The organism is Aporhodopirellula rubra (genome assembly GCF_014192335.1).
Taxonomy (GTDB): Bacteria; Planctomycetota; Planctomycetia; order Pirellulales; family Pirellulaceae; genus Rhodopirellula; species Rhodopirellula rubra.
On the sequence record NZ_JACHXU010000002.1, the window covers coordinates 1 to 57,671 of the forward strand.

At 56.8% G+C, this 57,671-nt stretch carries 45 protein-coding genes and 1 tRNA gene (1 of these 46 running past the window's edge); 22 read left to right on the forward strand and 24 right to left on the reverse strand.

Annotated elements, in window-relative coordinates; genetic code table 11:
- Positions 1 to 68: 68 nt before the first annotated feature.
- Positions 69 to 1,109, reverse strand: a complete 1,041-nt coding sequence (locus FHS27_RS02270; RefSeq protein WP_184302314.1) for a tyrosine-type recombinase/integrase — start codon at positions 1,107 to 1,109, stop codon at positions 69 to 71.
- The gene (locus FHS27_RS02275; RefSeq protein WP_246419019.1) at positions 1,093 to 2,388 is read right to left on the reverse strand and encodes a hypothetical protein; all 1,296 of its coding nucleotides are present in this window, start codon (positions 2,386 to 2,388) and stop codon (positions 1,093 to 1,095) included. The genes FHS27_RS02270 and FHS27_RS02275 overlap by 17 nt, the downstream gene beginning before the upstream one ends.
- Before the next feature lie 865 nt (positions 2,389 to 3,253).
- Between FHS27_RS02275 and FHS27_RS02280 the strand changes: the two genes are divergently transcribed.
- From FHS27_RS02280 to FHS27_RS02290, 3 genes are all read left to right on the forward strand, one after another.
- The gene (locus tag FHS27_RS02280) at positions 3,254 to 4,627 is read left to right on the forward strand and encodes a Gfo/Idh/MocA family protein (protein WP_184301271.1); all 1,374 of its coding nucleotides are present in this window, start codon (positions 3,254 to 3,256) and stop codon (positions 4,625 to 4,627) included.
- 730 nt (positions 4,628 to 5,357) lie between these two features.
- A complete protein-coding gene (locus tag FHS27_RS02285; protein WP_144058867.1) occupies positions 5,358 to 5,954 on the forward strand; it encodes an RNA polymerase sigma factor in 597 nt (198 codons plus the stop codon).
- Positions 5,951 to 9,970 carry a protein kinase domain-containing protein gene (locus tag FHS27_RS02290; protein ID WP_184301273.1) on the forward strand — a complete coding sequence of 1,340 codons (4,020 nt, stop codon included), beginning with the start codon at positions 5,951 to 5,953 and terminating at the stop codon, positions 9,968 to 9,970. The genes FHS27_RS02285 and FHS27_RS02290 overlap by 4 nt, the downstream gene beginning before the upstream one ends.
- A gap of 264 nt (positions 9,971 to 10,234) precedes the next feature.
- Here FHS27_RS02290 and FHS27_RS02295 read toward each other — a convergent pair whose 3' ends face one another.
- Entirely contained in the window at positions 10,235 to 10,378 is a 144-nt protein-coding gene (locus FHS27_RS02295; protein WP_184301275.1) for a hypothetical protein, read from the reverse strand.
- A gap of 232 nt (positions 10,379 to 10,610) precedes the next feature.
- Between FHS27_RS02295 and FHS27_RS02300 the strand changes: the two genes are divergently transcribed.
- On the forward strand, positions 10,611 to 11,651 hold the full coding sequence (locus FHS27_RS02300; protein ID WP_184301277.1) for a hypothetical protein: 1,041 nt from the start codon (positions 10,611 to 10,613) through the stop codon (positions 11,649 to 11,651).
- Between the two features lie 196 nt (positions 11,652 to 11,847).
- On the opposite strand, the gene FHS27_RS02305 is transcribed toward FHS27_RS02300, so the two are convergent.
- Positions 11,848 to 13,359, reverse strand: coding sequence for an MlaD family protein (locus FHS27_RS02305; protein ID WP_246419020.1), 1,512 nt, complete (start codon positions 13,357 to 13,359; stop codon positions 11,848 to 11,850).
- Positions 13,352 to 13,894 (reverse strand): paraquat-inducible protein A, encoded by a 543-nt coding sequence (locus FHS27_RS02310; protein ID WP_246419021.1) that lies wholly within the window; start codon positions 13,892 to 13,894, stop codon positions 13,352 to 13,354. Before FHS27_RS02310 ends, FHS27_RS02305 begins: the two co-directional genes overlap by 8 nt.
- 385 nt (positions 13,895 to 14,279) lie before the next feature.
- On the opposite strand from FHS27_RS02310, the gene FHS27_RS02315 reads away from it, so the two are divergent.
- The gene (locus FHS27_RS02315) at positions 14,280 to 15,374 is read left to right on the forward strand and encodes a Gfo/Idh/MocA family protein (protein ID WP_184301284.1); all 1,095 of its coding nucleotides are present in this window, start codon (positions 14,280 to 14,282) and stop codon (positions 15,372 to 15,374) included.
- A gap of 124 nt (positions 15,375 to 15,498) precedes the next feature.
- On the opposite strand, the gene FHS27_RS02320 is transcribed toward FHS27_RS02315, so the two are convergent.
- Positions 15,499 to 16,785 carry an anti-sigma factor family protein gene (locus tag FHS27_RS02320; protein WP_184301286.1) on the reverse strand — a complete coding sequence of 429 codons (1,287 nt, stop codon included), beginning with the start codon at positions 16,783 to 16,785 and terminating at the stop codon, positions 15,499 to 15,501.
- A 425-nt stretch (positions 16,786 to 17,210) separates the two neighbouring features.
- Here FHS27_RS02320 and FHS27_RS02325 point away from each other — a divergent pair, with 425 nt between their 5' ends.
- Positions 17,211 to 18,002, forward strand: coding sequence for a class I SAM-dependent methyltransferase (locus tag FHS27_RS02325; RefSeq protein ID WP_184302320.1), 792 nt, complete (start codon positions 17,211 to 17,213; stop codon positions 18,000 to 18,002).
- A 75-nt stretch (positions 18,003 to 18,077) separates the two neighbouring features.
- Here FHS27_RS02325 and FHS27_RS02330 read toward each other — a convergent pair.
- Positions 18,078 to 18,151, reverse strand: a tRNA-Arg gene (locus tag FHS27_RS02330).
- A 248-nt stretch (positions 18,152 to 18,399) separates the two neighbouring features.
- Positions 18,400 to 19,149 carry an LON peptidase substrate-binding domain-containing protein gene (locus tag FHS27_RS02335; protein ID WP_246419022.1) on the reverse strand — a complete coding sequence of 250 codons (750 nt, stop codon included), beginning with the start codon at positions 19,147 to 19,149 and terminating at the stop codon, positions 18,400 to 18,402.
- Between the two features lie 198 nt (positions 19,150 to 19,347).
- Here FHS27_RS02335 and FHS27_RS02340 point away from each other — a divergent pair, with 198 nt between their 5' ends.
- Complete coding sequence (locus FHS27_RS02340) at positions 19,348 to 19,932, forward strand: dCTP deaminase (protein ID WP_009096755.1); 585 nt, start codon at positions 19,348 to 19,350, stop codon at positions 19,930 to 19,932.
- Between the two features lie 72 nt (positions 19,933 to 20,004).
- Here the strand turns inward: FHS27_RS02340 and FHS27_RS02345 are convergent, their stop codons facing one another.
- Positions 20,005 to 21,375: a serine hydrolase gene (locus FHS27_RS02345; RefSeq protein WP_184301290.1), complete on the reverse strand. Its 1,371-nt coding sequence runs from the start codon at positions 21,373 to 21,375 to the stop codon at positions 20,005 to 20,007.
- A 230-nt stretch (positions 21,376 to 21,605) separates the two neighbouring features.
- On the opposite strand from FHS27_RS02345, the gene FHS27_RS02350 reads away from it, so the two are divergent.
- Both FHS27_RS02350 and FHS27_RS02355 read left to right on the forward strand, forming a co-directional pair.
- On the forward strand, positions 21,606 to 24,962 hold the full coding sequence (locus FHS27_RS02350; protein WP_184301292.1) for a PSD1 and planctomycete cytochrome C domain-containing protein: 3,357 nt from the start codon (positions 21,606 to 21,608) through the stop codon (positions 24,960 to 24,962).
- A 66-nt stretch (positions 24,963 to 25,028) separates the two neighbouring features.
- Positions 25,029 to 26,375 (forward strand): DUF1501 domain-containing protein, encoded by a 1,347-nt coding sequence (locus tag FHS27_RS02355; protein WP_184302323.1) that lies wholly within the window; start codon positions 25,029 to 25,031, stop codon positions 26,373 to 26,375.
- Between the two features lie 18 nt (positions 26,376 to 26,393).
- On the opposite strand, the gene FHS27_RS02360 is transcribed toward FHS27_RS02355, so the two are convergent.
- On the reverse strand, positions 26,394 to 27,470 hold the full coding sequence (locus FHS27_RS02360) for a sigma-70 family RNA polymerase sigma factor (protein WP_184301294.1): 1,077 nt from the start codon (positions 27,468 to 27,470) through the stop codon (positions 26,394 to 26,396).
- A gap of 561 nt (positions 27,471 to 28,031) precedes the next feature.
- On the opposite strand from FHS27_RS02360, the gene FHS27_RS02365 reads away from it, so the two are divergent.
- Complete coding sequence (locus FHS27_RS02365) at positions 28,032 to 28,769, forward strand: cobalamin B12-binding domain-containing protein (RefSeq protein WP_246419024.1); 738 nt, start codon at positions 28,032 to 28,034, stop codon at positions 28,767 to 28,769.
- A gap of 37 nt (positions 28,770 to 28,806) precedes the next feature.
- Here the strand turns inward: FHS27_RS02365 and FHS27_RS02370 are convergent, their stop codons facing one another.
- Positions 28,807 to 29,742: a hypothetical protein gene (locus tag FHS27_RS02370; protein WP_246419025.1), complete on the reverse strand. Its 936-nt coding sequence runs from the start codon at positions 29,740 to 29,742 to the stop codon at positions 28,807 to 28,809.
- 320 nt (positions 29,743 to 30,062) lie between these two features.
- Between FHS27_RS02370 and FHS27_RS02375 the strand changes: the two genes are divergently transcribed.
- The 4 genes from FHS27_RS02375 (at position 30,063) to FHS27_RS02390 (ending at position 37,543) form a co-directional block, all read left to right on the forward strand.
- A complete protein-coding gene (locus FHS27_RS02375; protein ID WP_184301300.1) occupies positions 30,063 to 31,256 on the forward strand; it encodes a phosphoglycerate kinase in 1,194 nt (397 codons plus the stop codon).
- A 570-nt stretch (positions 31,257 to 31,826) separates the two neighbouring features.
- Entirely contained in the window at positions 31,827 to 35,189 is a 3,363-nt protein-coding gene (locus tag FHS27_RS02380; protein WP_246419026.1) for a DUF1553 domain-containing protein, read from the forward strand.
- 10 nt (positions 35,190 to 35,199) lie between these two features.
- Entirely contained in the window at positions 35,200 to 36,648 is a 1,449-nt protein-coding gene (locus tag FHS27_RS02385; protein ID WP_009096737.1) for a DUF1501 domain-containing protein, read from the forward strand.
- Positions 36,649 to 36,736: 88 nt separating this feature from the next.
- Entirely contained in the window at positions 36,737 to 37,543 is an 807-nt protein-coding gene (locus FHS27_RS02390) for a MerR family transcriptional regulator (protein ID WP_184301304.1), read from the forward strand.
- A 99-nt stretch (positions 37,544 to 37,642) separates the two neighbouring features.
- Here FHS27_RS02390 and FHS27_RS02395 read toward each other — a convergent pair whose 3' ends face one another.
- The 3 genes from FHS27_RS02395 to FHS27_RS02405 all read right to left on the reverse strand — a co-directional run bounded on the left by FHS27_RS02395 (position 37,643) and on the right by FHS27_RS02405 (position 42,149).
- A complete protein-coding gene (locus FHS27_RS02395) occupies positions 37,643 to 38,005 on the reverse strand; it encodes a VOC family protein (RefSeq protein WP_184301306.1) in 363 nt (120 codons plus the stop codon).
- A 79-nt stretch (positions 38,006 to 38,084) separates the two neighbouring features.
- Positions 38,085 to 39,527, reverse strand: coding sequence for a UDP-glucose 6-dehydrogenase (locus FHS27_RS02400; protein ID WP_184301308.1), 1,443 nt, complete (start codon positions 39,525 to 39,527; stop codon positions 38,085 to 38,087).
- A gap of 348 nt (positions 39,528 to 39,875) precedes the next feature.
- Entirely contained in the window at positions 39,876 to 42,149 is a 2,274-nt protein-coding gene (locus FHS27_RS02405) for an endo-1,4-beta-xylanase (RefSeq protein ID WP_184301310.1), read from the reverse strand.
- A 114-nt stretch (positions 42,150 to 42,263) separates the two neighbouring features.
- On the opposite strand from FHS27_RS02405, the gene FHS27_RS02410 reads away from it, so the two are divergent.
- The gene (locus FHS27_RS02410) at positions 42,264 to 44,042 is read left to right on the forward strand and encodes a hypothetical protein (RefSeq protein ID WP_246419028.1); all 1,779 of its coding nucleotides are present in this window, start codon (positions 42,264 to 42,266) and stop codon (positions 44,040 to 44,042) included.
- The gene (locus FHS27_RS02415; protein ID WP_184301312.1) at positions 44,039 to 44,515 is read left to right on the forward strand and encodes a hypothetical protein; all 477 of its coding nucleotides are present in this window, start codon (positions 44,039 to 44,041) and stop codon (positions 44,513 to 44,515) included. The genes FHS27_RS02410 and FHS27_RS02415 overlap by 4 nt, the downstream gene beginning before the upstream one ends.
- A gap of 70 nt (positions 44,516 to 44,585) precedes the next feature.
- On the opposite strand, the gene FHS27_RS02420 is transcribed toward FHS27_RS02415, so the two are convergent.
- Complete coding sequence (locus tag FHS27_RS02420; RefSeq protein ID WP_009096719.1) at positions 44,586 to 45,149, reverse strand: GNAT family N-acetyltransferase; 564 nt, start codon at positions 45,147 to 45,149, stop codon at positions 44,586 to 44,588.
- Between the two features lie 296 nt (positions 45,150 to 45,445).
- Here FHS27_RS02420 and miaA point away from each other — a divergent pair, with 296 nt between their 5' ends.
- Positions 45,446 to 46,621: a tRNA (adenosine(37)-N6)-dimethylallyltransferase MiaA gene (gene miaA / locus FHS27_RS02425; RefSeq protein WP_246419029.1), complete on the forward strand. Its 1,176-nt coding sequence runs from the start codon at positions 45,446 to 45,448 to the stop codon at positions 46,619 to 46,621.
- Positions 46,622 to 46,842: 221 nt separating this feature from the next.
- Here the strand turns inward: miaA and FHS27_RS02430 are convergent, their stop codons facing one another.
- The 6 genes from FHS27_RS02430 to FHS27_RS02455 all read right to left on the reverse strand — a co-directional run bounded on the left by FHS27_RS02430 (position 46,843) and on the right by FHS27_RS02455 (position 51,661).
- Positions 46,843 to 47,373, reverse strand: a complete 531-nt coding sequence (locus FHS27_RS02430) for a hypothetical protein (protein ID WP_184301314.1) — start codon at positions 47,371 to 47,373, stop codon at positions 46,843 to 46,845.
- An 82-nt stretch (positions 47,374 to 47,455) separates the two neighbouring features.
- On the reverse strand, positions 47,456 to 47,707 hold the full coding sequence (locus tag FHS27_RS02435) for a hypothetical protein (RefSeq protein ID WP_184301316.1): 252 nt from the start codon (positions 47,705 to 47,707) through the stop codon (positions 47,456 to 47,458).
- Positions 47,708 to 48,469: 762 nt separating this feature from the next.
- Positions 48,470 to 49,087 carry a hypothetical protein gene (locus tag FHS27_RS02440; RefSeq protein WP_184301318.1) on the reverse strand — a complete coding sequence of 206 codons (618 nt, stop codon included), beginning with the start codon at positions 49,085 to 49,087 and terminating at the stop codon, positions 48,470 to 48,472.
- A 146-nt stretch (positions 49,088 to 49,233) separates the two neighbouring features.
- Positions 49,234 to 50,127, reverse strand: coding sequence for a hypothetical protein (locus tag FHS27_RS02445; RefSeq protein ID WP_184301320.1), 894 nt, complete (start codon positions 50,125 to 50,127; stop codon positions 49,234 to 49,236).
- Positions 50,120 to 50,836, reverse strand: a complete 717-nt coding sequence (locus FHS27_RS02450) for a TIGR04255 family protein (protein ID WP_184301322.1) — start codon at positions 50,834 to 50,836, stop codon at positions 50,120 to 50,122. Before FHS27_RS02450 ends, FHS27_RS02445 begins: the two co-directional genes overlap by 8 nt.
- A 45-nt stretch (positions 50,837 to 50,881) precedes the next feature.
- Entirely contained in the window at positions 50,882 to 51,661 is a 780-nt protein-coding gene (locus tag FHS27_RS02455) for an HIRAN domain-containing protein (protein ID WP_184301324.1), read from the reverse strand.
- 491 nt (positions 51,662 to 52,152) lie between these two features.
- On the opposite strand from FHS27_RS02455, the gene FHS27_RS02460 reads away from it, so the two are divergent.
- Positions 52,153 to 52,644: a thioredoxin family protein gene (locus FHS27_RS02460; RefSeq protein WP_184301326.1), complete on the forward strand. Its 492-nt coding sequence runs from the start codon at positions 52,153 to 52,155 to the stop codon at positions 52,642 to 52,644.
- A 157-nt stretch (positions 52,645 to 52,801) separates the two neighbouring features.
- On the opposite strand, the gene pdxH is transcribed toward FHS27_RS02460, so the two are convergent.
- Positions 52,802 to 53,563 (reverse strand): pyridoxamine 5'-phosphate oxidase, encoded by a 762-nt coding sequence (pdxH, locus tag FHS27_RS02465; RefSeq protein ID WP_184301328.1) that lies wholly within the window; start codon positions 53,561 to 53,563, stop codon positions 52,802 to 52,804.
- A 264-nt stretch (positions 53,564 to 53,827) separates the two neighbouring features.
- Here pdxH and FHS27_RS02470 point away from each other — a divergent pair, with 264 nt between their 5' ends.
- Positions 53,828 to 54,592: a YqgE/AlgH family protein gene (locus tag FHS27_RS02470; protein WP_184301330.1), complete on the forward strand. Its 765-nt coding sequence runs from the start codon at positions 53,828 to 53,830 to the stop codon at positions 54,590 to 54,592.
- Between the two features lie 48 nt (positions 54,593 to 54,640).
- On the forward strand, positions 54,641 to 55,048 hold the full coding sequence (locus FHS27_RS02475; RefSeq protein WP_009096707.1) for a cold shock domain-containing protein: 408 nt from the start codon (positions 54,641 to 54,643) through the stop codon (positions 55,046 to 55,048).
- Positions 55,049 to 55,095: 47 nt separating this feature from the next.
- Here the strand turns inward: FHS27_RS02475 and FHS27_RS02480 are convergent, their stop codons facing one another.
- Positions 55,096 to 55,353: a hypothetical protein gene (locus tag FHS27_RS02480; protein ID WP_221224840.1), complete on the reverse strand. Its 258-nt coding sequence runs from the start codon at positions 55,351 to 55,353 to the stop codon at positions 55,096 to 55,098.
- 162 nt (positions 55,354 to 55,515) lie between these two features.
- Here FHS27_RS02480 and FHS27_RS02485 point away from each other — a divergent pair, with 162 nt between their 5' ends.
- Positions 55,516 to 55,896 carry a hypothetical protein gene (locus tag FHS27_RS02485; RefSeq protein WP_184301331.1) on the forward strand — a complete coding sequence of 127 codons (381 nt, stop codon included), beginning with the start codon at positions 55,516 to 55,518 and terminating at the stop codon, positions 55,894 to 55,896.
- Entirely contained in the window at positions 55,880 to 56,683 is an 804-nt protein-coding gene (locus tag FHS27_RS02490) for an RluA family pseudouridine synthase (protein ID WP_184301333.1), read from the forward strand. The genes FHS27_RS02485 and FHS27_RS02490 overlap by 17 nt, the downstream gene beginning before the upstream one ends.
- Before the next feature lie 45 nt (positions 56,684 to 56,728).
- Here the strand turns inward: FHS27_RS02490 and FHS27_RS02495 are convergent, their stop codons facing one another.
- Positions 56,729 to 57,671: the 3' portion of a competence/damage-inducible protein A gene (locus FHS27_RS02495; RefSeq protein WP_184301335.1), read on the reverse strand. It continues 341 nt past the right edge of the window; the window shows 943 of its 1,284 coding nt (coding positions 342-1,284); its start codon lies beyond the right edge, outside the window; its stop codon occupies positions 56,729 to 56,731.

Below are 57,671 nucleotides of genomic sequence, written 5' to 3' on the forward strand. Positions count from 1 at the left end.
TTGCTGCAGGTATGCCGGTGCGAATTGCCGAAGGGCCTCCGCAACCGTGGGCATTTGCGTGAGCGGTTTTACTCGCCGCTGCCCGGTAGCCTATCAAACAGCTTTTCGATTTGTTCGCGAGCATTCGCCTCGGCCGTATCTGTAAAATGCAGGTAGACCATCGTGGTCTGCAGCGACGAATGCCCCAAGTACTTTTGAATCACCTTTAGTCCCACCCCCGCTTCGAGCAAGTGCGTCGCATAAGAATGACGCAGCGTATGGATGCTAACCTTTTTTCCAAAGCGAAGCTTCTTTGTGATCAGCTTCATGGCTCCTTGAACGGCCGTTTCGCTCATCGGAGTCGTCGCTTGGCTGATGCCGTCTTTGGCGAGGCGGTGGTTTCGTCCATCTGCCGGAAACAGCAGGCGGGGGTGCCGGTGACTTGTCCAGTAGTTTCGCAGAAGTCGAACAGTCGTCGTCGGCAGCGGCACATACCGGTCCTTGGCTCCCTTGCCACGATGGACATGAACCCAGCCTCGCTCGGCGTCGATGTCGCTCACCTGCAGATGCAACGCTTCATTGAGCCGCAGCCCCAGCGAATAGACGGTCCAGAAATAGACGAACATCCGCCGCGTGGTCGCTGAGCCGATCAGTTCATGAACCTGACCGATCGTCAGCACCTCCGGCAACGTGGTGATGTTTTGGAGTTTGAGCATCTTGATGATTTCCCAGTCACGCTTGCAGGTATGCGTGAAGAAGAACTTGATGCCCGAGAAGGCCACGCGGAGTGATCCATAAGCAAAGTTGCGATCGTTTTTAAGGTGCAAGAAGAACTGCCGTACATGCTGCTCGGTCACCTGATCGGGACTGCAGCCGGCGAAATCGGAGAGCTGCCTGACCGCTCGGATGTAGCCATCGTGAGTTCGCTTGGCTTTGCCGGTCAGGTGCAAGTCTTCGGAGAGTCTCAGGCGAAGACTTTCAGGGAAGTGGGCTCCAGGTACATTTTGCGGACTTTTTGAGCTAGAATTGGACATGTTGTGTTCCTTTTCAGGAGGAGTTGCTGAGCTGTTCCCAGCGAACAGCTCCTCCTGAAAGGTTGCTTCCAACAATCCGTCACGCGTCCATTCCACCACCAATACAAAACCGCCGCGCTAGCGGCTTACTTGAACCATTCGTTGCACTCGAGCTGGCCGGATCGCGGCTATCCAAACTCGTCGCAATGACTTCCGGCGGAGAAACCAACACGGCCGCGGCCGGCAAACGCACTTCACATCCGCCGAGCGGTCCACGCAGATTCCTCGCCATCAACCGCACGTCCATCGACGGTGGCTCGGTCGGCGATTCCCACTGCAACTGAGTTTCTGATTCGACTTCGATCAGGTCTCCCGTGTCACCGGACGGCCCCGCCGACGCCACCCAGCGCAACGCGATCACCCCGCCGTCGCACTCGATCACAAAAACGTTGGAGGTATCGATGCGCCGCACCACTTCCCTGCCCGATCCGACAACGTCCAGAGACGCGATCGAAACCGATTCGCGATCAACAGGACGCAGCCGCATTTGCATCGTCGTGGGCACCGACGGCAATTGAATCGGTAACCATGCCTGTCGTGGCGGCGTCGACCACAACCGAGCTGACATTTTTAACGTCACCAGAACCAACGGTGGCTCACGCGGGGCAGCCGACTGATCGAGGACAGACTCCGACGGAATGACCAATTGATATCCGCCCGCGCTACTCCACGCGTTCGCTTCCCCACCAATCGCTTGACGCAGTGGGCTGGGGAACGTCGATGGTAGCGTTGAGGATTCCGCGGACGGACCGACGATCGGACTCATCGGAGTGCCCGTTTCGGCGGCGTCGTTCGTGACCGCGGCACGGCCCGCAACCGTGAATGACGTCGGCGGAGGCAAACGCACGTAAGCCCCCGGAACGATTTGTCCACGATCCTCACCGGATCCCTGTTTCGGATCGCTGCCGTCTAGAAAGCGAACCTCGGCGGCTTCGATCAAGTGAGCCCCCGCGAATCCGATATCGACGACGACGGCCCGGCCGGCCATCTCACGCACTGCGGCCGCTTCCAATCGGATCACCAAATCCGCGTCCCATTGGGCACGTGTGGGTTCCACCGTCCCGTCGACCGTTAACCTTTCGAGCGTCGAGACACGATCACCCGAACGCATGCCGCGATCGAGCTTTCGCAACCGGTCGATTTCCTCGAACGACATCCGCGGCATCACCACGGGCGTATTCGATTCGTCTTGGAACAAAAACGCGTCCGGCTGAATCCCCTGCAACTGTTCGGGCCACGGATTGGATTCTTGAAACAACCCTGGCGGGGGCAACGTTCCAGGCCCCTGGGAATGAACCTGCGTCGCGCCCCAAACCGCCAACACTGCGATCGTCATTACGAAAGCCGTGCAACGATCAATGACGCGGCGTGCAGCACACAACCTCGTCGAACGAATTGCAGGTTCGGAAGACAAAAAAATCACTGCGAAAACCAGTGCGGCGAATCATCACGCGGGATCACTTGGGGGGACGTGAGCGTGAAAATGCGATCGAGGAAAAGGAATAGACAACGGCGAAGGGTCGCTGTGAACCGGCCAAACGACATTGTCCACTCAGTCTACGCAAATTGGCTGACCGGCAAAGCGAATTCTGCCTTTTTGGTCCGGCATCGGACGTACGAATCGCCGAAATAATCGTTACAAGTCGAAAAACCTTCGCATTCCGCCACTCGTCAGGACGCGAAAGCTCGGCCGACGGTTCGACCGACCCTGCACGAACTCGATACCAGACCAGGAAACCACGCCATATCCGCCCCCACTGGGAACGAGCCTTCTTGACTGACACCCTCGCCCAAAAATCCACACGGCGTATTCCTATGCGGCGCATCGCTAAAACCGCGACTGCTCCCACGGGGCAACCACACATGGAGGGCTAATTTCACCGCGGAAGTCATCCGACCGCCCCACCAACGCCGGGTCTATGGACTTCGCGTTATCGCAGGGAAGTCATGCGGTCCATCGCTAAATGCCTCTTCGGTGAAAACCTGCCCCAATCAAGGTGCGATCGAAACCAATTTCGTTTACAATCCGTCTAGCTCGCAAGACTCGAGTCTGCTCGCAACCGGCGATGCTCCCGAGTTCCCGCGAGACAGTGGGTCCAACAAACCCTGTTTGGCCCATCCCTCCAATGTTTCCCACCCCCTCATAATCCCACCGAATGCTCGGCGGCGATTGTTGCTACCTCCATTGACTTGAGAACAACATGGAAAACTCGAAGCAGACCTCCGCGACCTCTCCCATTATCACCCCCAAGGCTGCGATTGAAACGTCCGATTCTCGCCGCGGATTCTTGAAGAATTCCTCCGTGCTCGCAGGCACCGCTTTGGGCGCCGGAGCAGGCCTCAGCGCGATGGCAATCCCCGCTGCACACGCCGCCGGCGATGACGTGATCCGTTTTGTCGTGATCGGTTGCGGTGGCCGTGGTAAAGGTGCCGCCGACAACATCATGAACACAAAAGGCAACGTCAAACTCGTCGCCGTTCACGACGCGTTCGAAGGCAAGTGCCGTGAAGCTCTCAATCAACTCGGACGTCGTCACGGCGACAAAGTCGATGTGCCCGAAGACCAAATCTTCACCGGACTGGACGGCTACAAGAAAGCCATCGACACCGAATGCGACCTCGTCGTGATCGCAACCCCACCGGGATACAAACCACAACAATTCGAATATGCCGTCGCCCGTGGACGTCATATCTTCATGGAAAAACCTGTCGCGACCGATGCCCCTGGCGTCCGTCGTGTTCTCAAGGCCGTTGAAGAATCCAAGAAGCAAAACCTGATGGTCGGCATTGGGCTGCAGCGTCGCCACGAACCCTCCTACATGGAAACCGTTGCACGTATCCATGACGGCGCCATCGGCGACGTGATCTCACAACAGGTTTACTGGAACGGCGGCGGCATCTGGTACAAGAACAAGACCGACGACCAAACCGAAATGGAATTCCAAACCAATAACTGGTACCACTTCAACTGGTTGTGCGGCGATCAAATTTGCGAACAACACATCCATAACCTCGACGTCGGTTGCTGGGTCAAGGGAGCCTACCCGGTTGAATGCAACGGCATGGGCGGTCACCAACAACGTGAAGGTGGCGACGGTTCGAAATCTCAAATCTTCGACCACACGTTCTGCGAATACACGTTTGCCGACGGCACCAAAATGTTCAGCCAAGGTCGCCACCTCAAGGGAGCCTGGAATCACGTCGGTGAATTCGCACAAGGCACCAAGGGAACAGCTAACCCGAGCGGAGAAATTGGTGGCCCGAACGCATGGAAGTTCGAAGGCAAACGGGTCAACGGTCACCAACAAGAGCAGCACGATTTGATCGAAGCTCTGATGCGTGGCGAGATCTACAACGAAGGCGAATACGGAGCCCACTCCACATTCACTGCAATCCTCGGACGCGAAGCCTGCTACTCGGGCAAGATCGTTCGATGGGATGATCTCCTCGAGAAAGGCCACGACCTGGCTCCTGGAATCGACGAGTACACCCTGCAATCGACGCCACCGGTTGTCCGCGGCGACGACGGCAAGTACCCCGTGCCAGTCCCAGGCAAGTACAGCCCGTTTGCTTAAGCGGACGAACCTCCCGCGTGCAGCGTTTCTATGCGGCCAACACTCCAGGGCCGCGAGGTTTCACGAACGCGGAACTGTACCCCAACTTTCGCTCGCGGTTGCTCATCGATCCGAGCGAACACGGTACTGATCCAATCATTGAACGCGGCGTCCTTCAGGGCGGCCGCGTTTTTTGTTGCCAAACTCTTAAAACCGGATGCGAACACCGACGGCTTCGGGATCCGTCGATTGCATGATGGTGCTTTCGCGAGGCCTCACATCTATCACGAAGCAAGCCTCCCACGCGACAGTCGAACAGCCGCACGTTCCCCCGATCAACACGACAGCGTCCCTCCGCACGACCTGCAACGACACAAGACCGCAGGATACGTTCGTTCACCGAACCCGTCATTTCGGTTGCCCAGTGCAACGGCTGCCGGTTAATTAAATGACATTCGCCCGCAATGGATGAAGGCACCGAAAGCAAAACGCCCGCCTAAACAGGCAGATAAAGGGGGACACACGCTCCGTAGTTTGCCGCGTTCGCAGATCACACGTGACCGGCCGACGGCCTCCATTCGTGGGCACACCGTTTCCCGCGACGCAAATCGCGCGATCGGCAAATTCCTCACTTGGTCAGCCCGTTGTTCACGACGGTTCAATTTTCTTCTTCGCACAGGGTCACAATCTCCACCTGCTGGCTACAATGACCACCACCCAACCCGTGACATGCCAACCTGATTTTGCAACGATGGACGAACATTCTGTCATCCTCGTCGACCGATGCCGCCAAGGCGATCAAGCCGCTTCGCAAGAACTGTTTGATCGGTACGTCGCCCGGTTGATCACCATGGTGCATCGCCGGATGAGTTCGCGGTTGACCCGCCGTGTTGACGCCGAGGACATCGTCCAATCGGCGTTCCGCAGTTTCTTCGTCGGTGTCGAGAACCAAAAATTTCATATCGACCAGACCGGCGACCTGTGGCGACTACTCGTTGTCATGTCCCTGAACAAACTCCGTCGTCGCGTCGCCCACCACCAAGCCGCCAAGCGTGGCATGGACGCCGAGCAATCGGTTGCCAATTTGCCCGGTGACGAAAACGTGAGATGTTTCGAAGCCGCTGCCATGCAACCGCTGCCCGATGCCGCGGCGGCCGTAATGGAGGAATTTGATCACCTCACCGGTGATCTGGACGAACATCAAGTCGAGATCATTCGGCTGCGGATGCAGGGCTTCGAAATGACCGAAATTGCCGATCAAGTCGGACGCAGCGAGAGGACCGTTCGTCGTTTGCTCGACAAGATGCGGTTGCGTTGGCGCGAACGACTCGACACGTTGGCAACATGAATTCGGCAAACATCGATCATGATCCCTTCGGCGAAGATGACCGACGTGAAGAAGCTTTGCTCGATCAATTCGAATCGCAATGGATCGACGGCACACCTCCGGACATCGATTCCTTTCTGAACGACAACGTTGACGACGTTGATCTGCGAGAGCGGTTGCTCGTGGAGTTGGTGCGACTCGACTTGGAGTATCGCTACCGCTCGTCCGATCACGCTATCAAAACGCTGCGTGAATATCTCGCGGAATACCCTTCGATCACCGCGACGGCAGATATGATCGAAGACGAATGGCGACTTTGCCAACGCCAAGGCGAATTGCCAACTCTCGAGCAGTGGCGTGAAGACTACCCGCCGACCGCATTCGCATCGCCACGCGCCTACGCCGAGTTTTCACAAAAGCTGCAAGGATGGTTCGCGGATCTCGACGACCAACCTGAGGCACCGGCACCGGAATCCACACCGGCACCAAACCAATCCGCCTCCCATGAAAGAGAGCAGTCGGGGCCGACCGAGGACCCTTTGCATACGCTCGTCGGATCGTCCAATGTGTCAATCACCGGTTCCGGGCCCACCGACAGTTGGCACGGATTGAGGCCTCGGTTCAAACGTGAAATGTTGCTCGGCGAAGGCAGCTTTGGTGTCGTCTGGAAAGCCTACGATCAACAACTCCAACGACACGTTGCGATCAAAACGCTGCACCCCGAATTGGCGAGCAACCTGTCCCATCGTGACGCCTTGGTCGCTGAGGCACGCACCGCCGCCGGGTTAGACCACCCCGACTTGATGACAATCTACGACGTCATCGTCGACAGCGGACATGTGCACTTGGTCATGCGGATGGTCGACGCCGAACCGATGGACTCATGGTGGACCGAGTTTTGCCGCAACGCATCCAACCCTGACGACCGCGTACTCGCCGGTGTGATGGCACGGATCAGCCGAGCCGTTCATCACGCTCACCTGTCGGGTTTGATTCACTGTGACCTCAAACCACAAAACGTGCTGATCGACTCGCGAGGAAACCCCACCGTCCTGGACTTCGGGCTGGCCATCCGCCGCTCGGATCAGGAAACACTCGCCGGAAAAGTCTTTGGCACGCCGGCATACATGTCACCCGAACAGAGCTTCGGCGAAACGCATCACCTCGACGGTCGCAGCGACGTCTGGAGTCTCGGCGTGATGCTGTACCGATTGATCACCGGTCAATTGCCCTTCAGCGGCTCGACGACCTCACACGTGCTCGAGGCGATTCAAACCCGCAGCGTCGTTCCGCCGGGCCAACTCCGCGACGACATCCCCGATGAGCTCGCCAAAATCTGTTTGCGGTGTTTGTCTAAACGCGTGGAAGATCGCTACGCCACAGCCGCCGAACTCGCCAACGAATTGCAGCGGTTCGCCGACGAGGCACTCAGTTCGATGTTGCACTCGGGACATTCCATCGGCCAAGGAAGATTGGTCGGTTGCCCATGGAGCGAACCGGACTTGGTCGGCCGCGACGACGTGATCGAATCCGCGGTCCAGTGGCTCGACGACACCAACAACCGATTGTTGACCCTCACCGGAATCGGCGGCATCGGCAAAACACAAACGGCCGCGGTGATCGCCAAACGTTTGGCACCACGAACCTCCGGCGACATCATTTGGGTCGACGCCGCAACGGCGATGGACGCCGATCAGTTCGCCTCGTCCGTTTTGGCCGCGCTCGGTGTCACCCAACAACCCAACGAACCTTCTCGGCGACGCGTCGCCCAAACCATCGCCGTTCGCGGACCGGTGACTTTGGTGCTCGACAACGTGGAACAAATCGTTCGCACCGCCGCTGAGCAAATCAACGATTGGCTGTTGCGCAATCCCGCCGTGCGTCTGATCGTCACCAGCCAATTGCCGCTGCGGATCCGCGGCGAACGCGTCGTGACGTTGCAACCGCTCACAACGGACAAATCCGAACAAGCCAGTGAGCTGTTCATCCGCCGAGCCGAGGCCGTCAAACCCGGACTCGAAATCACTGCAGCGGCCAAAGAAGACATCCGCGAAATCTGCCGTATCGTCGATGGCAACCCGTTGGCGATTGAACTCGCCGCCGCCCGCGTGGGCGTGCTGACGATACCGAATTTACGCAAACGGCTGAGTCAATCATTCGGTGTGCTCAAGAGCAACCGCGCCGACCGTCCCGACCGCCATCGCACCCTGAGCAGCGTGGTGAGATGGAGCGTTGATCTCCTCAATCAGTGGCAGCTATCCACGCTGAGAGCTCTCGCCATTTGGCCGGCACCGGTTCCGATGTCGGTCGCGGAATCACTGATCGCGTCGAACGTCGACGACTCGCCGGAAAACGTCTCGATCGACGACGATCCGTTAGACTGGATCGACGAACTGCGCGAACGGCAATTGCTGCGTCTACGCGATGACGACGAAACGATCCACATCCACGCGGACAACACCGTCCGCCGATACATTCTCGAAACGATCGCGAGCGAAACACGCAACCATACCGCCGCCGGAATGCTCGATTCCCTGTTGAGCGATCCGGTGCCGTTGTCCGAGATCGATGCCCGGCACTTCGCGACCAATTTGTGGACCGCTGCCTCGTGGTTAATCGAATCCGACCAATCACTCGACGACGCTCGCGGTTCTCAGTGCGTCCGCGCGATTCTAACTGCCGACCATCTCGGCGCCGACCAACTCGACAGCCGATTGCGAATCGAACGCATTGAAAAAGGTCTCACGCTCAGTTCCGGAAACGATCGGATCGAACTGATGGTTCGATTAGCCGACGCCAAACGGTTAGCCGGTCAAACCGACCACGCCGAACGGTTGTGCCGCAACCTCCTCGAACACTTCGCCTCTCCCGACGCGACAAAATCGGACGAACCATCTCCTAGCATCCCATCGCCACGAGATCCACGCCTGCTCGAACTGGAAGTGGACACGCGTTGTTTGTTGGCACAGATCCTTTTCCGGCACAGCCGCGGTACCGAAGCCGTGGGACTTCTCGAACCCATCCTCGACTCGGACAACCAGGCTCAAATCGATGACGCCACCCGGCTCGAAGTAATTTTGGAACTCATCGAGACCAACCGTCGACTCGGACACCTCGACGTGGCGACCGAACTACTCGATCAGGGACAACGAATCGCCGACTCGGTCATGGGCGACGCATTCAGTCCACTCGCCAATCGCCGCATCACGACAGCCGTCGCCGACGCGATCAAGAGTTTCATCCCCGGCCTAACGGTGCAGGAAGGAAAGATCGCGTTGCAACGAGGACGCATCGCCGAAGCACGCAACCTGTTCGACCAAGCACTCCGTCAGCAAACTCGCGTCGAACACCGATCCGACCCTCGCCACCTGCAGCAAGCCTTACTCGGACGAGCCGCCGCGTCGGCCGAAAGCGGTGACTACGAATCAGCCGAAAACGATTACGATCGCTGCCAACGAATCAGCCGACGACTCGGCGACCTCCCCACGCTCGCTCAATCACTCAATAACCGTGCCCTCGCCGCAGACGACGCTGGCGACAGCAAAAAATGTTGCGAGACGCTGAACCAGGCACTCGAGATCTATCGCCAACTCGACGACTATGTTGGCATCGCGATCTGTCTCTCGGCGCGAGCCGCGGCACTCTTGCAACTCAACCGCATCGAAGAGTCCGCCGAGATTCTAACCAGTTCCGAAGTCACACAGCACATTCCACCGGACTCGATCCATCAGGCCATTGTCTGGGGCGACCTCGGCACCGCTTATCGTCGTCTCGGCCGACTCGACGAAGCGAGCCATTGCCTAGACGACTGCATCGCAAAACTCGACGAACTGTGTGTCGGTCAAACCGCAGAACGACTGCTGTATGAAGTCGAACGATCGCTCGTCCGACGCGACCTCGGCGTTCAACCCGCGATCACCGCAGCGGATCGTGAAGAACTCTCGACACTCGTCGATCACTGGGAAAAACAGACATCCACCCGCAGCCGCGTGCGTGGTGCGATCGATAACTTCACCCAACTGCTCTCGTCCGGCTAACGGTTGATGCCGCGAGAGGGTCCTCAACTTTTTTGCGTTAACGAAACGAGAGACGAACACGTCTGCGTGGCAGGATCGACATCGGCATCGCGAAGTCTTCGAATGTGATGAAAAATCACCCGCCTCGATCGCTGCCGCACCAACCGCCACCGCATCTTCGCCTCAGAGATGCAATTCACATAGATCGCGTCTCCACTCGAAAGTGGTCCACACAGACCTTTTCAATTTCGGTTGGCGAACTCTAGAAATCCTATTTGGCTCGTGCTACAGCGTGCGATAACACGCTCGCATGGTCACGGCGCAGATTCGCCCCAACGCCCTTCTCATGCCCAATCCAACCCCATCGTTGGCATGCAGTTTGCGACCCTCTTCATCGACAGTAAACCGAAGCGGAGTTAACAACATCATAGTGCAGCATCGTCTGCACAGTACTCCAGGCGTCCAGTCTGCCGCGCGACCAAACCGCGATGTGGTCGCAGTCCAGGCCACCAATCTGCTGCGTGCTCTCACGGAGACACGACCGCAATGCAGGCTGCCAGCCTGCAACACCCGACGCCTCCAATTGTCAACTCCCGCTTATGACAACCGAAATTGCATGGCACCACATTGCCACGCAATGAACTTTCAACAGGAGACGAACATGAAGACGCTCAATCAAAAACGTGCTCACCTTCGTACGCTAATCGCTTGCGCCGCGATCACCCTCGGCCCCGCCGCGACGATGCATCGGGCATCCGCCCAAACAGGCGACTATGACCGCGAAGACCAAGGAAGCAAAGTCGAAGACGACGCTTGGTACGACGTGTCGGAATGGTTCGATGGCAATGACTACAATCCAACAGACGAAGCGATCGGCCGTTGGGACGATGAAGTCTGGTCGTACAACGATGCCAGAACGAGCAGCGATTCCGACAACGACAACCTCGTTATTGATGCCGAGACGTTCTACGGTGACGACTACAACGAGAGTTACGAAACCTACGAAGACCGCGATCAGGACGGCAACTACGAGCGTGCGTCCCGATACGTCGACAGTGACGGCGACTATCTCAACGATGCGTATGTGACGTACGAAGACGCTGACAATGACGGCATGTACGACACCTACGATTACAGCCAGCTATCACAGACCACGCAGTCAGCCGTTCATCCGAGCAACGTTGCTCAGTCGGTGAAGGAAGGCCTCAGCGGCAAACGCCACACCGTCAGTGGCACGGTTGAAGATCATAAGATGGTCAAGCGTCTCGACAACCTTACGTTGATGCTTCATGTGCAAAGTGATGACGGCGAAAAGATCTGGGTCGACCTCGGATCGCAGAGCCTAGACACACAATTGTTTAAAGGCGACCGTGCCGAATTTCATGGCCCCATTATCAAACGAGGCAACAAACAAGTCTTGCTCGCCACCGAAGTGACCATTCCGGAAGCAGGCAGCATGAAAATTGCCCGCATGGGACATGAGTACAATGGCGTAGTCGAGTCGACCAAGACCGCCAAAGTACGTGGCCAGGAGCATCACGTCGTCAAACTCAAAACAGACGAAGGTAAAAAGCTAACCGTCGACATGGGCGACGTCGCCAACAACAAAGCACCGAAGAAGGGTGACAACATTTCGATCACCGGAGTCGCCGTCAAAGTGGGTAACCGAGTCGTTGTCGTTGCGGATCAAAACCGCTCATAGGCCACCGCCCCGCAGAGACCGTCTACGCGAATGGAATCTCGCCCGCGAGCGACATGCTCGCGGCATAGACAGTTTCAAAATTCGACAACACGCGATTACTTAACCCGATCGCATTGGAGTGACACCGGTCGATTGAGAGTCAATCCATCAACCGGTGGCACTGCTCCACTTCTCGCGAGACTCTCTCGCAATCATGCTATTCACTTGCTTGCGATGAATCTATCTCCAGGAATGCCTCGTTGGCGGGAATCCTCATGATCGATGTACCGCTGTCTTCGATCACTAACATTCCGACGATCTTTTCATCGGATGCTGAAACAACCGGCGCACCGTTCCATAACTCCGGGCTCAGGACCGTATCGAGCACCCGCCATCGCCGCTCGTCTTCCCGTATCTGATCACGACCTATCATCTCCGTAATGATCGTTTCGCTTGACGAACCTCGCGTTTGGCCACTTTCGGTTCTCCATGAGACGGCATAAACGTCTTCAGGTCCGCCGGGATTCCGCATTCGATCTTGGTTAATCGTCTGGCCATCCGTCGGCTGCCAATCACCTACCGATCGGATGAGCCCTCCCTCGTCGCGCTGGAGGCTCGTCAGAGAAATCGGCGTGCGTGTTTCACCGTCGACCACCGTGAGCCCAAACGAACTATCGATCGCATCACCTCGACTGTCAATCAGTGTACCGGGCATCAATAACGCAGTGCCCTCCGCCGGCGTCGACACAACCATTGCCCATGCCGATGATGAACGCGAACGGGTTATGCCAAAGAAACTCTCCTTCCAATCGGCCTGAACGCGAACAGCATGCGGCGGCACTTCAGCGAACTGATTGATCGCCGCGGCCTGCTCGAGCCACTCGTCCCTCATCGTGCGGTGTAATCGGAACACCTCGCCTGGACCGATCGATTCATCGGAGTCAATCGGTCCCGGTGTGATGAACGCGATTCCACCGCGGGCAATCGTCGACAACGATTCGGCGGACAGCTTCAACCCGCTCATACCGAGATCCATCTGAATGCCGCTCGTCACCCAGAATTTCGAGTCCTTCGATAACAACGAAATATGCCGCGCGTCGACGCGGACTCGTGTGTCGACATGACGGGCATCCGGCGACAACGAACAGGCGAGAACCTGCCCCACCTCGATGCCTCGCCACGACAATGGCGAACCCGGGTTCACGCCCCAGCGGTCGTCGCCACGCAGCACGATTTCCAATCCACCTTGATCCGCACCCACGGGCGGTGGCGTCTCCAGTCCGTCAAACTCATGTCGACGTTGATCAGAGTCGCCCGGGATGACACTCAAGTATTTCGATCCGATGGCCGTTTCGAGACCACTGATCCCCTGCACGTTGACTTGCGGCCGAACGATCCAAAACCGTGATCCTTCGTTCGCAATCTGCGCCGCATCGCGTTCCAGAATAACGTGAACGTCGATGCCATCGAGATCGTTTCGCAATGACAACTTGCCGACACGGCCGACCTCGATTCCTCGGTACATCATCACATCACCAACTTTCAATCCATGCCCGCGATCGAATCGAATTTTGATCCACACCCCCGGCTCATCGAGTGCCGCCCAAGTCAAAACGGTCGCGAGCAGAAAAGAGACCAGCGTCACGATCCACATCGGGGACCACGTCATCGAGCGTATTCCACGTCCTCGCGTGACAACGTCGGATACAGGAAACTCCGTTTCACTCATGTGATTCATCCCAAATCGAGTGTGGATCAAAAGATAATGACGCGATCATGCTCATCACCACGCACAACGTGAACGCGATCACAGCGGGACCGAATTGGAACTCGACCAAATTACCGAGTTTGACCAACATGACCAAGAACGCGAGCAGCATCACATCCATCATGCTCCAACGCCCCAAGTGCTCCATCGCACGAAGGGTGAAGGCTTTATGTTTGCGGTGCAAGATTTCGAGCAGGCTCAGCTCAATCAGCAACACAATTTTGGTCAGTGGAAAGATGATCGAAAACAACAACACGATCCCACCGACAAAGAAACTACCGTGTCGAATCAATCCGAACGTGCCGGTCAGAATGCTTTGTTCGCTGTGCTGACCCAACTGTTCGATTTCAAGAATCGGCAGCAACACCGCGGGCCAAAACAACACAAACGCGGCGACGGCAGCGGCCGCCGTGCGACTCGCTCCCTTCTGCGATTGATTCGCGGTCATCAGAGTCGAACCGCAACGCGTGCAGACGGCCCGTTCTTCATCGCTCAACTCGGGTACTCGATGAATCAATCCACAACAGTGGCAGGCGCGGTGATGTTGCATCGTTGAAACTACTCCGTCGGCCTGTCAAAGAGAGACGCCCATCAAACGTAGGCGAATTGTCGCATTAAGCGTCACGTGTTCTAAAAGTCTTCTCGCCAAATCGCGGCTGATCGATTCATTATCGAGAATTCTGGCCCACTCGCATCGCCGGTGCAAGCACGCCACCGACACGCGGCGAACGCGTAAAGGTTGCCTCACCACGTGACACACGCAACACTAAGTACCACGGGTCGTGAGAAATGCCGAAGCACCAACGAAGCGGACGCAGCGACATCGCATTCTCGCTCTCCACTAGCCATTTCCCCCTCTCGATCTTTCAACAGGTGTCCCCATGACGATCAATCGACGGCTTTTCCTCGGCACAACCGCATCCGTTACCGTGGCAACATCTTTCGGGGTGCACACCTCATCGGCAGCGGACAATAAATCGACGGTCAACTTTGCCCTCGTCGGTCTTGGTTCCCTGAGCACCAACCAAATCGCACCGGCCCTGCAAACAACTCAACACGCGAAACTGGTCGGTATCGTCACCGGCACGCCCGCCAAAGAAAAGATATGGGCTGACAAGTACGGCATCGAACAACAGAACATCTACAACTACGACAACTTCAATAAACTCAGCGAGAACGAAGCGATCGATGTCGTCTACATCGTATTGCCCAATGGCATGCACAAAGAATTTACCGTTCGGGGTGCAAAAGCGGGTAAGCACGTCCTGTGTGAAAAACCGATGGCGAACACGAGCGCCGAATGCCGCGAGATGATCGCCGCGTGCAAGGAGAACGACCGCAAACTCGCGATCGGATATCGATGCCAGTTCGAACCCCACCATCAACACTGCATCGACCTGGCTCGCTCCGAAAAGTTCGGCTCACTCAAAGCGATCGAGGCCGGATTCGGTTTCAAGATCGGCAATCCCAATCAATGGCGACTCGATGGCAAACTCGCCGGCGGTGGCGCGATGATGGACGTCGGCGTGTACGCGCTCCAAGCCTGCCGGTACATCAGTGGCGAAGAGCCCGTTTCGATCTCTGCGCAAGAAACCAAAACGGATCCTGTGAAATTCGCCGAAGTCGACGAATCGATCACGTGGACCATGAAGATGCCCAGCGGCGTGATCTGCTACTGCAGCACCACGTACGCGTTCAACGGGATCAACCGATACAACGCCTACGCGGACAACGGTTGGTTCGGCCTTGAACCGGCATACAGCTACAAGGGCATCAAAGGCAAAACCAGCAAGGGCCCAATCGAGCACGAAAACATTGACCAGTTTGCCGCCGAAATGGACGCGTTCGCAAAATGCATCCTCGAAGACCGCGAAAGCACCGTGCCCGGCGAAGAAGGACTACGTGACATGGTCTGTGTGGACGCGATCTACGAAAGCATCCGAACCGGCCGCCACGTCGAACTGCCTCAGGCGTAGGCACAGCCACCGAGAGTAATCATCGCTCCGGGCGTGGTCTCCGGCTCGCTAGGCGAAAACGTCTTCTCGTCTAAAACGAACGCCACGCTCGGTCTGTATTCACCCTTCGGGGATACGACAAGTCTCAACGGACCAGAATCAGAACTCGCGAGATCACGTCGCTACCCGAGCTCGACAACGACTCGCTCGCGGCGTCGACGTTACCTGCCATCGCGTTGAGCGGCATGAAGTTTTGCTCGCCGAGCAGATCACGGAGCGTTTCGAGTTCCTTGTCGTCCGCACCGTTGCCCAACTCCAAACTGATCGGTTGCTGATGCTTCACTTCGGTGGAATCGACATGCGTCAGTTGATCCGTCATGCGGAGAATGGGCGTGTCCGTGACCAGCGACAACCCGACCGACTCAACCGATTCACTGTCTTTAAGCAAATCTAAGAACAGGCGATCGACCTTTTTCGCAGACGCTTGCAAAAAGATGATTTGAAAACTCTCGTCTTGGTCGAACACTTCGGCACTTTTCGCAGCGGCGATCACGTCACGGTTCAACGGCTCGCGGCTGGATTCATCCAACCCGTTTCGCTGCATCGCTTGCGAGAAGACTCCCGTCACGCGGCCCTTCTGACTCAAACGCACGTCGTACACCATCATCGCTCCGGCGAGCGAAGAGCTAGCGAACATCGGCGAATCGTCCGCACCAACCGAAACACTCGACGAGGCATCCACACCGGCAGGCAATTCCGAGGACGCAACCGAGGCCGCTGCGGGCTTCGGCGCCACATCCATCACGTCGACCTTCACCGACGATTCATCCGGCTCAACATCCGGTGTCACTGCCATCATCGATGGTGCCACACCGTTTGGCACAACACCGGCTCCGGTGTTCGGTTCATCTCCTCCAACGACGACGGCAGAAGGTTGCTGATCGATCGACGTCACCTCCGGCAACTCAGCCGGCATCGTTGCCGAACCGTCATCGTTCTGAGCGATTGATTGGATAGAATTCACATCCGTCCGCCCGTTCCAATTCAGCGAGATCAACAACAACACCGCTGCTGCGGACGTAACGACGCCCGCGATGATTCGCATCCGTCCCGACGATGCCAATTCCGATGACGTGCGTGGACGAACGAGATTTGACTCGGTGGTCGATTCAGATTCGATATTCAAACCACGCCGGCGACTCTCGGCGAGAACACGAGAGGCAAAATCGGCGGGCAATCGAGTTTGTGTCTTTTCCGACGAAACAAAAATCTCTTTCAGACTCTGACGGTCGGCGAGCATGGCGTCGTACTGCGACCGGAGCGCAGCGTCATCACGCAATCTCGCTTCGAGCGTTTGCACGTCGTTCTCGTCGAGCCGTCCATCAAGATGGTCGCTGAGAAGTTGATCGATATCGGGAACAGGAGCTGACATACTGTCGGGTCTTCAATAAGCAAGGCGCGGCAATTGATTCAGAGGCGAGTCAGACTCGCATCGATTCGGCGCAGCACATCCATGTGGTTTAAAAAACGTCCGTGTCGGTTGACAAAGCTGAGATGCCCACAAGTCCGGAAAAGTTCCTAAATTAAGGGAAAACCATCTTGGAACTCGATGCTGAAAGCCCCTGGACTGGCCAAAAAACCAAAATTCTGATCGCCTGATTGGGTTCATTTTGCAGTCACGGGCGTTTCGCTGCCCCTTAACGCAAAATTCACAACCGTTGAGCGGCCCGTGCATTTTTTCCGCCGCTCAATCATTTTCACGCACAAAATTTGGACATTTCATTGAGCATTCGATCCGACGCCTCAAGCATCCCCCGAGAAAACGTCCTGCGTTCCAACCGCGAGTGTTACCAGCGGATGACGGCGGCCGACGCGCCGCTGTGCCGAATCGTGTCCGACGAAGAGCTCGCCGAACCGCTCAAGACGGTCGACCGGATCGGCTGGCTCGGCGGAAACATTCGGGGTTGGAAAGTTCTCTGCTTGGCCGCCGGCGGTGGTCGCCAGAGTTGCCTGTACGCGGCGGCCGGTGCGGACGTCACCGTCGTCGACCTCAGCCCCGCGATGTTGGAACTCGATCGCCAGGCGGCTGCACGGCGGAAGTATTCGGTGCGTCTGTTCGAAGGATCGATGGACGACCTCTCCATGTTGCCACCACAATCGTTCGATTTGGTTGTCCATCCCGTTAGCAGTTGCTACCTGCCGGATGTCGCGGCCATCTACGCTCAAGTCGCACGAGTCACTCGGCCGGGCGGACTGTACATCAGCCAACACAAATCCCCGGTCAGTCTGCAGGGATCGATGCAGCGAGGCAACGGACACTACGAACTTCGCCACGACTACTATCGCACCGATCCCGTGCCACCACCGGATATGTCGAACCCGGTATCGAGCCGACTGCGCGAGAGCGGCGCGGTCGAGTTCCTGCACCGTTGGGAACAACTGATCGGCGGGCTGTGTCGCAACGGCTTTGTCGTCGAAGATCTCGTCGAGCCCCTGCACGCGTCCGCCGACGCGGCGCCTGACACCTTCGCAGACCGAGCCCGCGTGATCGCCCCCTATGTTCGCATCAAAGCCCGCCGAAACGTGGCGACCTCCGCCGATTCGAGCGTCCCGAGCCCCACCGAGCCCACAATCTGGTTGCCGCAATAAGTTCGGCACCGGATCCGTTCGCGATCGCCAATCCAGATGCGATCGCCATCGATGACGCGAAATCCACACCATCAGCACGCCCGGCAGGATTCGAACCTGCGACCGTCGCATTAGAAGTGCGATGCTCTATCCAGCTGAGCTACGGGCGCGTGGGGGGGGATCAGGCTCGCTTGATCAGCAAGCCCAGAACGGACACTTTACTCGGCGATCGGGTTCCCTGGCAATCACGGATGATTTTTGCAACGCACGCTCGAAAAGAGTCGCGAAAAGCCTGCCGAACCGCTCTCCCAAAATCGCGATGGTGCGTCCCTACCGATTGAACCTTACAACGCGTCTTCGTTTCGCCGAAGCGATGGGTCACGTGCGCAGACTCAGAGGTCGCGTTCGAACAGACGGCTCAGTTGGCACTAAACGGCGGCGGGAATTGATTGTCGCTCGACCGCTGTGAATGCTCCTGCAGATCGACGTCTTTTTCGCTTGAGCTGACCGACTGCAAATTGATCTCACCGCGATCGATCAGCCAAATCAAGTGCTCCGCACGGGCGTCGACGTCGCTCATCTCCAGCAACTTCAATTTGTCTTCGGGTTCGAACGGGAGCGTGTAGGCGATGATATCGGTGATCGGACCGACGCCCATCTGCCCGGCCATCAATTCATGGAGGCTTTGCTGCGAACCGGCTTTCGGCGGGATGATTTTGCCGAACGACGTCAGCAACCGTCGCTTCAGTTCGTTGCGTTGCCCGGTCGCCGCCGGAACGTAGAAGTCATCGATCAAGTCGACCTGAGCGGATCGGAACGGACGCGTCGTTTCGAGTTCCCGGCGAATTTTTGCCCGCCGCACACCCACTATCAGGATATTGTGCCGGTCACCGGCCAGCTCAGCGTGCGAAACGATTTTTCCGATACAAACGGTCCTGGCGACAGGCGGCGATTCCGCTTCCCCCACCGAGGCGGCATCTAAATACGTCGCCATCGTGATCAGTTGGTCTGTGGCCAACGATTCCCGCAGCATTTCGACATACCGCGGTTCGAAAATGTGCAGCGGCTGCATCGCATGGGGAAACATCACCAACCCCGGCAGCGGAAATAAACGCACCTGTCCGTCAAATTCGTCGGGTAGCTGGGTCACGTCGGAAAACGGATTCATGGCGAACGCCTTCGGGATCACCCCGGCAACTGGGGGCATTTTCGATGAATGCGGGCGGGCGAAACGTTATAAAACGCACACCGCCCCTGAAATATAGCGAATTATGGGATGCGAGACCGGTTACGGCAGGCCGAAACTCGTTAAATTAAGATTTGTAAATCGACACCCCTGACCATCCGCATTGACGAGCGTCATCGCATGATTTTATCCAGTCAAGAATTGCTTTCTCGGATGGGCAAAGACCTCGTAATTGATCCCTTCGATCCGTCGCGACTGAACTCCAACAGCTACAACCTGTCGCTGTATCACGAATTGCTCGTCTACGAGGAAGTCGTTCTCGATGCGGCCAGTCCTAACCGATATCGTCGAATCGAGATCCCCTCCGAAGGCCTGACTCTGCAACCCGGCGTGCTCTACCTCGGACGAACGATCGAGCACACCGAAACGCAAAACCTCGTCCCAGTCCTGCACGCACGATCTTCGTTGGGCCGACTCGGCCTGGTTCTCAACCCCGGCGGAAGTCTCGGCCAGTCCGGATACTGCGGAACGTGGACGCTCGAGATGCATTGCATCCAACCCGTTCGCATTTACCCCGAGATGCAAGTGTGCCAGATCTCCTATCACGAACTGCTCGGCACCTGCAAACCGTGCGACGAAGACAAGTATCAAAACAGCACCGACATTCAGCCGAGCCTCCTGCACCGCGAACTCGGATACGACGACGGCAGCACGCAACTCGAACTGGAACTCAGTTTCGATGAAGCCATCGAAGCGGCCCGTTAGACTCGCCGTTTTGCAGAAGTGGTCATCCTCAATCTGCGGACATCACACGGTGCGAAACCTGGGTTCCGCCATCTACTCAACACGTCTCGCCGTTTGACGGATTCCGTTTTGCAGTAGCTCGAGCGACATGCACTTGCCGTCGGCGCCCATCTTAAACGCGAGGCTCGCCGGAACGACTTTGTAGAACCACTCGGTTTCTGACTTGGCATAGACTTGATGCGTCGGCTGATTCGTAATCCCGACCATCAGTTTGCCGTCGCGAACACGGACGTCGAAAATGAAAGTCGGTGCCAACTGGTAGCGTCCTTCGAGTCGTTTCATCTTTTCTAACGCAACGTCGACCTCGACAGGCGTCTCGGAAGCTGACGAAGCGTCATTGGCATTCGCGAGCTCCACCATGATCCGCGTCGCCAACGCATCCACCGCGTCGCACGAGGTATTGCACAAGATCACCACGGCGATCTTTTGATCACGGTTGATCATCAACATCGAACGAAACCCACCCGTCCCGCCGTTGTGCCAACGCGTTTGACCATCGCCGGCAACGTGCCACCCCAGTCCCATCGCGGAGGCAGAACCGGTGGTCGCCTGATGTTGCCGCCACGCCAATTCGATCGCATCGCCGACGTCACCTTCGGGCGGGTCCAAGTTCGTCTGGGCAAACGTCAACATGTCGTCAATGTTGCTGCGAATGCCACCGGCGCCGGGAAGGTCGGCGAACTCCCACGTGCTCGTTGCATTCAAACCGGCGTCGTGAGGCGTTGCCATTGTCGATCGCATCGAATCACTCAGTTCCACGGAGGTGGCGTCCATCTTCAAGGGGCCAGTGATTCTTTCTCGCAATTGCTCGTCGTACGAACGTTCGGCGTCCCGGCAGATGAGATCCCCGAGCAACGCAACGGCAAAGTTCGAATACACACCTTCGGCCCCCGGTGCCCGGCGGAGCGAATGTGATTTCAGAAACTCGAATGCTTGCGTCGACGTGTACCTCGCGTATGGATTGTCGGACGCGACATCTCGCATGTTGTCGGGCAGTCGCGGCAACCCTGATCGGTGCGTTGCCAAATGCCGCAGCGTAATCGCCGTGTTCTTCCACCTCGGCATCTCGACTCCCTCGGGAAGGAAATCACCGGCCGGTTGATCCAGCCGCATCCGATCTGTAGCAACCGCATCGGCCAGCATCAATCCAGTGAAGACTTTCGAAATCGATCCGATCTCATAAACCGTTTCATCGCTCGCCCGCGGACTTCCTTTAGCGACCGTTCCTACATGCACGGTCAATCGCTGGCCACCCGAGATGACGCCGATCGACATCCCCATAACGCGTTCGGTTTTTACTAAGGGCTCGGCGAGATCGCGAACCCGGCTCGCGAGACTTTGAGCCCCCGCGTCACTGGAAAGGCACAATAGCCCGAGAACAAACATCGCTTTGATACGCAACATGGCGGAGACCGATAACCGTGCAAATGGGGACGCGAATCAATGAGGAAACATCGGCCCGTTGTCGTCCATGCGACACGCGCTGTCAAACTGACCAACGCCGCCACACGTTGAATTTGATCGCCGCGAAAATCTACACATTACCAATTCAGTTCTGGTAATATGAAATACGCGATCCCCAGCCACGTCCTGCTCGACGTATCTCTCCCCACCTCCCGCCCCGATTCGGTCCGATGCAACAATCCTTGTTTGTTCTCGCCTGCATCGTTCTGACGGCTGCCACTGCCGTTGCTCAAACAGACGACCGGCAACAACGCCGAGAACGATTCTTCGAAGCCCGTGTGCGTCCTTTGTTGATCGCGAAGTGCTATGAATGCCACAGTGATGTCAAACAAGAATCCGGACTCCGACTCGACTCACGCATGGGGGTTCTTCGCGGTGGCGACAGTGGACCGGCGGCAATCGCGCGAGACACGGCCGAAAGCCTGATCATGCAGGCGGTTCTGTACGAAGGTTTGGAAATGCCACCGGAGGCACCGCTCGAAGAAGACGAGATCGACGTTTTCAAAAAGTGGATCATGATGGGACTGCCATGGCCCGAGGAAGCCGCACCGGCCGCGGCGGCATTGGGAGACCAAGTCGCGATCAACAAAATCGCAAAGAACCACTGGGCTTTCCAACCGATTCGCCAGCCACCCGTTCCAGACCTCGCATCGCAAGGCGCCACGGCACCGGCGAACGACGCACCGGTTGGTTGCAGAATCAACAATCCGGTTGATGCGTTCATCAACTCGCAATTGATCGAACACGAGCTGCCCGCTTCGAAGCCGGCCGACCGCCGAACGCTCATCCGCAGGGCGACGATGGACGTGATCGGCCTGCCGCCCACGCCTCGGGAAGTCAGCGATTTCATTCAGGATGACTCCTCGGATTCGGCCGCGTTCGCGAAAGTCATCGATCGGCTGCTCGCCTCGGAACACTACGGCGAACGTTGGGGACGTTATTGGCTCGACCTGGCTCGGTACGCCGACACCCAAGATTGGCAGGCCCAAGCGGACGTGCGGTACCCGTTCGCGTACACCTTTCGCGACTACGTCATCGACTCCCTCAACGCAGACAAACCGTACGACCGATTTATCACGGAACAAATTGCCGCCGACTCTCTCGGTTTGCCAGACGATGCACCGGAACTCGCGGCGTTGGGATTCATCACCGTGGGACCGCGGTTCCGTAACAACCGCATCGAACGAGCCGCGGATCAGATCGATGTGGTGACTCGAGGTTTGATGGGGCTGACTGTCGCCTGTGCCCGATGCCACGATCACAAATACGACCCGATTCCGATCGAAGACTATTACTCGTTGTACGGGGTGATGGCGAGCTGCGAGATTCCCGATGAGTTTCCCGAAATCAGCAGCCTCAGCGTGGACGAAGATCTGAGCAAGGATTTCCAACGCCAATTGAACCGCGCCCAATCAGCAATGTCGAAGTACCGTCGTGACCTGCGTTCCCAAGCGATCGCGAAACTGAAACAAAATTGTGAGCCATACTTCCTCGGCTACTACGACATGCACGTGGGCAGCCAAATGCAAATCCGGGCCGTTGTCAGCAAACGGAAAGTCGAGCACTCCGCGATGACACCGCTCGCAGCCGACTTGCTGAAATTGACACGGCAAAAACGTCTCTCCAACGATCCGGTCTGGGGACCGTGGGTCGCCGCGTTTTCCAAATCGGAATCGGACTACGCGAGCAGTCATGGAGACTTGATCGCGAAGTGGAAAGCCGACACCAAACTCAATCCGGTTCTGCAGAAAGCGATCGTTACCGCATCCCCAAAGACACTGCTGGATCTGCTGCTGGTCTATGCCAGCGAATTCCAACAAGTCATGGATGCATGGCGGACAGCCAGCAAACAGAATCCCGATGCGGCGAGGTTGTCGGATGACTCTCAGGAACAGATTCGCCTCGCGTTGTTGGGCAATGACGGCCTGTTCATGCTCGACGAACAAGCGGTCGTGAACGGTTCGCGGTTACTCGGCTCGGGCCGCAGGAAACTGGGAGATCTTGAAAAAGCGATCGGGGAGGTCTACGCGACTCACCCCGGCGCTCCCCCCAAAGCGATGGTGATTGAAGACAAACCCACCCCCGTGAATCCCTACGTGATGCTTCGTGGGGAACCCGCCCGACGCGGTGACCGCGTCCCTCGGAGGTTCGTTTCGATTATGGCCGGCGAAGACGCCGAACCGTTCGCCGACGGCAGCGGTCGTGCGGGTCTTGCCGCCGCAATCACCTCGGCGGACAACCCACTCACGCCACGTGTGATCGTCAACCGAGTGTGGAGCAAATACTTCGACAACGGGTTGGTCGAATCGGCGGATGACTTCGGACTGCGATCACCGCCGCCATCGCATCCGGAGTTGCTGGATTGGTTGGCATCAGAATTCATTCAGCACGATTGGTCACTGAAATGGCTGCACCGCACAATCCTTTCATCGGCCGCCTATCAACGCGGCAGCGATCGAAATGAGATCGCTCGCGAGCGAGATCCGGAAAACGTCTTCCTCAGTCACCAAAACCGAAAACGTCTCGACTTCGAAGCGATGCGTGACGCAATGTTGGCCGTCAGCGAAACGCTCGACCCCAACGTCGGAGGCCGCAGCGTGAAGTTGTCGGAGACGCCCTACCCAACGCGTCGCACCGTTTACGCCTACGTCGATCGCGTTGAACTCGACCCGATGTTACGTGCCTTTGATTTCGCAACGCCGACAACCTCGACAGCGGAACGGTCCGTCACGACCGTGCCACAGCAATCACTCTTTGTCATGAACCATCCTTTCGTGGTGCAATGCGCGAAAGAACTCGCGAAACTCGCTCGCCCGTCCGGCAACGAAGATCACGCCACGGGCATCAATGCCATCTACCAACGCGTGCTCTCGCGCGACGCCACGCCGACGGAACGAAAACTCGTCACGCGTTTTCTGTCTGTCGCCGAAACCACCAACGAAGAGGATCTCGCCGTTTGGCAATACGGCATCGGCAGCTTCGATGGAACCGAACACGACTTTGAGCCGCTCGAACAATGGACCGGCCAACAGTACCAATTCAGCGACACGTTCCCCGACGCGAACGTCGGTTACGTTCGTCTGACGTCGCGTGGCGGGAACACACCCCGGGGGGCCAATCGTGCCGTCATTCGTCGTTGGGTGTCCCCAATTGAAGGGACGGTTTCCATCACTGGGATTTTGAAACATGAACGGGACAAAGGCGATGGCGTCATCGCAAAAATCGCCAGCGACACGATCGAACCCACCCCCTCTTGGACGGCCCTGAACAGCCAATGCGAAACCCGGGTCGAGAACGTGAACGTCCGCGTCGGAACCACGATCGACTTCGTCATCGGTGCCGGAAAGAACGCGTCAAACGACATTTTTCTCTGGTCCCCGGAAATCCGGGCCATCGACGCAGCAAACATGACGACGGTGTGGAACGCATCGGCTGGCTTTTCACCACCACCGGTTCCGCATCTCGACGGATGGGAACAACTCGCGCAAGCGTTGATGTTGACGAACGAATTCTTCTACTTGGATTGATCGACGATGCATCCTGATCGTAAACCTCACCAACTCTCTCGCCGGTCGCTTCTCCAAAATTCGGGGATGGGATTGGGCATGCTGGCCGCCTCGAGTCTGCTCGCCGAAGAAACGTCGAGCGGCAGTGGTTCGCTCGCACCGCGGCAGCCTCATCATGCGGCGCGGGCCAAACGGGTGATTCACGTGTTCGCCAACGGCGGCCCGTCACAGATCGACACGTTCGATCCCAAGCCGATGCTACAAAAAATGCAAGGCAAAACGCTGTCGAAGAAACTCGAGAAGGATCGACGTCTCGGCGGTGTTGCCCATGGATCGCCGTTCAAGTTCAAACAACACGGTCAATCGGGCATCGAGATTAGCGAACTGTTTCCTAAGTTGGCTCAGCACGCCGACGACCTGTGTGTGATCCGGTCGATGGTTACCGATGTACCCAACCATGAACCGGCGTTGTTGATGATGAACTGCGGCGACATTGTCCGTCCGCGTCCCGCGGTGGGTTCGTGGGCGTTATATGGATTAGGCACCGAAAATCAAAGCCTGCCGGGCTTCGTCGCAATGTGCCCCAAGGGTCTCCCGACGGCGGCGACCGCAAATTGGCGCAGTGCGTTCCTGCCCGGCATTTATCAAGGCACCTACGTCGACTCGCAGTACAACGATCCCGACCTGTTGGTGGCGAACATTCAGAACGAATACTTACTCGCGAAACAACAGCGACAACAAATCGGACTGGTTCAGAAACTCAACGCGTTGCACTTGGCCGATCGCCCGGGAGACCACGCACTTGAATCGCGAATCCAATCGCTCGAACTCGCCTTTCGGATGCAAGACGAAGCCTCCGACGCGTTCGACATCACCCGCGAACCCGCCCACATTCTCGAAGCGTATGGCGACGGACAACAAGGCCGACAACTCTTGATCGCACGACGATTGGTCGAGCGTGGCGTGCGATACGTTCAGGTTTACCACGGTGCCGGACAACCCTGGGATTCGCACGCAAACTTAGATGTCGGCCATCGTCGACTCGCCGCTGAATGCGACGGTCCGCTCGCGGCGTTACTGAGCGATCTGAAACAGCGAGGCATGCTCGAAGACACGCTCGTCATTTGGGGCGGCGAGATGGGACGCACTCCCACCGTCCAATTGCCGCTCGGCCCGAAACCGGGACGAGACCATCACGACGACGGATTCACAATCTGGATGGCAGGCGGCGGCGTCAAATCAGGACACGTTCACGGGGTCACCGACGAAGTCGGGCTCACCACCGTAGAAGATCGCATGCACGTTCATGACTTACACGCGACAATCCTTCATCTCCTCGGTTTCGACCACACGAAGCTGACGTACCGTTACAGTGGCCGCGACATGCGGCTCACCGACATTCACGGACACATTGTCGACGGAATCCTCGCGTAGGAACCGAAGACGAAGACATTAGCCTTCGAGTTCAGCCAGATCTGTCGTGCCGGCCATCGCCCGCAGTTTGTCCATCGCACGTCGTTCGAGTTGACGGACTCGCTCTTTTGAAACACCCAACCGATCGGCCAGAGACTGCAGCGTGTGAACGCGGCGGTGCGACCCGAGCGAGAAGCGGGCTCGGATGATGAACTTCTCGCGACGATCGAGGTCGCCGAGCATCACGCTCAACCGACTTCGCAATTCGTGCCAGCGTTTTTCGCTGATCGCCGACTCGCGATCTTCCTCACCGATATCGATGTCCATATCCTGCAATCCTCCCATCACCTTCTGACGTTCTTGTTGCCGCATCACAACGGTGCGATACGCATTCCGACGAACGACCTGGGTCGCGTAAGTGCTGAACCGGAATCCACGATCGAAGTCAAACTTCTCGACGCCGCGGATCAGTGCCACGATCCCGTCGCTGAGCAACTCGTCGAAACTGTTATTCGGATTCACGAACTTCTTCACGATCGAGAACACCAACCGCAAGTTGGCTTCCACGATCCGGTCGCGGTGCCAATCGGCCAAGGCGACATAGAGTTCAATCAATTCCAAACGATGCCGCGAAGGACGATCGGGGTTCAGAACACTGCGGTGAATCGCGGCTTGCTGCAGGAGATAGTTCATTCTCTCGAACAACATCCGTTCTTGCTCTGGCTTGAGCAGCGGTGCCTCGCACAGGCGTCCCAAGTGGATCGGCAAATCAACGCCGCTACGGCGGATCGCCGCGATCCCCAACGCCGTCTGACGTTCGGCGAGTCCCAGTTCGGCGGAGAAGATCCGTTTGCCTTCGCGGGCCGAACTAAAACGTTCATTGCCGATGAAGTCGATTTCTTGACGCAAACGTTGCTTGGTCAATGATCGCAACTCGGCGGCGGCGGCGTGTTCAAGGCTTCGGACCTGATCGCGGGTTTCGGCGATCGGCACCTTCAACTCGTCGCACTGCACCCATGCGGGCAACCGAGCGGCAACCGACGACGCCGTGACTCCGTCGAATTTCGGGGCGGAAGCGACGGCCTTTCGAGACTTGGACCTAGTGGAGGAACTCATTTTCTTTACCTGAATCTGCTCGATAAGACGGGAATTCGGACGGACGCGGGGGAACCGTGCCTCTCACACCACAACCAATGAACGTTTTCAAATCAAAAAACGTTCACCTCAATCAGGTATATCCGTGGGAAGGACGCGAGGCAAGCGGAAGGCTGAAAAAAATTGAAAAGATCGATCGATTCAACGATTAGTTCTGGCTGGAATTGAAAGTGCGATCCGATTTGACGATGATGTATACTCATACATAACGATCAAAAAACGCCCAAAACGTTCACGGCACGGGTACACCTGATGTAAATGGTCGTTTTTCCTTCGGACCCGTCGTTTACTTTCGCCGAAAACTGAAAATTGGCTGCAGAACAACCTCTCTTTTCGCCGAAACAAGTCGCTTGCGCCCTGAGCGTCAGCGAGTCGTCCGTCAAGCGCTGGTGCGATTGCGGTGCCATTCCCAGTGAGAAAACGGCTGGCGGACACCGAAAAATCACCCTCGAGGCGTTACAGAGCTTTCTGGCGAAATCCAATCGGAACATTTCCTGCCCCGAAACATTGGGTTTGCCGAAGATGCCGCCGACGCGAGTCGTTTGCGTCGAGGGAAAAAATTCTCCGAGAAATCAGACATTTCGTGATGCTCTCGCCCGTGGCGAGCACGACGTCTGCCGCAGGCTTCTGCATGAAATGATCAATGAAGGTGCAACACGCAGCCAAGCGGCGGAGTGCTTGATCGCCGACGCGATGCACGGCGTCGGGCACGCCTGGCAGTGCGACCAGATCGACGTTTATCAAGAACGCCGGGCCTGTGACATGGCGCTGAGGCTGATTTTCGACCTCAGCAGTTCATTGCCGCCGGTCCCTGACGACGCGCCTCTGGCGATCGGTGGCTCGCCACAATGCGATCCCTACCAATTGCCGACCGCGTTGGTGGAACTGACATTGAGGGAAGCTGGTTGGAGAGCGACCAGCCTGGGCAATCAACTGCCACTGGAGAGCTTCATACAGGCGACCGCAGATTGCCAGCCGCAGTTAGTATGGCTGAGTGTTTCCTCGATCGACGACGAGGACACTTTTGTTGCCAACCAGAACCGGATGGCTGCGTCGCTCGCCGAGGACGTCGTGCTGTTGGTCGGCGGAAGAGCGTTAACGGATTCGATCCGCCCGCGCCTCCGCTTCACCGCCCACTGCGACTCGCTCCGGCAACTCGCAGATTTGGCGGAGATCCTGCTGATCAAATGCGAGCACTCGCGCAGCCAATTGTGCCAAGAACGCGCAGTTCACACCGCCGCAACAACCCATCAGAAATAAAACCAACAACCGACAACCTGCAACCTCTTCCCCCCACCTACCTCGCCATCTCACGCGGGCCGCGATCCTTCGCATCAGCCACCGCCGGCTGCACCGACGTATTTCTGCCTGCGGGTTGCCCGCGACGGGCGACCGTCACGATCGTGTCCGCAAACGCCTTGCGAATCGGCGGTTCGACTTGTGGCAACCGGTCCGCAATGTCCAGCATCGCCGACGGGTTGTGACTGCTCGACTGGCTCACCTGCGCGATGAAGTGGGCCGTCTGCATGAAATTACTGTCGGCGGATCGTCCGATGATCGGACTGAGCGTTCGGGCGATCAGATCGACCCCGAGACTTTCGAGCTGCACGAAACAGTCGAGCGTGCCCGAGACAGTCGTTTGTCCGTTGGAGCCTTGGGCATACGACGAATGCAACACGAACACGCCTTTACCGCGGATCGGTGCGGGCGTCATTTTTCCGTCGTAGGATCCGTCGACGACGAAAATATGCTGTGACGCGTCGCCATAGACGAGATCGACTTTGCATACCGTTCCGACACCATCGGCGGCTTCGATTTGATACGGGCCGAGCCGACGGCTTTGCACTTTCGTGATGTCCATCAAATCCCACAACCCGACCAACACATCCGGATTCCGTGTCAGGAACAGGAACATGTCCTTGTCGCACGTAATCGCTTGGCTGGGCAGTTGCCGAAACAGCGTCGGGTTTTCGGCAATGCTGAGAATTTGCGTCCGCGCAGCGGGAGTCAAACGATCGAGCGGTAACGCATCCAAGATCGATTTGCGGTGGGCGGCCGAACCGACGCGCGGTTCGTTATCCGCGTTACCGCCCCATCCTGGTACGGTGGGAAAACGCCGAGCCGGCGTGCTCTGAGCCTGCAGATTTCCCGCCAGGGTCACCCAGATTGAACATCCGACGACGAGCGTCAAGATGATTCGCGGCGTAAAGCGCGTGCATGAATTGTCCATCATGGGTGTGGATATCACCAGCACCGCCCCCTCACTTGCATTGATATTGCGTTCACCTGACGATGCCACCGCGACTCGTTCCACCAAGGTCGCGACAGACCGGCACCGTTCGCGGTTCTTTCACACCGGACCGCAGGGATGCACTCTCTGGTTTCGGTTATGCCGGTGGTAGGACGTGAGGAAACCGTGCCGGAGAGACCGAAAAACCATCGGCCCCTTCGCGATCGCGGGAATCTGGCCGATACTGGGCCGCCGACTCGAATGAATCTCAATCAAATTTCGAATTTACCTGCTTTTTCCCAAAAACCGGAGCACTCCTTCCGATGGCCAAGAAAACAATCGACCAGACCGAAGTCCAAGGCAAAACTGTCCTGATGCGGGTCGATTTCAACGTCCCGCTCGACGAGCAAAACGCAATCACCGATGACCGTCGTATCCGCATGGCCCTGCCCAGCATCCGAAGCGTGATCGATCGCGGCGGCAAGCTGATTCTGATGAGCCACCTGGGACGCCCCACCGGCGGCGAAGGCGACGAGAAATTCTCACTCAGCCCCGCTGCCACCCGTCTGGGCGAACTGCTCGGCAGCACCGTTCATTTCGCGAGCGACACCGTCGGCGACGACGCGAAAGCCAAAGCCGCGGCACTCGGTGCAGGCGAAGTCCTCGTGCTCGAAAACCTGCGATTCAACGCGGGCGAGAAAAAGGGCGATGCCGAATTCGCAGGCAAACTCGCCGCGATGGCCGACGTCTATTGCAACGACGCCTTCGGCACCTGTCACCGCAAAGACGCATCGATGGTCGCCGTCCCCGAAGCGATGGCGGGCAAACCGCGAGTCGTCGGGCACCTCGTCGCCAAAGAAATCGCCTACCTCTCCGACGCCATCAGCACTCCAGCACGCCCCTTCGTCGCGATCCTCGGCGGTGCCAAAGTCAGCGACAAGATCAACGTGATCAACAACCTGCTCGGCATCTGTGACTCGATCCTGATCGGCGGAGCGATGGCCTACACGTTCTCGTTGGCTCAAGGCGGCAAGGTCGGCAACAGCCTGGTCGAAAAAGACAAAGTCGACCTCGCCAAGGAACTCCTCGCGAAGAGCGACGGCAAACTGCACCTGCCATCGGACACGCACTGCGGTGACGACTTCGGCAACATCGCGGGATGCAACAAAGCCGTGGTCAAAGCCGGCGAAATTCCTGACGGCATGGAAGGTCTCGACATCGGACCGGAAACCGCCAAGACATACAGCGACATCATCAAGAGCGCCAAAACCGTCGTATGGAACGGACCCATGGGCGTGTTCGAAAAACCACCAATGGACGCCGGCACCAAAGCGGTCGCCCAAGCCGTCGCGGACTCCGACGCGACCAGCATCATTGGCGGTGGTGACAGCGCCGCGGCAGTCGAACAACTCGGCTTCGCGGAACAAGTCAGCCATGTCAGCACCGGTGGTGGTGCGTCGCTCGCAATGCTCGAAGGTCAAGCCTTCGCAGCGGTCGACTTGCTCGACGAAGCCTAGCCGACACCGCATCGGCTCCCTCAGTCGACCTCGATAAACATTCACCCCATTCAGGCGTTCACGCTCGGATGGGGTTTCTTCGTATGCACTTTGCCCACGCGTCGGATCCCAGACCTCTCGTCCGAAGATGATCGAGCCCAGGACACCCGCCGCAACACCCGCCGCACCACATCGCTCCCGACAAACCAGCCTACTCGCGGCACGCCGCCCCCCGCCCACGACACTCAGTCCGGGTCCTCTTCTGCAACGGCTTCTCTCTCCGCTGCCCGCTGCGGTTTTCAAATCACGTCAAAGTATTGTGGTTTTGAATCGATGACCGTCGATTCGCGGCTCAATGGCATTTTAGCGTGTACAATTTGTCGCAGTGCGGTAGTAGTCACAGTGCGGTAGCAGCAGAAATGTCACTCACTGACCTGCCGTCACGCTCATTCAACAAATGAGCCCCGCCTCACGCAACACTCGGCTCCCAGCGTACCGCCGGGATCCGGTTCCCCCGCCTCACCTACTGCTCTGTCAATGTTTTCAAGAACAAAGTGCACCCGTTGGCTGATGTCCGCGGTCGCTCTATCGATGACATGCGCATTGCCCTGCAGCGCTGACGAAGCCGTCGATTTCAATCGCGACATCCGCCCACTGCTCTCCGGCAATTGTTTGATATGCCACGGTCCCGATGAAGAGGAACGCGCCGCCGGCTTGCGACTCGATACCGAAGAAGGCTCGCAAGAGGATCTCGGCGGGTACGCTGCCGTTGTCCCGGGTGCCCCGGAAGACAGTGAACTGCTCGAACGACTCACGACCGACGACGAAGACCTGCGGATGCCGCCCGAAGGCAAAGGAAAAGTGTTCTCGCCCGAGCAAGTCGAACTCGTTCGTCGTTGGATCGAACAAGGTGGCAGCTACGCCAAACATTGGTCCTACGTCAAACCGGAACGTCCCGAACTTCCTGCGGTCGACAACAGCTCGTGGCCGATCAACGCGGTCGACCGATTCATTTTGGCACGTCTCGAATCGGAAGGGCTGGAACCTTCTCCCTGTGCCGACCGACTCACGTTGGCCCGCCGCGTTTCCTTGGACCTGACCGGTTTGCCGCCGACGTGGGAAGAGGCCAATGCGTTCGCGAACGATCCACGCCCGGACGCCTACGAACGTTTCGTTGATCGATTGCTCGACTCACCGTCGTTTGGCGAACGGTGGGCACGCGTTTGGTTAGATCTGGCGAGGTACGCTGACTCATCCGGTTACGCGGATGACCCGCCACGCACCATTTGGGCCTATCGCGACTACGTCATCCGGTCACTCAACGCGAACAAACCATTTGATCAATTCACGATCGAACAAATCGCGGGCGACCTGATCGATAACGCGACTCCCGATCAACTCATCGCGACCGCGTTTCATCGCAACACGATGACCAACAACGAAGGCGGCACCAACGATGAAGAGTTCCGCAACGTTGCGGTTGTCGATCGCGTGAATACCACGATGGCGGTTTGGATGGGAACGACCATGGCGTGCGCGCAGTGCCATACCCACAAATACGATCCGATCACTCACGATGAGTACTTTCAGTTCTTCGCATTTTTCAACAACACCGAAGACGCCGATCGCAAAGACGAACGCCCAGTAATCGATATCTGGTCAGACCAACAACGCGAAACCAAACAACAACTGCAACAACGGATCGCAGCGCTGCAATCAACACTCGATCGAACCACACCGGAAATCATGGCGGCACACGACCAGTGGCTCGCTGGACTTCGCGAACCGCCGCGATGGGAATGGATTCGCCCGATCTCCGCGACCGCCTCCGAAACGCCACTCAACGTCGACAAAAATGGTTGGATCGATCTGCAAACACAGCAAACATCAGACGTTGAGTGTCGCATCGATTTCCCACAATCCGATCGCATCACTGGACTAAGCCTGCGAGTCCAATCCGATCAGAAAATCATGATTGCTGCCGATTTGGTTACGGCGTCCTGGAAACCTCATAACGCGGCACCAATCGACGCCCGATATGTTCGTATCGAATTGCCGGGCAAAGACAAATTCCTATACGTCGCGGAAGTCGAGGTGTTTGCCGGTGGAGTCAACGTTGCAACCGAAGGCAAAGCAACGCAGAGCTCGACCACACGCGACGGTAACGCAGGCGATGCGATCGACGGAAACACCAACGGCGACTTCAAGGCAGGCTCCGTCACGCATACCGACAGCGGAAATTCGCCGTGGCTCGAAATCGACCTTGGTTCAATCAAACCGGTCGACTCGGTCAGCGTCTGGAACCGCACCGACGGCGGAAAACCAATCACCAATCGACTCAACGGGTTTCGGATCGTTCTACTCGACGAAGATCGAACGGAGATCTGGAAACACTCTCCGGAACAAAGTCCGTCACCCAGCGCGGTTTACTCAACCGATGATTCCGTGAACTTGGATTTGACGCCGATCGACATTGGCCCTTCCGAAGACAACGCATCCATTAACCACGTCTTCTCGCTGTCGTCGCCAATGGATCTGTCCAACGGTTTGCTGACCATTCACGTCGACGGTGTCTCGGCCGACGTTGATCGATTTCAGTTGTCAGTGACATCGGACGACAAACTCACGCGATGGGCACAGTTGCCCGCACACATTCGCAGTTTGATTCGCTCGCCTCAGTCTCTCGACCACGATCAACGTGAGAAGCTCGCAAAATACTATCGCAACGTCACGCCTTTACTCGCCGAAGAACGCGTTGCGTTAGAAGAACTCAAAACGACGCTTTCCGGAATGAAACCGGAAACCACCGTTCCCGTGATGAGGCAACTTCCCGAAACGAAACACCGAAAATCGCACGTGCATTTACGAGGCAGCTATCTCAGCCCCGGCAATGAAGTGAACGAGGGCGTGCCGGCCGCGTTTCATCCACTGACCTCACCGGCCACTGACTCAGATTCGTTCAATCCAGACAACTCGCATCCAGACGGATCCAAGCCCGACCGGATGACGCTGGCCCGGTGGCTCATCGACGAAGAGAATCCGCTGACCGCTCGCGTGATCGCCAATCGCCACTGGGAACAAATTTTCGGCATCGGCCTCGTCGAAACCAGTGAAGAGTTTGGTTCGCAAGGCGAGTTGCCGTCGCACCCCAAACTGCTCGACTACCTCGCCGTTGAACTGCGCGACGGCGGATGGGATCTAAAACAACTGCTGCGTCTCCTGGTGACCTCGGCAACCTACCGTCAAAGCTCGGCGGCCGACCCGGAGTTGTTGCAGATCGATCCCGCCAACCGTTTGTGCGCACGCGGGCCTCGATTCCGCGCGTCCGCGGAAGAGGTGCGTGACAACGCGTTATTTGTCAGTGGACTGCTGAGCGACAAGATGTTCGGTCCGCCCGTCCGACCGGTCCAACCCGACCTGGGATTGAAAGCCGCTTTCGGATCGGCCACCGACTGGAAAACGAGCGAGGGTGAGGATCGCTACCGCCGCGGCATCTACACGATGTGGCGACGATCGAGCCCCTATCCATCGATGGCACAATTCGATGCCCCCAATCGCGAGGTCTGCACCGTTCGTCGAATCCGCACCAACACGCCTCTGCAAGCGCTCGTCACGCTAAACGATCCCGTCTACATCGAAGCCGCTCAGGCTCTCGCCCGCCGCGTTGTCGCGACCTCACCGGCGATCCCCGAACGCATCGAATTCCTGTTCCACCAAACGTTGCTCCGCGACGCAAGTGAATCCGAAGCCGACCGGTTAACGCAACTAGCCGATGAGCTAACCACTTACTACCTCGATCACTCCGACGACGCAGTCAAGATGGCAACCGCCCCGTTGGGACCGTTGCCCGACAACGAGTCCAACGGCAACACCAATGCTGTAGCCGAAATGGCGACGTGGACCGTGCTCTGCAACGTCGTTCTGAATCTCGATGAAATGTTGATGAAACGATAAAGGCGAACCCATGGACCCTCGACTAGAAGCCCTCCACCTCCGCACGCGGCGACATTTCCTTCAACAATCCACGGCTGGATTGGGTGGAATCGCGTTAACGAGTCTGCTCGCCGATGCCGCCGGTGCGGCGCGTCCGGCAGACAATCCGATCGCGGTGCAACCTTCACATTTCGCTCCCAAAGCGAAACGGGTGATCTACCTGCACATGACAGGATCGCCGCCGAACCTAGACATGTTTGATCACAAACCGGAACTGCATCGCCGAGATGGCCAAAATTGCCCGGACGCTTTTTTGGAAGGCAAGGAATTCGCATTCACGTCCGGCACTCCCAAATTAATGGGCTCGCCCCGCAAATGGTCACGCGTGGGAAAGGCGGGCATGTGGATGTCCGACGCGATCCCCCATCTGCACGACATCGCCGATGAAATGTGCGTCGTCCACTCAATGCACACCGACCAATTCAATCACGCCCCCGCCGAACTGCTCGTCTTCACCGGTTCGCCTCGATCGGGTCGCCCGTCGATGGGATCGTGGGTCACCTATGGCCTCGGCAGCGAAAACGAAAATCTGCCCGGCTTCGTCGTCTTGATCTCCAGCGGTGTCCAACCCAACGGCGGCAGCAACTCGTTCGGCAGCGGATTCCTTCCGTCGGTCTACCAGGGCGTGCAATGCCGATCCAAAGGCGATCCGGTTCTGTACTCGTCAGACCCGTCGGGCATGAACCGTGACCTGCGCCGCAAAAGTCTCGACGCGCTGCGGGATCTCAACGAGATGCAAGCCGCCACGATGGGGCATCCCGAAACGATGACGCGAATCGCTCAGTACGAACTCGCGTTCCGGATGCAGGCGTCCGTTCCCGAAGTCATGAACATCTCTCAGGAATCGCAACAAACCCTCGACGATTACGGGGCATCCCCCGGCGAGTCGAGTCTCGCGAACAACTGCTTGCTCGCCCGACGCCTCGTTGAATCCGGTGTCCGGTTCGTTCAACTGTTCGATTGGGGATGGGACTTCCACGGCACCAATCCCAACGAAGGCATCACTGACGGGCTGACTCGCAAATGCGCGTCAATGGACAAACCCGTCGCGGCGTTGATTCGAGATCTAAAACAACGCGGGTTGCTCGACGACACGCTTGTGATCTGGGGCGGCGAGTTTGGACGCACCCCATTCCGCGAAGGACGCACATCGGGCAGCAAAGTGCTCGGACGCGATCACTACCCTGACGCATTCACCATGTGGATGGCCGGTGGCGGGATGAAGGCAGGTTTTGAATATGGCAGTTCTGATGAACTCGGATTCAGCGTTGCTGAAAACCCCGTCCACGTGCATGACCTGCAAGCCACGATCCTGCACCAACTCGGGCTCGACCACGAACGTCTCACCTATCGCTTCCAAGGACGCGACTTCCGTCTGACGGATGTTCACGGTAATGTCGTGAAGGAGCTACTCGCGTAGAGCTCCGCGTTTGCACCGATCCGACGGTCAAAATGTTTCGACTTTTTTCGCTTGACTCTCCCCTTACTGGAGGCCGTAAACTTCGGGCATGTTCAGCATAGGTGAGTTTTCCAAGATGACCGGCCTGACCGTGAAGACGTTACGTTTCTATCACGAGCAGGGATTGCTTACGCCCTCTCACGTCGAAGCGGGCAGCGGCTATCGTTTCTACGCCGAATCGAAAATCGAAACGGCGCGCGTGATCGCGGCACTTCGTGACCTGGAATTCTCCCTCGCGGACATCAAAGAAATCCTGCGTAATCACAGCGACGATGCGGAGATCATCTCGTTCCTCGAATCGCAAAAAGACGAGATTCGACAACGGATGCGCAAAGACCGCGAAACGCTAGGATTGCTCGAGAAAACCATCCTTCACGAAAAAGAGGCGACCGCAAAAATGCAACAGGCAACCTACCAAGTCGAAGAAAAACAAGTCGACGCGATCTTGATCGCGAGCGTCCGCATGAAGGGAAAATACAGCGACTGCGGGAGCGGTTTCGCAAAGATCGGTCGCAAATTCGGGCGATTCATTTGCGGCAAACCGATGATGCTGCATCACGATCACGAGTACCGCGCCGACGACGCGGATTTCGAAGCGGCCATGCCGATCAAACGCGGCGAATCGAAGGACGATATCTCCGTCCGCGAACTCGCCGGTGGGCGGTGCTTGTCACTCATGCACCTGGGCCCCTACGAAGAACTCGGCCGCTCCTACGAGAAAATCCTCAAAGACGTCAAGGCACGCGGCGTGGAATACGAAATGCCCACGCGTGAGATCTACCACAAAGGACCAGGCATGATCTTTCGCGGTAACCCCCAAAAATACCTGACCGAAATTCAGTTCATGATCGCCTAGAAATTTCCCGCAAACGACGCAGGCTTTTAAAAGCGGCTGCGTTTGGCAGAACATGGTCCACCGTCGGACAACGGTGGTCACATCATTTCAGATATTGCTCTAACCGGGGTTCACATCTGTCCAAACGGCCAACTCCGTGCCCGACGGCTCCGCGAACTGAAAGCGTCGTCCGCCGGGGAATGAAAAGATCGGCTGGACGATTGTGCCGCCGCACTTCTCTACCTTCGCAAGCGTTTCTTCTAACCGTTCGCTATAAAGCACGACCAGCGCCGACCCATTGGCCGTGCTAGCCGACTGATCGGACTTAAAGAAACCGGCCTCGATCGTTTCGCCGGAATAGGACATATAGTCAGGCCCATACTCGGTGAACGCCCAACCAAAACACGACTCGAAAAAAGCCTTCGTCGCCTGCATGTCGCGGGAAGGAAACTCAACGTAATTAATCGATTCGTGTTTGGACATCTTGTTCGCTGCTCGGCGGTTCAGGGATTCAGTCGACACGTCGTGCCGTGTTTCTGAACCGTCAGACTACCACCCGAGGCTATCGCGAAAAACCGATGCCCTGATAAATAAAGCCCATATCGGCAAGTGGCAAGTTTTTCAGAATATTCCGACCATCAAAGATGAACGCCGGCTTCTTCATATTGTTGTGAATTCGTTCGAAATCTGCGTCGACGAATTCATCCCATTCTGTCAAAACCGCAATCGCGTGAGCATCTTTGGATGCCGCGTCGATATCCGTGACGATCTCAACATTCTCGGCAATCAGTTTTTCAGACGCGGCACTCAGTTCGGCATCGCCGTTTCGCATCACGTCGGCGAGGTCGCGGCGGATTTGGCTCGGATCGACGCGTGGATCATAAATTGAGAGCTTCGCACGCTCACGCAGCAGGTCGCGACAGATATAGATTGCTGCCGATTCGCGGGTGTCGTTGGTGTCCTTCTTGAACGCGAATCCCCAAATCCCAATCTTCTTATCTGATACCGTGTTGAACAGCGTTCGAACGATTCGGTTGACGAAACGCGTTTTCTGATAGTCGTTCATCTTGACGACCTGTTCCCAGTACTCGGCAACCTCAGGCAACCCAAAGTACTCGCACAGATAGACCAAGTTGAGGATATCTTTCTGGAAACATGAACCACCAAAACCGACCGACGACTTCAGGAATTTCGGTCCGATCCGTGAATCCATTCCGATCGCCATCGCGACCTCATCCACGTCCGCTTCGGTCGCTTCACACAGCGCGGAAATCGAATTAATCGACGAAACACGTTGCGCCAAGAATGCGTTCGCGGTGAGCTTCGACAACTCACTGCTCCACAAATTTGTCGTCAACAATCGTTCGCGTGGGACCCAATGAGCGTACACATCCACGAGTGCATCAACGGCTTCTTTGCTTTCGCCACCGATCAACACGCGATCCGGCGCGATCAAATCTTCGACTGCGGTTCCTTCGGCGAGAAATTCGGGATTACTGAGCACGTCGAACGTCGCACCGGAGGACGCCCCCGCAAGGATCGCCTTAACGGCTTCGGCGGTGCGAACCGGCAACGTCGATTTCTCAACAACGATTTTGTGCCCCTGTGCGACTTCCGCGATTTTCCGAGCACACTTTTCGATGAACTCGAGGTTCGCGGCACGCCCGGCACCAACGCCGAAATGCTTCGTTGGAGTGTTGACGGAGATAAAGATCATCTGAGCATCCGCAATCGCCTGATCGACATCGGTCGAGAAATGCAAATTGCGTCCGCGACTTTCCGTCACGACATCGTCTAACCCCGGTTCATAGATTGGCAACTCATCGCTGTTCCACTGTGCGATACGGGCTTCGTTGATATCAACGACCTTGACCTCGATATCGGGACACTGCTTCGCGATCATGGCCATCGTCGGTCCACCGACGTACCCGGCTCCGATGCAGCAGATCTTGCGAATCGGCTCGATGGCGGTTGATTGGTTCAGTTGCGGTTGGGTGAGAATCATGGAGTCGTGGTTGATAGCGAGGAAAAGATCGGGACAACAGATTTCCTGAACGAACGATGCTCACCATGTTAGTTATCAAAACGGCCCATGGCGAAGGGGTTGCGACGGGAGGAGCAAATCGATCGGAGTGGACAAATGATCGTGCCGATTGTAATGGTCGTGCTCACGACAAGGTTCAGCCATTGAGATTCACAAATCCGCCGTAACGTGCGAGCGAAAACCGGAAAAAAAAGCTCTCGAAAATCAGCGAAACGACGACACTCACCAGGGAGGCATCGATTGAGATCGCCGACACCGCGACCGCTGGCGTCAATTCACCAACACGAAAGGCGGGAAAACGCACTTCTACTACCGCAGCTCGAATTCGGTTTCGCTCGGCGAAACAGTAACCCGCCAAACCTTTCCAGCACGGCCCGCGGCGTCGAGCGAGTTAATCTCATATGTCCCCCGTCGCAGCATCACATTCGCAACGCTTATTTCCGCAACCGAATCTGATTCATCAAACGTGATCGAATGCCATCGGCGATCCACATGATCGATGAACGCCTGACCGTTCGGACGAAGGTTCCACGCCCGGTCGTACATCGCGGCACCTTCCTCGTTCCGCCAATGCTCCCCCTCCCAAAAACCCCAGATCGTTGTGGCGGTGACGGCAGGTTCCGCAGCGAGTAGATCGAGAAAGTCACGTGTAAAATCGGCTTGCGTTTGTGCATCGATAAAAACGTCATCGATGTCAAATTCCGTGACGTGCAATTGCAATCCGAATCCAGCAAATCGTTCGAGCGTCGCCTGAATACTTTCGATCGAGGGCAGTCGGTCACTCTTGAAATGGCACTGGAATCCGATCCCGTCGATCGGAACCCCCACGTCGAGAAACGATCGAATCAATTGAAACAGCGGCTCCGCGTTGGGGTGACTCGGCAGACTCAGGACTTGATCCTCGTTGACAAAGAACTCCGTTTTAGGATTGGCGAGAAGACGGGCTTCGCGGATCGCGGCACGCAAAAATTCCCAACCGGTGATTTCCCACATTCGATCATGCAAAATCGGATGGTTTAAAACATCCCACTGCGCAATAATCGGCTCCTGTGTCCCGTCGATGTTCCCCGACAATGCGACAAGTGTGTTTTGACGAATGTGGGCGGCGATGCGGCGACGCATTTCCAACATGGCGACACGCACACCACCGTTAGGTTTCTTAAAATTCTTCTGATAGTCTTCCCACAGGTCCGGCGGCGACGGCCATTCGACCGGATCACCCCACAACACGCTGTGTCCCCTTATTTTGAGACCATTGTCGATTGCCCACGCCGCGGTCTCGATCGCACGCTGAGGGTTCTGCTCCCACGACACCCATTGCTGCGAGTTTTCGTCAGTGATCCGGTCGAAATACTTTTTGACGAACGCTTGATACCGCTGGGCGTCTGCGGTCGATGAAGACTCACCCGATGCGGGTGCCACCCATCGAAAATTCACCGCCGTTCCGATCTCGTATTCCGCATCCGTCTGCCGATAGCGATACGCCACGGGGTCGCGGGCGTCGTGATCGAATTCCAAACGCACACGTTCGCTGCGAACACGGTCGATCCGCTCGTCCAATCCCGCACGCCACGCCGCATCGGCTTCGCGTCCTTCATACGTCCAAACCGGATGGGGAAGGTTGGGCGGCGGCGTGCTGCCGAAATTCCATAAACGTAGTCCACCGATCTCAAGCTTCTGCTTCCCATATCCGACACGGATATCCAATGACGACTGACCGCCCGGGAGTTCCTCCGTCACGGTTGCTCTCATCAAATAGGGACGCCACTGAGATCCGACGACAAACGTTTGCTCCGTCCCGTCATAGGGAGGTTCGTCGTGCTGAATCCGGACCGTGAACTTGCCATCGACATCGCGTTTCGACTCCGGCGTACGGCGTGCGAACAGCTGCACGAGGACCTCGTCGCCCTTGCGAACGCCGTGCAATAGCGGCCATCGCAACGCCACCTCCCACGGGTTGCCGGCATGGTTCACCGAGACTGCATCAACCATTTTCAACGGAAGCTCAGCGTCCGAGACCTCGAATCGGTCGTGCGAGTCATCTTCGCCGACCCAAACCGGCGGATCGGAATCCTGTTGGAACACCAACGCGGAGTCACGATCTTCTGGTGATATCTCGCCGGAGATCGTAACCGTCACCGACCGCTGACTCGGCGGCCCAACGTGATACCAGTCCTTGCCTTCATTTCCTGCAGCATCGGAACGCAGGTCGGATTCTTCCTCACTCGGCATGAGGCTCAGAACCACCGTTTCGGGGCCTTCGGATTCTCCGTCATCGAGCGGCTGAATCCTCACTCGACGAATCCTTTCACCTTTGGCAAATTGAATCTCCGGTGAAACCGATCGGTAGTCACGACCGTTTTCTGCGGTCCCCGAAATCGACAATTTGACGTCCAGCGTTTCGGCGGCGTCACCCGTGCGAACAACGGCAACAACCGCGTCAAACGAAAACCCATCCGCCTCGGTCGCTTGGCTTTCCTCCGCGTGCAGCGTCACGACAGGAGTTTGTTCCGCCTCCGATTGACCGCAGGTCACAAACAAACACACCAGAACAACAAAACGAATGTGGTTATGAGCAGGCATGAGAAGCATTGTGTTCGGATTGTACGGGTCACATCGACGATGCCGATGCAGGTAGCTCGAGCAGTCAGGATTCCCCAATCAGGTGGATGGTGGTGTGCAAAAGGGAACCTAAGTTTGACTGTCGAAACTGCCTTTCAGATTCAATTCGTGGTACCCATCAAGACCATGTCGCTCGAAACCACCTACCGCATTCTAGCCGAATCGAAACAACCAGAGACGGTTGATGTTTTAAAGAGCGGACTCACCACCGGCGACGCCTCCACGAGGCAGCATTGTTTCCGCACATTGGCAATTCGATCGTGTGCCCGATCTCACCAATTAGTCATCGACAGCTGGCAAGCTTATCGCGATGAGATCGTAAAGGCGACCGTCGGCCATCGAGACGGACTCTCCGAAACGGTGGTCGCATGCCTTGAAACGGAATTGTCGAGCGACCAACGCGATGATTCCGATTTCGACACCGAACGCACCAGCACTTTGACGCAGATGGTGCTGGCGTTTTCCATCCGCGAGGCACTGCCGCTGATGATCGACGCGGCGTGCAACCACTCTTCGCACATGGTGCGTCAACAATGCGTCGACACTGTCATCGCCATCTCGAGTGCATGGGGCAAACAAGCCCGTCGCCACTACGCCGGTCAACGCCCTGACCCCAACATCGAACGCCTGCGACTCGCCCTGACGACGCAGCTATTCGATTGCGCCAAAAATTTCCAACGACACCGCAGCGAACAACTGCTCGACGCGTTCCTGGTGCTGAGCACCTGGAACGACCCTTCGCTGCGAAGCGCCCTCGATAGCGACAACGCCTGTCGAACGCTAATCCTGCGACGTCTTCGCAGCAGTCGGCAACAAGCGGTCATGGAATTGCTCGCCGGTTTCATTCGTCGACGCTCAATCCCCGAATGCCTTTTGGGGCTGATGCTGCAGCGTTGTGACGCGATGTACTGCGAAACACTCCTGCAGGTCATCACCCCCGAACCCACGGCGGTGACGCTCGCGAACCTGAAAGAATACGGATTACCCGACTGCCTGCGTGGTGGCGTTTCGCTGCTGCGTACGCTCGGCATCGACCGTGATTCAGCGATCGCTCACGCATACACCATGGCGATGCGGCATGACCCTGAAACGATCGCCGTGCTCATGGAAATCCTCGAACGACACCGCACACGGACCAGCACGAGTGAGAAGGCCTGCGATGCCGTCGCGATCTGTTTGGGACGATGTGATGTACCGAGTTTGGACTATTGGTTGCAAGCCATTCGCAGCGACCGGATCGATTCAATACTGAATCAAGACAACGACACGGAAGCCACCCCCGGGCTAAGTCTTCCGGAAGCCACCGATCAACCTGCATCGGCAAAGACGACCGAAAACGACGGAGAATCGTCGAACGGATTTTCAATCAGCGAATCGTTTGAGGATCGCGCCGCGGAAGTTTGCATGCGTGTCGTGCGTTGGGCAGAAGAGGGGTCCTCTCGGTTCTCGAAACCTGCTTTACGATTGCTGCGTGAACTCAACATCAACAACATGTTGCCATTGTTCCCAACCCTCACCACGGAAGAGCGTATGAGGATCGGTCGAATGTTGCTGCGAATCGATCCCGCCACGCTCGACGTCGTTCGCGATGGTTTGCGACACGCGGTCATGAGTCGTCGTATCGAGGCGATCGAGTTCGCTCAAACGCTAGGCCTCGTCGAACTGATGATCGAACCGTTCACCATGATCGTTCACAGCGATCACCAACAGGCACGACTTGCTGCCGCCGAAGCATTGGCAACGGCGCAGTGTGACGAATCGGCGGGACTGCTCAAAGAACTCGCAACTTCACCACTCGGATCGCTAAGAGACGCGGCCAAAAAATCACTGAATCGTCGGGGGATCGCAGTATGAACGGGAACTCTGGAACACTCAATCTGATTCACGCAAACCTCTGCGACGCATGGACGACCGGCGTGGTATTTCTCGCCGAAACTCGGTCGAGCGAACTCGCGCCGGAGTTTCGCGAACTCACGGCCGCCCGCGGATTCCCCTGGTGGGCTGTTGCAGGCCTCCTGCTCGTTGCGTTGATTATCGCGGCAATCTACTGGCTGACGCTTCAACTCCGCGTCCCGGCGATCCCGATTTCCGACGACCTGACGCTGGAACTTTGCCGCGCCCACCGTATCGGATTACCGCACCGCGTGGCCCTCGATCACGTGGCTCGACTGGCGAACCTCAGCCAAACGGCCGAATTGTTCCTATCACCGGTCGGATTCGACCAAGCGGTGGAGCGTGCGGAAAAGAAAAAACGTTTGCGTGGCGGTCAGAAAGAATCGCTGTACCTCGTCCGCCGGTTGATCTTCGGCGACACACACAACGACTAGCGAGTCAGAGCGGCCCCGCCGTACGGGACACGAATCGGCGGTAGAGCAAACTCACGCCCGCAAAAACGGATCAACCAACGATTTCGCAGGCTTTGTAAACGACCTTCGCGCGGCGGAAACCGATCTGTTCGTATAACCGGATCGCTCCGGTATTCGCGGTTGTCACCTCCAGGTGCATCTTGTCCAGACCGGCGGCCTGGAATCCTGCGGCGGCACGGTTGAGCAACAACCGGCCCAACCCGCGTCCGCGATGTTCGGGTGTCACGCCGAGGTTCTGGATCGCCCCCCAATCATCCTGCTCGAGTCCTTGGACCGTGCCGACGGGCATACCACGACCACCAGGTCGATCTCGATAGCGGAGCAACCAAGTCGAACCGGGAACGAACGAACCACGAGAGGTGATCTCTCGCATCAACCGCAAACAGCCGTCGCGACGTCCGAGACACGGAAAAACGTCCGCATCGATCTCGCGACAGAAACTATGATATTTGGCTTGAGCGTGCTCGCGAACGAGCCCCTCATCGTAGCCGACCAGTTCGTAGCCCGCCGAAGCGAGCGATTCGTGATCCCATTGAGCACGAAAGCCACGAAGGTTCAGTTCCATTCGGTAACGGCGAAAATAGGTCATGCCCATTGAAGTCGGTTCCTGAAAAGAACGGGATTGAGTGGTCTACGACACGCGGGAGACAGGAGGGGTTCGGCCAGGCGCAACAGGGTGGGTTGGCGGTTACCGATCGTGCACAGGTACCGGGCGCACAAGGCAAAATCGGATGACGGCAACAGAACCAAACGGGCAATTCGGTTCGGGCAAAACGGATGCAGCCAAATTCTGTCGTGAATCGCGTCAACACCCTTTCATGAATCCTGACACTCCACGACACTTCATTCTACCACATCAGCGACACCCGTTTGGACTTTCTTTCTGCTTCTATGACACCCGAGCCCTCGCCTGACCGTGCCCCCTTGGATTGCTTCCCGGCACTTCTTGATCAAGTCATCGTTCTAACCGGACCGACCGCCTCGGGAAAGACTCAATTGGCTTTGCGAGTTGCCGAAGCATTGGCGAATTTATCGGTTACGCCCAACGGCTCGGCAAAGGCGATCGAGATCATCTCGCTCGATTCGATCGCCGTCTATCGCCAGATGGACATTGGAACGGCAAAACCCTCTCGCGAAGAACAACAACGTGTCATCCATCATTTGATCGATGTCGTCGACCCCGATCATGACTACAGCGTCGCGGAATACCTGACCGCCGCCCATCGCTGCGTCAAAGATATTTGGGCACGGGGCAACCGGCCGATGTTTGTCGGCGGGACACCGATGTACCTCAAAGCGATTCTGCGAGGCTTCGATCCTGGCCCGCCCGCGGATGAATCGTTTCGGCGATCGGTGATGCAGGACGTACAACGCTACGGCATCGACGCCCTGCGAGAACGTCTTCAACAAGTCGATCCCCTGTCCGCTGCGCGGATCGACTCGAGCGATGTTCGGCGAATGATCCGCGCACTCGAATTTGCAAGGCAAGTCGGAATCCCCATCAGCCATCGGCAAAAACAATTTGAATCCGAACGACCGCCCGAAGAAGGATTGGTGTTCACGTTAAAGACGCCGCGCCCGGTGCTGCACCGGAGAATCGAATCACGCGTTGAGCGAATGTTCGATGCCGGACTGGTCAATGAGATTCGCGACTTGAAACACGCCTATCCGGAAATGTCCAAGACCGCTCGAACCGCAGTCGGCTATCGCGAGGTACTCGAAAGTCCTGAGTTCACCGATTGGCAATCCGCGACCGCGGACACCGCCGACACGGGAACGCTCGATACACCCGATTGGTCGAACGTCGCCGAACAGGTCCTCTTTCACACCCGGCGTCTCGCCCGCCGTCAAGAAACCTGGTTCCGTTCCTTCAGCGAAATGCGAGCGATCAGCACGCACGTCACCGGACCCGAGGACGCCAACGTCTCGGCAAGCGCCCCAAGAAACAAACGAGCGAGCAAACAAGCAAACGATCTAGCACCCGAACGTCCGATCGAGTTGCTCGTCGAAGAAATGACCGACGCAATATCGCAACATCCGATTTGGACCGAACCACACCCGCAGTAATCGCCGCAACGAGCGCGGGCAATTGCCTTGCAACTCAATGGATGGCGTGCCCCTTCCCAGGAAACGGGCTTGCCAGACTTCAGTCCCACGAAGTCTGGCAACATTGGCGGCACCTTCAAAGAACGCTCCTGACGCAGGATACGGTGCGACCGTTTGCGGTGGGTTCGCTCAACAAACGCGATCTGCGTTAGTTCGCCTGAGTCTCCGCTACGGGACCAACGTTAATCAACGGCCGCGGCGGCGTGCAACTCCGCAGCTTTCGGATTGATGGTTTTGAGTACATTGGTCCACGTGGTGCGGTAACTTTCGAACGGATCGAGAAAACCATTCTCGTTGCGGGGTGCGTCCCCTCGTTCGGAATCGTCCCATTGTTCGATGTAACCGCAATGGTGCCAACCGAGATAACAGGGCGTTGCCATCATGCCACGCAGCATCTCTTCATACTTGGCCGCGACCTCTTCGATCGAATTGGCACCAGTCCGGAACCCCTTCACGCCCCACTCATGCTGATTGGGGCCTGCCAAGCCAAAACAGCCGTCACCATTGAAGATCGGTTTTCCGGTCGCTTCATAGATCATGTCGCACAGTTTTCTGTCCTTCTCCCTTGGTCCGTACGCTTGCACGCAGACCACGTCGACATGCTTTTTCACTGCAGGCAGCATGAAATCGTAGTGCCACATCACCATGTTCTTGTCGCCAAGGATCAGGTGGTTCGGGTCATGTTTTCGAATGAGACGTTCGTGAACGTCCATACCATTATTCGGCGAGGATCCGCATGAACGTCAGCATATCCTTCTTGGCGGCTTCCGCGTCCGTGGAGTGGCTCCAGTCCATCTACCGCGCCAGCTCTTTCCATGAGATTCCATACGTCGGGCTCACCGGCATGCCCCAAACTTTCGCGGCAGCTTCCGCGTTGGGATAACGCGTTTTCAAGTGTTGAAGCCATCGCTGTTTTCCCGGGGATGATTCTCCCAGTGGCAAGATCGCATTGATCCAGGGATAGATCATCGTTGTATCGTTCCGTTCCATCTGTTCCGCACGCCCCATCACCCAGCTAGGCACATCGGTGTACAGATAGCCGATCAAGTTGCGTTGAACGTCGTCAAAGAAACCAGTGAAAGGGTTATAGAAGTTTGCCCCCGTGCCGCCGGGAAAGCGAAAGAACGGCCCCCCCGCGGCAATGCACCTTTCCGCGTAAGCCGGGTGATCAAACCAAACCGGGCGAAAAATGCACTTGCTTGTTAGCGTCGTAGAGAGTCTGCAAAATCGGACGCCCCTGATCGAGATCAACCGACTACCGAATCGGCTCGCCACAAACTGCGGCCTGCGGCAGCAAACCCACCAACGCGCCAGGTATCAACACCAAGAAGAAAACAGCAACCGTTCGCATGGCATTTCGTCATCAACAAAGTGAGATAGGCTTCCAGCCTTTCAGACCAGAAACGCCAGGCAAGAAACACACCCAACGCAAAGAGGACATGTCACCCACCGCCGAAATGTAAACCAAGAAGCCCCAACAACTCAGACCTTCCCCCCAGCCAATGCCAACAAGCAGAAACAACGACGGCATCGACCTCTTCACAATCACCGCGATCAACACCTGCAATTTCTGAACCTGAACGTCAAGATCACGCCACTGACCAGTGTGCCACAAGCCCCAATCCCTTGCGCTAACCTCCCCACTCCGGCGTCGGCCGACGAAACGATAAGTAAAAAGGTCCGAAAGCCAGTCCGCATACGGTTGCGTCGCGCATGGATCGGTGACCGGATGCACTTCTCAGCGTCAATATTGAGTCCTGGAACTTTTTTCTTTTCCGAAGTATGGAGTTGCTAGAACAATCTCGACGATTAGGTCTTTGGAAATGAGGCCATGTCCACCGTAGAGACAACAAACGTCGTAAACTCCTGAGTTGTTTGACCACGATCGCATGCGTAGAAAAGATAGCCCGGCAATGCGATCGGCCAAGGACCATCACCCACGATTCCAAATTCCTCCAAGCCGGGAAATCCGATCCGTTTTTGCACCGCTTCACTGAGTTCCTCGAGGCGTCTGAAGTCCGGATAAGCGAATTCGACATGGTCGACTCCAGCAAGTGGCAATCTGTTGACGTCGACCAACAATATCCCCGCAGCAGCGTACGCTTCGATAACGAAGCCCGCACAACTGAATTTCCGTCGAATTCGACGGTTCGTTTCTTTAGAAACAACCCATTTGTGATGCGGGAAAATCACATACTGCTGTAGCGGTTGCACAGTCATCGTCCGATGATACTTGTCAATCCCCGCTAAGAAGTTGGAAATCGCGTCACACTGGCTCGGACGAAGCGGAAATTCGCCGACAACATGAGCTTCACTGGTCGCCTCTCCAAATTCCGATTGCGAGATTGGACCGCTAACAATCGGCGGTCCCGTATGCCAAACTCCAACGGCACTTCCCGCTACGACTGAAGCTGGATTCTTCAGCAACGACGCATGCTTGACGAAGGTGGATGAGTCATCGGCGTAAGTCCCAACGATCGAGTATCGGCTACACGCTGTAGCCTCTCGGCCAAGTCGCTTAGCGATAACGAAAGCCTCATCGCTTACCCCATTCATTAACCAGCCCCAGCTCTTTACTGAACGTTATCGCGCAAACGCGAAAGATCGTTTTCCAAAACAGCGACTTGACGCAAAGTCACACCAACATTCCGCCAACTCGCAATGAGTTCCTCGTAGCGCTGAATAACGATGTTAGTAAGCCATTCTCGATCCAACGCAAGGACTCTGTCTACCAACGCATTGGGGCAATCAGGCGAAAGACCTGCTAGGTTCATTGTGCATTCGATCCCGATCGCAGAAAGCTCGCCAGCAGAGAACACATCCGCTTCCAGTACTTTCTTGCCTAGAGATTCAATCCGAGAAATTAGCTCGGCGGCCTCCGCATTGTCAGACAGAGGAGCTACGTCAACAATGCTGGAAACCGCTTGAAGCGCAACGAGACGGGTATCGACGTGCGCGTCGTTCTGTAGGAATGGTCGGAGTAAGTCAATCTGGTCGGTTGGCAGCAGCGAGCCGGCGCGATGAAGGGCACACCAGCATATCTCAGCACTTCCAAACTCATCGCGATGACGAAACGTTTCCGCTGCTCCCAAAAGTGACTGAGCTACTGAACTTAGACACTCCGAAGGGAACACGACCGCTTCGGCAGCTCGCACCATCGCCTCAAGCCAATCAACATCCATATTGCGGTGCTGGCGTAATTGATCTGCTACGAACAGTGCGGCGGCATCCGGTGACTCAACCAGCCACTCTTGAAATCCCTTTAGCCTGTCCTTCGGGCTATGCCCTGCATCCCGTGCGATCTTGCTTCCCTTTGGCGTTGCAGTAGGGCCAAACCGTGGCGCAATGGCGAGCTGATCCGCGATGTCCGAAAGCTGTTGAAATTCGTTACCGAATCCCCGCTGCCGATCATACAAGTCGATCTTCAAACACTCTTGTTCTTGAACAACGTACGCTGCGTCAATCATGGAATGTCTCTCGCATTTTATCCGTGATCGACGCTTCAAAGAGACGATTGCGGTGTGCTCGCAGTTGTTTCGCGACGCCCCAACAATCTGCTTCGATCGCCTCCACGTCACGACAACTGACGGTGATGTCAAGCAATAGAGCCATACTACCTAACGAATGCGAGGCTCCAGGTGCGACAGTTAAGCTCGCCTGGCCAATTGGCTGGGCGATCGGAAATCCCACGTTCATTGCGAACCGATTGATGGGCTCGTCGATCGAATCACTGACATGAGGATAGGTGCGAACGAAGTCTTGAAGATTGACTTGCCCCGCTGGCAAATGCAGCTCATTGATCGCACGCACAACGAGCTCGGAAACCGTGGGTTGACTTGTTGCACTTCTGTAGGCAGCCCATAACCGCCGGCCTAACTCTTCCACCTCGCCCCAGGAATCGTAAATAGGCAAGCGACTCAGTAGCATACCATCGCGACGAATTTGCCAGACAAACCGTTCAGGATTTTGCGCCAATACAATCGAGTTTCCGCGTCTTGAGTCGATCGAAGATAGCTGATCGTGGTTGCGACGGACTGGAAACTCGACAGCGAACTGATTGGCGAGTGTTTCGAGCCCAGAATCTAGATATTCAAAGTCAACTCCATCGCTCGGGCAACGGAAATTCAGAATGGCTTCACGAATCGGCGGCGCTACGTAGTGGATGTTGTTGCCCATAACGCAAATTGTACGCAATCCCGTGGATTCGTGACAATCCGACAACTAGCTCATTACCGAGTTGTGACTAAACAACCGAGTGGCATCACCAATCGGCTGGAAAGTTGGCAAGTCAAAGGGGCGAAAGCCACTTGGCCAACAGGCACGGAGTTGGCACTTGACACGCCTGTTGGGAGGACAGAGTTTTCCTCGGTTTTCCAAAACTCTAATTTGGAGTGCGCTGGGGTCATTCTCGATCAACCGAGTATCCGGAGCTAAATAACGCGGCAGATACCCCACCCTGACTTTGTCATTGGTGCGGATCGCCAACGCATCCGGGTCCTCCGGAACAGGATCGTGCGAGACGACGAGCGTTTCTCCCTTGGAGAGTTCGCTTGATCTTTTTGCCTGGTCGACATCAAGGTATCGAAGCCCATGAATGAAAAAGTTAAGTAAGTAACAACTGTCGCCCTCTGCATTGGGGCCTTGCTCATAGGGCGCGGAAAATACCTCGTACGAGTCATCCTTTGGTTGAATTACACCAGTTGCAAATTGGTCAAGCACTGCGAATGCATCACCAGAACCCTGCTCTTCCGTAAAAAAGAGCGGAAGCTTTTCATTCCGCACCACGCTGTCAAAATCATCCCCACCCCCAATTTCTGGCAAGCCCTGAAATCCAGCCTTTGAAGCAATTCGTGCGCCCGCCGTGTACGAGAACTCGAACTGAAAGCGATTCGCCTGTTCAGCAGGAATCGCCACCAATCGACCGACGACTCGGAAAATGCGAGAGTCCGGCTCGCGCCATGCCACAAATAGAACGGGAAGCCGAACGTAAGTTGTTGACATGGGTTCAATCCTAAATGACGAAATGGAGGATTGTATCAAACACAGGAAAACTCAGTGAACCACGGTTGCCCCAACAGCGCATTCAGAAATTCGGCAAAGGGCCGAATATTCCTCAGTCAGTCAATTTGCCAAAAAGCTCCCTCCCTCTGAAGACCTTATATCATATCGTTCACGACGGGAATCGAAATCACGTTCGGCGGGCTTGAAAATCTAGTGATTTGCGTTCGGGGCCCGGGATCTCCGAGTTTCATCGCTCCTGTGACCGGCTTCGGTGTAGCGAGTTCGCGGCAGCCGATACGGAATAGCGGGGCTCCAAGTCTCGTCGCCTTCTTCCGATTCGTCCACGACTCTCAGTCCGAATCGATGAACCCTGCAAGAATCTAAATCAGCAGTGCGATAGAGACGTTTTTCTAAAAATCGTTGTCGGGCAGCAGAGAGAAATGGCGGGTGTCAGGTAGAGGACTCACCCGACCGTCAATTGAGGATCAATCATGAACAACACTGAATGCGAGCTTCCAGCCGCCGGGACGGTGGATCCAAGCCCGAAGCGAAAGCCCCTGTTCCATTTCTGGCGATGCTTCTGGCTGACGTTTCTTGCCGTGTCGCTCGGCTACGCCTGGCATAGCTTCTACGTTCCCGCGAACGAGATCGCGTGGGCGGAAGACTACGCTTTGGCCAAGCGGCAAGCGGCCATGTCCGACAAGCCGATCATTCTCTATTTCACTGCGACGTGGTGTGTTCCCTGCCGCGTCATGAAGCGGCAAGTTTGGGCCGATCCGCAGGTGATGGAGTTGGTCAATGCGGAGTTCGTCCCGGTGGCGATTGATGTGGGCGATCCCGAAAACGCAGAAGTCATGGCTGCTTACAACGTTCAAGGTTCGCCAGTCACAATCGTTTGCGACTCACATGGGAAGGCCTTGGATTGGCGAGTGGGAGGAATCAGTAAAATCCAGTTCCTCGAGTTGCTTGGCTCGTCGAATTAGTCGAAGTGGCGATTTGACAGGGGCGTAGTGGGGAAATGATTTGTGGGGTATCCAAAGGCTGGAACCACTGACAGCGAGTGAAGTGAGAGAGCTTTATACAGCGGGACTTCGCTGAGCAATCTCGTTGGGTATCGAGTAGCTTTCAATTGATGATGCATTAAGGGGACAAACGGACGATCTTCCACGGCGTCCCTGGCGGTTGATCGAGTTCGCGGCGATACACGATTCGGTCGTGCAAGCGACTGTCGCGTCCTTGCCAAAATTCCATCTCGGTCGGCTCGACGGCGAGCCCGCCCCAGTTGTCGGGCAGGGGAATGACGGTGTCGCCGGGATAGCGATCAGCCAATTCCTTGATTCGATTTTCCAACACCGCGCGTGACTCGATCACCGCGGACTGCGTACTCGCGTGTGCCCCGAGTTGACTCTCGCGAGGTCGCGAATGGAAATACTTTTCCGAACGATCGCGAGAGATGCGTTCGGCGCGACCGGCGATCATGACCTGACGTTGCAAGTGAGGCCAAAAGAAACACAAACTCACCATCGGGTTAGCCGTAATCTGTTGGCTCTTCACCGAGTCGTAATTGGTAAAGAAAACGAACTGAGCCTGCTCGACTCCTTTGAGCAAAACAACGCGGCTGGACACCCGCCCCTCGGGAGTCGATGTCGAAAGCGTCATCGCGTTGGGTTCGAACCAAGGCGGAATCCCTGACTTCGACGCGTCATCGTCCTCCACCGCGTCGTCTTGGTCCGCCTCGTGTCCTGCGGCTTCATTAAACCAATGATGAAACTGAACCATTGGGTCCGCATCAACGTCATTTTCTAAGAGGCCACCGAGCGTGTAGGACTTTCGCATTTGGTCGATCCGACCAACGGGGGCGTTCCGACCGGCGGGGGTGTTGTCTCCTGGTTTTGCATTCATTGCTATTGCGCTTCTCTGCTCTGCATTTTCGTGGGGAGCCCCTTTCGGGCCGAAATACGGCGGGTTTGGCGCGCCGCTTGCCATATATAGGACGTAGTTCGCGTGTGTCTGCCAAGGTGGCATACGGCAGGAAGCCCTGCGTCATATCGACACCTTGGCTTTCGACACGAGCAAAGAGAGCAACCGGGTACCCATCCGAGTGTTTCTGCGGGTCTCATCCGAACGATTTTCTTCGTCAGCCGCGTCTCAATCTGGAAACTTGTAATGCGAAATTCTCAAGTGGGCGATCTCTTGGTGGCGTCCACTGATGTCGATGGCACAATCTTGAATCGTGGCGTATGTCTGCTCGTCTATGAAGATGATCAAACAGCGATCGGGTTGATGCTAAATCGTCCACTGCACCTCCCCGTCCCCGCACCCACCCTCGATAGCGCGGCGGGCGACGCGTCCGAAACGTCCAACCCACCGGCCTCCTCAACCGGGGCACATCGATTGGCGGAGGTTTTCGACCAACCCAAAGCCGACCAAGCATCGGTCGAAGCGGTGAATGTCGAAATCGGCTCAGCGGACGAAACGGTCGACGAGAATGAACAACCGGGGCAACCACACGTTGCACTGATCGGACCAGCAGGCGATAGCGAAGCCGGCAAACTGCTGAACGGGAAAGCGTTGCATTTCGGTGGACCGTTGTCGGGCCCGATCGTCGCCGTCCACGGTGCCCCCGAACTCGGGGAAGCTGAGGCGGGCGAAGGCATCTTCGTCGCCGCCCACCGCGACCATCTCGAAGCGTTACTGAAGGCCGGACAACCGGTCCCTTATCGCCTGATTGTCGGACACCTCGGCTGGACTCAGGAACAATTGAGCGAGGAGATCGCCGCCGGCGTTTGGCACCGGATTCCCGCCACGTCCGAAATCCTGTCGACCGCGGACGAGTGGCTATGGCCCAAACTGATCCGTTCGGCCACGTCCAGCAGCGTGTCACGTTGGTTAGGCGTCGAACACGTTGCCGATGCGCACCAACTGAACTAAGATCAGGGCGCCCTGCCCGCATCCGCCCTCCTTTTCGCAAAGTCGCTCGTGTCCGATCGTCCGCTCTCTGGTTTTTCGTCGAAACTGCGTCGTGACGATGACGACGAACAGAAGAAACCGTTTCGAATCCAAAAGAAACGGTTGGGCGAGATCAAATACATCCGAGACGATAACGAATTCGGTTTCATTCGCGCCGAAGACTTCCGCGAAGACGTCTTTTTCCACAAAATGGCGTGGGAATCCGATCCGCGGATCGTCCCTCAGGTGGAGATGTATGTCGAGTTCGAACTCGACGACGACCATTACGAAGAGACGCAGAAACTGCGAGCCAAGATCGTTCGCCCGACGCATCGGCCAGCGGGCCGGAAGTTAAAAGCGAGCGATTCGCCGTACGAGCTAGTGTTTCACCATCCGCGCGCACGCCGCAAACGACCTACCTGGCGCGACGATAAGTAGCCAACCTAGGTAGGCACCAATGCCAGCGGCACCATCAACCGGGTGGGCTATTTGAATTCTTCTTCAAATGCCGCGAAGTCGTCGGCGGGTTCACCGGCCTCAAATTCAACGACCTCTTCGAAGGCCTGCGGGTCTTCAATGACGCCGCCGTCTTCATCGACTGGCATTTCTTCATCAAACGCCACACCATCATCCGCGATCGGAGCCGCGGCGGGTTTGTTGCCACGATTTTCCATTACATGGGCGATAATCACGGAGAGAATTATCCCTACTAAGAAAACGGCCCAGCAGATGAAATAGATCATGGGGAGTTGGTGATTCGGCAGAGGTAAAAGACATCAGGGAGACGGGAAAGATAGTCTAGTCTAATCCCGACAACACGCTGCGACAAATTAGGTCGGTAGCGGAATCCCCTCGACAAGACTACAACAAAGCAACCGAAAGTCGCACAAATCAGGATTCAGAACATGTCACCGAAGCACCATTACCAACCTGGGGATTGGGTGATCTACACCAAGCAAAAGAGCAGCACGAGTCCCGGGCCTCGTGCGGAAAACGTCCATGCCGCCTCAAAGGGAAACTTGTACCGTTACACCGTCGAAAAATTTTGGATCATCGATTCCGTGGGCGACGACGGCACCCTCAAACTACGCACCCGTCGCGGTAAACGCCACGAAGTTCCCGCCGATGATCCACAACTCCGTAAGGCTCGGTTGTGGGAACGATGGATCCACAGCAGCCGATTCCGGATGATCAGCGATCAGGCTCACGACGACACTGGGGAACTCGCACCTCAGAATGCAGGGGCCCACCCCAACGGCAACGACCTCAATGCCCCCCGTCAGTAACCGATCAGACGATCGCGTTGACTTCCAATTGGACGTTCTTTACGAAGACAACCACTTGCTCGTCGTCAACAAACCGGCGGGACTGGCCACGATGGGCGACGGAGACCGCGTCACGCTGCACTCGATCGCGGCCGCGTACCTCAAGGAAAAGTACAACAAACCCCACGGCGTCTACGTCGGGATCGTCAGTCGCCTCGATTCGGTCACGTCGGGAGTGATCGTGTTGGCCCGGACCAGCAAGGCGGCCGCGAGACTGAGCACCCAATTTGCTCAGCACGCGAAGAATCTCGAATATCAGATCGATTCCGAGAACGTCAAACCGACGTTGATTCGCAAAACCTACCTCGCGGTGGCGCGTCCGGAGCCTAATCGATCGGCACCGCTCGCCGCCGACGGTCGCCTCGATGATTTCCTCTACAAAGACGACCAAGCCCACCGGATGCGCGCGGTCCGTACATCGCGAGCGGGAGCCAAACCCGCAGCACTGCTGTACCAAACGCTCACGAGTGGCGACGACCGAAACGTGATCGCTGTCGCTCCGCTGACCGGCCGGAAACATCAAATTCGCGTGCAGCTCGCCGCACGTGGCTGGCCCATCGTGGGCGACCGGAAATACGGCAGCCAAACCGTGTGGGAATCAGGCATCGCGTTGCACAGCCTTCGCTTGACGATCGAACACCCGACGCTGCGTGAGATGATGACGTTTGAGTGCCCACCGCCTCCATCATGGAACAACGACCGCTCACGCGAACTCCGCTCGCGACTCAGCGATCTGCGGTGGAAGTAGCAACGTCCAACAATTAATGGGCGCTGCCGAGCGTTTATACCGGCTCTACGACGCCGACTGTTTGAGTTCGTTGCGAAGCAGCATCAATGCCGCTTTCGCGATCCGTGGATGCACGATACTGGGATGCCCACCGAGGCGGCTTTCTCGCGAAACAATTTGTCCGTTCGGCCCGGAAACCTGAAACGTCACCGGTACTGCGGGAGTGACCCGTCCGTCGACCGCGGTTAAGTCCGGATAGCGATCCACCAACAAAACCCAATCGGCGTTAAAGTGCTCCCGCACGACGCGGAAACAATCTTCGTACCTGGTGTCCTGATCAGATCCCTCGGCATCCGCCGAGGTAGGACGAATCGGCTGACGCGTGAACCTCGCCAACTCACCGCTATCGGCCAGCGACAACCCGCCGGCAATCACGGGCGAATCGCCCAACGCCGCCAACCAATCCCCCAGCGGCGCGGCGTTGCCCAATTCGATGACCACCAAACGTTGTTGACGCTCCTTCAACATCGCTTCGACCGCGTGCTGTTGCTCGAACTTTTCTCCGTCTCCGAAATAGAGATCGCCGACTCGGTCGAGAATCTCTTTTCGCGTCGACGCGATCATTGAATCGCACTCGGCGACGGTGTCGGCCATCGCGCTGATCCGTAGTGAGATCGTGGCCGAACTGACGGTGATTCCGACGCGTGGTTGCCGCGACCGGTCGATCATGTCACCGAGCCGTTCCTCCATGTCGCTTTCGCCAATGCCAAAGAACTTCATCACGCTGTGACGGATATGCCGTCCCGCATGATTGAGCGAAAGGATCGCGGGGGCGACCGAGGCATCGAACATCGTTTTCATTTCATCGGGCACCCCCGGCAATGCAAAGATTCGCGATGCGGTTCCGTCTGCCCGTGTTGCCGCGGCATCGACACCCGGGGCGGTTCCCTGCGGGTTAAAAATGGGTGACGCTCCGAGCGGGAACATCGCTTGGCAACGGTTGCGTTCG

Excerpts from the sequence above, each read along its gene's own strand:
- FHS27_RS02445 (WP_184301320.1), bottom strand. The coding sequence starts at position 50,127 with ATGATTGACGCAGCGTACGTTGTTCAAGAACAAGAGTGTTTGAAGATC.
- FHS27_RS02280 (WP_184301271.1), top strand. The coding sequence starts at position 3,254 with ATGGAAAACTCGAAGCAGACCTCCGCGACCTCTCCCATTATCACCCCC.
- FHS27_RS02285 (WP_144058867.1), top strand. The coding sequence starts at position 5,358 with ATGGACGAACATTCTGTCATCCTCGTCGACCGATGCCGCCAAGGCGAT.
- FHS27_RS02455 (WP_184301324.1), bottom strand. The coding sequence starts at position 51,661 with ATGTCAACAACTTACGTTCGGCTTCCCGTTCTATTTGTGGCATGGCGC.
- FHS27_RS02390 (WP_184301304.1), top strand. The coding sequence starts at position 36,737 with ATGTTCAGCATAGGTGAGTTTTCCAAGATGACCGGCCTGACCGTGAAG.
- FHS27_RS02470 (WP_184301330.1), top strand. The coding sequence starts at position 53,828 with ATGCGAAATTCTCAAGTGGGCGATCTCTTGGTGGCGTCCACTGATGTC.
- FHS27_RS02385 (WP_009096737.1), top strand. The coding sequence starts at position 35,200 with ATGGACCCTCGACTAGAAGCCCTCCACCTCCGCACGCGGCGACATTTC.
- FHS27_RS02485 (WP_184301331.1), top strand. The coding sequence starts at position 55,516 with ATGTCACCGAAGCACCATTACCAACCTGGGGATTGGGTGATCTACACC.
- FHS27_RS02365 (WP_246419024.1), top strand. The coding sequence starts at position 28,032 with ATGCCGCCGACGCGAGTCGTTTGCGTCGAGGGAAAAAATTCTCCGAGA.
- FHS27_RS02320 (WP_184301286.1), bottom strand. The coding sequence starts at position 16,785 with ATGTCAGCTCCTGTTCCCGATATCGATCAACTTCTCAGCGACCATCTT.
- FHS27_RS02370 (WP_246419025.1), bottom strand. The coding sequence starts at position 29,742 with ATGATGGACAATTCATGCACGCGCTTTACGCCGCGAATCATCTTGACG.
- FHS27_RS02290 (WP_184301273.1), top strand. The coding sequence starts at position 5,951 with ATGAATTCGGCAAACATCGATCATGATCCCTTCGGCGAAGATGACCGA.
- FHS27_RS02315 (WP_184301284.1), top strand. The coding sequence starts at position 14,280 with ATGACGATCAATCGACGGCTTTTCCTCGGCACAACCGCATCCGTTACC.
- FHS27_RS02420 (WP_009096719.1), bottom strand. The coding sequence starts at position 45,149 with ATGGGCATGACCTATTTTCGCCGTTACCGAATGGAACTGAACCTTCGT.
- FHS27_RS02340 (WP_009096755.1), top strand. The coding sequence starts at position 19,348 with ATGATTTTATCCAGTCAAGAATTGCTTTCTCGGATGGGCAAAGACCTC.
- FHS27_RS02490 (WP_184301333.1), top strand. The coding sequence starts at position 55,880 with ATGCCCCCCGTCAGTAACCGATCAGACGATCGCGTTGACTTCCAATTG.
- FHS27_RS02430 (WP_184301314.1), bottom strand. The coding sequence starts at position 47,373 with ATGGACGTTCACGAACGTCTCATTCGAAAACATGACCCGAACCACCTG.
- FHS27_RS02335 (WP_246419022.1), bottom strand. The coding sequence starts at position 19,149 with ATGAATCCGTTTTCCGACGTGACCCAGCTACCCGACGAATTTGACGGA.
- FHS27_RS02355 (WP_184302323.1), top strand. The coding sequence starts at position 25,029 with ATGGGATTGGGCATGCTGGCCGCCTCGAGTCTGCTCGCCGAAGAAACG.
- FHS27_RS02345 (WP_184301290.1), bottom strand. The coding sequence starts at position 21,375 with ATGTTGCGTATCAAAGCGATGTTTGTTCTCGGGCTATTGTGCCTTTCC.
- FHS27_RS02275 (WP_246419019.1), bottom strand. The coding sequence starts at position 2,388 with ATGACGATCGCAGTGTTGGCGGTTTGGGGCGCGACGCAGGTTCATTCC.
- FHS27_RS02415 (WP_184301312.1), top strand. The coding sequence starts at position 44,039 with ATGAACGGGAACTCTGGAACACTCAATCTGATTCACGCAAACCTCTGC.
- FHS27_RS02395 (WP_184301306.1), bottom strand. The coding sequence starts at position 38,005 with ATGTCCAAACACGAATCGATTAATTACGTTGAGTTTCCTTCCCGCGAC.
- FHS27_RS02480 (WP_221224840.1), bottom strand. The coding sequence starts at position 55,353 with ATGATCTATTTCATCTGCTGGGCCGTTTTCTTAGTAGGGATAATTCTC.
- FHS27_RS02300 (WP_184301277.1), top strand. The coding sequence starts at position 10,611 with ATGAAGACGCTCAATCAAAAACGTGCTCACCTTCGTACGCTAATCGCT.
- FHS27_RS02325 (WP_184302320.1), top strand. The coding sequence starts at position 17,211 with ATGACGGCGGCCGACGCGCCGCTGTGCCGAATCGTGTCCGACGAAGAG.
- FHS27_RS02380 (WP_246419026.1), top strand. The coding sequence starts at position 31,827 with ATGACATGCGCATTGCCCTGCAGCGCTGACGAAGCCGTCGATTTCAAT.
- FHS27_RS02460 (WP_184301326.1), top strand. The coding sequence starts at position 52,153 with ATGAACAACACTGAATGCGAGCTTCCAGCCGCCGGGACGGTGGATCCA.
- pdxH (WP_184301328.1), bottom strand. The coding sequence starts at position 53,563 with ATGAATGCAAAACCAGGAGACAACACCCCCGCCGGTCGGAACGCCCCC.
- FHS27_RS02360 (WP_184301294.1), bottom strand. The coding sequence starts at position 27,470 with ATGAGTTCCTCCACTAGGTCCAAGTCTCGAAAGGCCGTCGCTTCCGCC.
- FHS27_RS02450 (WP_184301322.1), bottom strand. The coding sequence starts at position 50,836 with ATGGGCAACAACATCCACTACGTAGCGCCGCCGATTCGTGAAGCCATT.
- FHS27_RS02295 (WP_184301275.1), bottom strand. The coding sequence starts at position 10,378 with ATGATGTTGTTAACTCCGCTTCGGTTTACTGTCGATGAAGAGGGTCGC.
- miaA (WP_246419029.1), top strand. The coding sequence starts at position 45,446 with ATGACACCCGAGCCCTCGCCTGACCGTGCCCCCTTGGATTGCTTCCCG.
- FHS27_RS02350 (WP_184301292.1), top strand. The coding sequence starts at position 21,606 with ATGCAACAATCCTTGTTTGTTCTCGCCTGCATCGTTCTGACGGCTGCC.
- FHS27_RS02400 (WP_184301308.1), bottom strand. The coding sequence starts at position 39,527 with ATGATTCTCACCCAACCGCAACTGAACCAATCAACCGCCATCGAGCCG.
- FHS27_RS02405 (WP_184301310.1), bottom strand. The coding sequence starts at position 42,149 with ATGCCTGCTCATAACCACATTCGTTTTGTTGTTCTGGTGTGTTTGTTT.
- FHS27_RS02305 (WP_246419020.1), bottom strand. The coding sequence starts at position 13,359 with ATGAGTGAAACGGAGTTTCCTGTATCCGACGTTGTCACGCGAGGACGT.
- FHS27_RS02375 (WP_184301300.1), top strand. The coding sequence starts at position 30,063 with ATGGCCAAGAAAACAATCGACCAGACCGAAGTCCAAGGCAAAACTGTC.